Annotated in this window: 54 protein-coding genes and 3 pseudogenes (1 of these 57 only partly in view); 26 read left to right on the top strand and 31 right to left on the bottom strand. The window is 55.1% G+C overall.

Features of this window, described 5'->3' with window-relative positions; genetic code table 11:
- The 4 genes from ACWKWM_RS06360 to ACWKWM_RS06345 all read left to right on the top strand — a co-directional run.
- Positions 1–834, top strand: partial view of an ABC transporter substrate-binding protein gene (locus ACWKWM_RS06360; RefSeq protein WP_483834257.1) — the 3' portion only. 270 nt of this gene lie to the left of the window's left edge; 834 of the gene's 1,104 nt are visible here — the last part of the coding sequence; its start codon lies off the left edge, out of view; its stop codon occupies positions 832–834.
- A gap of 179 nt (positions 835–1,013) precedes the next feature.
- Positions 1,014–1,922 carry an ABC transporter permease gene (locus tag ACWKWM_RS06355; RefSeq protein WP_483845299.1) on the top strand — a complete coding sequence of 303 codons (909 nt, stop codon included), beginning with the start codon at positions 1,014–1,016 and terminating at the stop codon, positions 1,920–1,922.
- Positions 1,919–2,764: an ABC transporter permease gene (locus ACWKWM_RS06350; RefSeq protein ID WP_483834259.1), complete on the top strand. Its 846-nt coding sequence runs from the start codon at positions 1,919–1,921 to the stop codon at positions 2,762–2,764. Before ACWKWM_RS06355 ends, ACWKWM_RS06350 begins: the two co-directional genes overlap by 4 nt.
- Before the next feature lie 14 nt (positions 2,765–2,778).
- Positions 2,779–3,834 (top strand): ABC transporter ATP-binding protein, encoded by a 1,056-nt coding sequence (locus tag ACWKWM_RS06345; protein ID WP_483845298.1) that lies wholly within the window; start codon positions 2,779–2,781, stop codon positions 3,832–3,834.
- On the opposite strand, the gene ACWKWM_RS06340 is transcribed toward ACWKWM_RS06345, so the two are convergent.
- On the bottom strand, positions 3,835–4,722 hold the full coding sequence (locus ACWKWM_RS06340; protein WP_483845378.1) for an AraC family transcriptional regulator: 888 nt from the start codon (positions 4,720–4,722) through the stop codon (positions 3,835–3,837).
- Positions 4,723–5,120: 398 nt separating this feature from the next.
- Here ACWKWM_RS06340 and ACWKWM_RS06335 point away from each other — a divergent pair, with 398 nt between their 5' ends.
- Both ACWKWM_RS06335 and ACWKWM_RS06330 read left to right on the top strand, forming a co-directional pair.
- The gene (locus ACWKWM_RS06335) at positions 5,121–5,474 is read left to right on the top strand and encodes an antibiotic biosynthesis monooxygenase family protein (protein ID WP_483845297.1); all 354 of its coding nucleotides are present in this window, start codon (positions 5,121–5,123) and stop codon (positions 5,472–5,474) included.
- Between the two features lie 177 nt (positions 5,475–5,651).
- Positions 5,652–5,891: a hypothetical protein gene (locus ACWKWM_RS06330; protein WP_483845296.1), complete on the top strand. Its 240-nt coding sequence runs from the start codon at positions 5,652–5,654 to the stop codon at positions 5,889–5,891.
- Here the strand turns inward: ACWKWM_RS06330 and ACWKWM_RS06325 are convergent, their stop codons facing one another.
- From ACWKWM_RS06325 to bglX, 7 genes are all read right to left on the bottom strand, one after another.
- Entirely contained in the window at positions 5,892–6,515 is a 624-nt protein-coding gene (locus tag ACWKWM_RS06325) for a flavin reductase family protein (RefSeq protein ID WP_483845295.1), read from the bottom strand.
- Positions 6,516–6,704: 189 nt separating this feature from the next.
- Positions 6,705–7,184 (bottom strand): hypothetical protein, encoded by a 480-nt coding sequence (locus ACWKWM_RS06320; protein ID WP_483845294.1) that lies wholly within the window; start codon positions 7,182–7,184, stop codon positions 6,705–6,707.
- Positions 7,185–7,587: 403 nt separating this feature from the next.
- Positions 7,588–8,013: a hypothetical protein gene (locus ACWKWM_RS06315; protein ID WP_483845293.1), complete on the bottom strand. Its 426-nt coding sequence runs from the start codon at positions 8,011–8,013 to the stop codon at positions 7,588–7,590.
- A gap of 222 nt (positions 8,014–8,235) precedes the next feature.
- On the bottom strand, positions 8,236–9,558 hold the full coding sequence (locus ACWKWM_RS06310; protein ID WP_483845292.1) for an MFS transporter: 1,323 nt from the start codon (positions 9,556–9,558) through the stop codon (positions 8,236–8,238).
- A 272-nt stretch (positions 9,559–9,830) separates the two neighbouring features.
- Positions 9,831–11,159, bottom strand: coding sequence for a sigma-54-dependent transcriptional regulator (locus ACWKWM_RS06305; protein ID WP_483845291.1), 1,329 nt, complete (start codon positions 11,157–11,159; stop codon positions 9,831–9,833).
- On the bottom strand, positions 11,153–12,931 hold the full coding sequence (locus ACWKWM_RS06300; protein WP_483845290.1) for an ATP-binding protein: 1,779 nt from the start codon (positions 12,929–12,931) through the stop codon (positions 11,153–11,155). The genes ACWKWM_RS06305 and ACWKWM_RS06300 overlap by 7 nt, the downstream gene beginning before the upstream one ends.
- A gap of 181 nt (positions 12,932–13,112) precedes the next feature.
- Positions 13,113–15,407, bottom strand: a complete 2,295-nt coding sequence (gene bglX / locus ACWKWM_RS06295) for a beta-glucosidase BglX (RefSeq protein ID WP_483845289.1) — start codon at positions 15,405–15,407, stop codon at positions 13,113–13,115.
- 338 nt (positions 15,408–15,745) lie between these two features.
- Between bglX and ACWKWM_RS06290 the strand changes: the two genes are divergently transcribed.
- The 4 genes from ACWKWM_RS06290 to ACWKWM_RS06275 all read left to right on the top strand — a co-directional run bounded on the left by ACWKWM_RS06290 (position 15,746) and on the right by ACWKWM_RS06275 (position 19,128).
- A complete protein-coding gene (locus ACWKWM_RS06290) occupies positions 15,746–16,315 on the top strand; it encodes a LemA family protein (RefSeq protein ID WP_483845377.1) in 570 nt (189 codons plus the stop codon).
- Positions 16,315–17,085, top strand: coding sequence for a TPM domain-containing protein (locus ACWKWM_RS06285; protein ID WP_483845288.1), 771 nt, complete (start codon positions 16,315–16,317; stop codon positions 17,083–17,085). Before ACWKWM_RS06290 ends, ACWKWM_RS06285 begins: the two co-directional genes overlap by 1 nt.
- Positions 17,086–17,113: 28 nt before the next feature.
- Positions 17,114–17,731, top strand: a complete 618-nt coding sequence (locus ACWKWM_RS06280; RefSeq protein ID WP_483845287.1) for a TPM domain-containing protein — start codon at positions 17,114–17,116, stop codon at positions 17,729–17,731.
- A gap of 182 nt (positions 17,732–17,913) precedes the next feature.
- Complete coding sequence (locus ACWKWM_RS06275; RefSeq protein ID WP_483845286.1) at positions 17,914–19,128, top strand: class I SAM-dependent methyltransferase; 1,215 nt, start codon at positions 17,914–17,916, stop codon at positions 19,126–19,128.
- Here ACWKWM_RS06275 and ACWKWM_RS06270 read toward each other — a convergent pair.
- Entirely contained in the window at positions 19,125–20,021 is an 897-nt protein-coding gene (locus ACWKWM_RS06270) for a DMT family transporter (protein ID WP_483845376.1), read from the bottom strand. The two genes, ACWKWM_RS06275 and ACWKWM_RS06270, sit on opposite strands and share 4 nt — an antisense overlap.
- Before the next feature lie 250 nt (positions 20,022–20,271).
- Between ACWKWM_RS06270 and ACWKWM_RS06265 the strand changes: the two genes are divergently transcribed.
- Positions 20,272–20,502, top strand: a complete 231-nt coding sequence (locus tag ACWKWM_RS06265) for a hypothetical protein (protein ID WP_483845285.1) — start codon at positions 20,272–20,274, stop codon at positions 20,500–20,502.
- Positions 20,503–20,552: 50 nt separating this feature from the next.
- Here ACWKWM_RS06265 and ACWKWM_RS06260 read toward each other — a convergent pair whose 3' ends face one another.
- On the bottom strand, positions 20,553–21,563 hold the full coding sequence (locus tag ACWKWM_RS06260; RefSeq protein ID WP_483845284.1) for a DUF4917 family protein: 1,011 nt from the start codon (positions 21,561–21,563) through the stop codon (positions 20,553–20,555).
- A gap of 203 nt (positions 21,564–21,766) precedes the next feature.
- Here ACWKWM_RS06260 and ACWKWM_RS06255 point away from each other — a divergent pair, with 203 nt between their 5' ends.
- The 4 genes and pseudogenes from ACWKWM_RS06255 to ACWKWM_RS06240 form a co-directional block, all read left to right on the top strand.
- Positions 21,767–22,003, top strand: a complete 237-nt coding sequence (locus tag ACWKWM_RS06255; protein ID WP_483845380.1) for a hypothetical protein — start codon at positions 21,767–21,769, stop codon at positions 22,001–22,003.
- 92 nt (positions 22,004–22,095) lie between these two features.
- On the top strand, positions 22,096–22,293 hold the full coding sequence (locus tag ACWKWM_RS06250) for a DUF2188 domain-containing protein (protein WP_483845283.1): 198 nt from the start codon (positions 22,096–22,098) through the stop codon (positions 22,291–22,293).
- Positions 22,294–22,444: 151 nt separating this feature from the next.
- The gene (locus tag ACWKWM_RS06245) at positions 22,445–22,846 is read left to right on the top strand and encodes a glycine zipper domain-containing protein (protein WP_483845282.1); all 402 of its coding nucleotides are present in this window, start codon (positions 22,445–22,447) and stop codon (positions 22,844–22,846) included.
- A 286-nt stretch (positions 22,847–23,132) separates the two neighbouring features.
- Positions 23,133–23,396: pseudogene (locus ACWKWM_RS06240) on the top strand (ATP-dependent helicase C-terminal domain-containing protein); the annotation flags it as partial.
- A 272-nt stretch (positions 23,397–23,668) separates the two neighbouring features.
- On the opposite strand, the gene ACWKWM_RS06235 reads toward ACWKWM_RS06240, so the two are convergent.
- From ACWKWM_RS06235 to ACWKWM_RS06225, 3 genes are read right to left on the bottom strand one after another with little or no spacing between them, the layout of a single operon-like run.
- A complete protein-coding gene (locus tag ACWKWM_RS06235; RefSeq protein ID WP_483845281.1) occupies positions 23,669–25,606 on the bottom strand; it encodes an AAA family ATPase in 1,938 nt (645 codons plus the stop codon).
- Entirely contained in the window at positions 25,606–26,082 is a 477-nt protein-coding gene (locus ACWKWM_RS06230; RefSeq protein ID WP_483845280.1) for a hypothetical protein, read from the bottom strand. Before ACWKWM_RS06230 ends, ACWKWM_RS06235 begins: the two co-directional genes overlap by 1 nt.
- On the bottom strand, positions 26,079–27,251 hold the full coding sequence (locus ACWKWM_RS06225) for an ABC-three component system protein (protein ID WP_483845279.1): 1,173 nt from the start codon (positions 27,249–27,251) through the stop codon (positions 26,079–26,081). Before ACWKWM_RS06225 ends, ACWKWM_RS06230 begins: the two co-directional genes overlap by 4 nt.
- A gap of 1,154 nt (positions 27,252–28,405) precedes the next feature.
- Here ACWKWM_RS06225 and ACWKWM_RS06220 point away from each other — a divergent pair.
- Together ACWKWM_RS06220 and ACWKWM_RS06215 are read left to right on the top strand one after the other, a co-directional pair.
- Positions 28,406–28,942, top strand: a complete 537-nt coding sequence (locus ACWKWM_RS06220) for a hypothetical protein (protein WP_483845278.1) — start codon at positions 28,406–28,408, stop codon at positions 28,940–28,942.
- A 349-nt stretch (positions 28,943–29,291) separates the two neighbouring features.
- Complete coding sequence (locus ACWKWM_RS06215; protein WP_483845277.1) at positions 29,292–30,668, top strand: ApeA N-terminal domain 1-containing protein; 1,377 nt, start codon at positions 29,292–29,294, stop codon at positions 30,666–30,668.
- A 409-nt stretch (positions 30,669–31,077) separates the two neighbouring features.
- On the opposite strand, the gene ACWKWM_RS06210 is transcribed toward ACWKWM_RS06215, so the two are convergent.
- The 4 genes from ACWKWM_RS06210 to ACWKWM_RS06195 form a co-directional block, all read right to left on the bottom strand.
- The gene (locus tag ACWKWM_RS06210) at positions 31,078–31,617 is read right to left on the bottom strand and encodes a hypothetical protein (protein WP_483845276.1); all 540 of its coding nucleotides are present in this window, start codon (positions 31,615–31,617) and stop codon (positions 31,078–31,080) included.
- Positions 31,610–32,773 carry a DUF3800 domain-containing protein gene (locus ACWKWM_RS06205; RefSeq protein ID WP_483845375.1) on the bottom strand — a complete coding sequence of 388 codons (1,164 nt, stop codon included), beginning with the start codon at positions 32,771–32,773 and terminating at the stop codon, positions 31,610–31,612. Before ACWKWM_RS06205 ends, ACWKWM_RS06210 begins: the two co-directional genes overlap by 8 nt.
- A gap of 74 nt (positions 32,774–32,847) precedes the next feature.
- Complete coding sequence (locus ACWKWM_RS06200) at positions 32,848–33,216, bottom strand: hypothetical protein (protein WP_483845275.1); 369 nt, start codon at positions 33,214–33,216, stop codon at positions 32,848–32,850.
- A gap of 189 nt (positions 33,217–33,405) precedes the next feature.
- The gene (locus tag ACWKWM_RS06195) at positions 33,406–33,867 is read right to left on the bottom strand and encodes a helix-turn-helix domain-containing protein (RefSeq protein WP_483845274.1); all 462 of its coding nucleotides are present in this window, start codon (positions 33,865–33,867) and stop codon (positions 33,406–33,408) included.
- A gap of 162 nt (positions 33,868–34,029) precedes the next feature.
- Here ACWKWM_RS06195 and ACWKWM_RS06190 point away from each other — a divergent pair, with 162 nt between their 5' ends.
- The 5 genes from ACWKWM_RS06190 (at position 34,030) to ACWKWM_RS06170 (ending at position 37,007) form a co-directional block, all read left to right on the top strand.
- Positions 34,030–34,428 carry a DUF6957 family protein gene (locus ACWKWM_RS06190; protein WP_483845273.1) on the top strand — a complete coding sequence of 133 codons (399 nt, stop codon included), beginning with the start codon at positions 34,030–34,032 and terminating at the stop codon, positions 34,426–34,428.
- Positions 34,429–34,467: 39 nt separating this feature from the next.
- Positions 34,468–34,914, top strand: a complete 447-nt coding sequence (locus ACWKWM_RS06185; RefSeq protein WP_483845272.1) for a hypothetical protein — start codon at positions 34,468–34,470, stop codon at positions 34,912–34,914.
- Between the two features lie 81 nt (positions 34,915–34,995).
- Entirely contained in the window at positions 34,996–35,379 is a 384-nt protein-coding gene (locus tag ACWKWM_RS06180) for a hypothetical protein (protein ID WP_483845271.1), read from the top strand.
- A 57-nt stretch (positions 35,380–35,436) separates the two neighbouring features.
- The gene (locus tag ACWKWM_RS06175) at positions 35,437–35,727 is read left to right on the top strand and encodes a hypothetical protein (protein ID WP_483845270.1); all 291 of its coding nucleotides are present in this window, start codon (positions 35,437–35,439) and stop codon (positions 35,725–35,727) included.
- An 821-nt stretch (positions 35,728–36,548) separates the two neighbouring features.
- Complete coding sequence (locus ACWKWM_RS06170) at positions 36,549–37,007, top strand: GNAT family N-acetyltransferase (RefSeq protein ID WP_483845269.1); 459 nt, start codon at positions 36,549–36,551, stop codon at positions 37,005–37,007.
- A gap of 654 nt (positions 37,008–37,661) precedes the next feature.
- Here the strand turns inward: ACWKWM_RS06170 and ACWKWM_RS06165 are convergent.
- On the bottom strand, positions 37,662–38,225 hold the full coding sequence (locus ACWKWM_RS06165) for a TetR/AcrR family transcriptional regulator (protein WP_483845268.1): 564 nt from the start codon (positions 38,223–38,225) through the stop codon (positions 37,662–37,664).
- 147 nt (positions 38,226–38,372) lie between these two features.
- Here ACWKWM_RS06165 and ACWKWM_RS06160 point away from each other — a divergent pair, with 147 nt between their 5' ends.
- Positions 38,373–39,074: a glutathione S-transferase gene (locus ACWKWM_RS06160; RefSeq protein WP_483845267.1), complete on the top strand. Its 702-nt coding sequence runs from the start codon at positions 38,373–38,375 to the stop codon at positions 39,072–39,074.
- Between the two features lie 57 nt (positions 39,075–39,131).
- Here the strand turns inward: ACWKWM_RS06160 and ACWKWM_RS06155 are convergent, their stop codons facing one another.
- A complete protein-coding gene (locus ACWKWM_RS06155; RefSeq protein ID WP_483845266.1) occupies positions 39,132–39,722 on the bottom strand; it encodes an NADPH-dependent FMN reductase in 591 nt (196 codons plus the stop codon).
- 803 nt (positions 39,723–40,525) lie between these two features.
- Positions 40,526–40,918, bottom strand: a complete 393-nt coding sequence (locus tag ACWKWM_RS06150; protein ID WP_483845265.1) for a hypothetical protein — start codon at positions 40,916–40,918, stop codon at positions 40,526–40,528.
- A gap of 422 nt (positions 40,919–41,340) precedes the next feature.
- Between ACWKWM_RS06150 and ACWKWM_RS06145 the strand changes: the two are divergent.
- Positions 41,341–41,502 (top strand): annotated as a pseudogene (locus ACWKWM_RS06145) (EamA/RhaT family transporter); the annotation flags it as partial.
- A gap of 101 nt (positions 41,503–41,603) precedes the next feature.
- Here ACWKWM_RS06145 and tnpB read toward each other — a convergent pair.
- The 5 genes and pseudogenes from tnpB to pcaB form a co-directional block, all read right to left on the bottom strand.
- The gene (gene tnpB, locus ACWKWM_RS06140) at positions 41,604–41,939 is read right to left on the bottom strand and encodes an IS66 family insertion sequence element accessory protein TnpB (protein WP_483845264.1); all 336 of its coding nucleotides are present in this window, start codon (positions 41,937–41,939) and stop codon (positions 41,604–41,606) included.
- Positions 41,936–42,268: an IS66-like element accessory protein TnpA gene (gene tnpA / locus ACWKWM_RS06135; protein ID WP_483845263.1), complete on the bottom strand. Its 333-nt coding sequence runs from the start codon at positions 42,266–42,268 to the stop codon at positions 41,936–41,938. The genes tnpB and tnpA overlap by 4 nt, the downstream gene beginning before the upstream one ends.
- 157 nt (positions 42,269–42,425) lie before the next feature.
- Positions 42,426–42,726, bottom strand: a pseudogene (locus ACWKWM_RS06130) (hypothetical protein).
- Between the two features lie 214 nt (positions 42,727–42,940).
- Positions 42,941–44,242: a C4-dicarboxylate transporter DctA gene (dctA, locus tag ACWKWM_RS06125; RefSeq protein WP_483845262.1), complete on the bottom strand. Its 1,302-nt coding sequence runs from the start codon at positions 44,240–44,242 to the stop codon at positions 42,941–42,943.
- 70 nt (positions 44,243–44,312) lie between these two features.
- Positions 44,313–45,668: a 3-carboxy-cis,cis-muconate cycloisomerase gene (pcaB, locus tag ACWKWM_RS06120; RefSeq protein WP_483845261.1), complete on the bottom strand. Its 1,356-nt coding sequence runs from the start codon at positions 45,666–45,668 to the stop codon at positions 44,313–44,315.
- A gap of 115 nt (positions 45,669–45,783) precedes the next feature.
- Between pcaB and ACWKWM_RS06115 the strand changes: the two genes are divergently transcribed.
- Together ACWKWM_RS06115 and ACWKWM_RS06110 are read left to right on the top strand one after the other, a co-directional pair.
- Entirely contained in the window at positions 45,784–46,527 is a 744-nt protein-coding gene (locus ACWKWM_RS06115) for a GntR family transcriptional regulator (RefSeq protein WP_483845260.1), read from the top strand.
- A 462-nt stretch (positions 46,528–46,989) separates the two neighbouring features.
- A complete protein-coding gene (locus tag ACWKWM_RS06110; RefSeq protein WP_483845259.1) occupies positions 46,990–47,955 on the top strand; it encodes an AEC family transporter in 966 nt (321 codons plus the stop codon).
- A gap of 95 nt (positions 47,956–48,050) precedes the next feature.
- On the opposite strand, the gene ydiJ is transcribed toward ACWKWM_RS06110, so the two are convergent.
- The 6 genes from ydiJ to ACWKWM_RS06080 all read right to left on the bottom strand — a co-directional run bounded on the left by ydiJ (position 48,051) and on the right by ACWKWM_RS06080 (position 56,511).
- A complete protein-coding gene (gene ydiJ, locus ACWKWM_RS06105) occupies positions 48,051–51,104 on the bottom strand; it encodes a D-2-hydroxyglutarate dehydrogenase YdiJ (RefSeq protein WP_483845258.1) in 3,054 nt (1,017 codons plus the stop codon).
- 72 nt (positions 51,105–51,176) lie between these two features.
- Complete coding sequence (locus tag ACWKWM_RS06100; protein ID WP_483845257.1) at positions 51,177–52,088, bottom strand: SMP-30/gluconolactonase/LRE family protein; 912 nt, start codon at positions 52,086–52,088, stop codon at positions 51,177–51,179.
- Positions 52,057–53,355 carry an MFS transporter gene (locus tag ACWKWM_RS06095; RefSeq protein ID WP_483845256.1) on the bottom strand — a complete coding sequence of 433 codons (1,299 nt, stop codon included), beginning with the start codon at positions 53,353–53,355 and terminating at the stop codon, positions 52,057–52,059. Before ACWKWM_RS06095 ends, ACWKWM_RS06100 begins: the two co-directional genes overlap by 32 nt.
- 150 nt (positions 53,356–53,505) lie before the next feature.
- Positions 53,506–54,144 carry an RraA family protein gene (locus ACWKWM_RS06090; protein ID WP_483845255.1) on the bottom strand — a complete coding sequence of 213 codons (639 nt, stop codon included), beginning with the start codon at positions 54,142–54,144 and terminating at the stop codon, positions 53,506–53,508.
- Positions 54,145–54,176: 32 nt separating this feature from the next.
- Positions 54,177–55,151 carry a hydroxyacid dehydrogenase gene (locus ACWKWM_RS06085; RefSeq protein ID WP_483845254.1) on the bottom strand — a complete coding sequence of 325 codons (975 nt, stop codon included), beginning with the start codon at positions 55,149–55,151 and terminating at the stop codon, positions 54,177–54,179.
- 10 nt (positions 55,152–55,161) lie between these two features.
- Entirely contained in the window at positions 55,162–56,511 is a 1,350-nt protein-coding gene (locus ACWKWM_RS06080) for an MFS transporter (RefSeq protein ID WP_483845253.1), read from the bottom strand.
- Between the last annotated feature and the right edge of the window lie 59 nt (positions 56,512–56,570).

Here is a 56,570-nt window from a genome sequence, read left to right as displayed (position 1 = left end):
GGTGGAGATCGTCCGCAGTACGACATCATCACCCTCGCAGGCGTTGGCGCCGAAGGCCTGGCCGCAGCAGGTTTGCTGGAAAAGCCGGACCTCAACCGCATTCCCAACATCAAGGATGTCCCGGAGAAATACCAAACGGGGGCCAATGGTCACGGCATCGGTTACCTGCTGTGGTGCAACAGCCTGGTCTACAGCACTCGCACCGTGAAAGAAGCGCCAGACAGCTACGCCGCGTTGTGGGACAAGGACATGGCGCCGAATATCTTCCTGCCGCCACCGAACTGGACCGAGGCCATGGACCTGATCATCATCGCCGCGAAACTGGCCGGTGGTGACGAGCACAACATTGAGCCAGGCTTTAAGAAGCTGGCCGAGCTCAAAGACCGCGTCGTGACCCTGGGCGAAAACCCGAACCAGATTGCCGAGCTTTTCCGCACCGGCTCTCTGGACATGGGCGGCCTGTACGCGCCGGCGTTTTTCCCAAAACAGATTCGCGATCCGAACTACGGTTTGGGCGCCACCTTCGGCATGAAGGAAGGTTTCTACACCGACCTGATGCAGTCGGTGATGCCGAAAAATCGCCCTGGCGATACGGATCTGGCCTACGCCTTCCTCGACCACTCTCTGGACCCGGTGGTGCAGGGCAAGATGGCCGAAGACATCTACAACGGCCCGGTCAACTCCAAGGCGGTCATCTCGGCCGAAGCGCGCAAAAGCCCGTACATCCTCACGCCAGAGCAGATTGCCGACAAAGCGATCATGCACGACAACGCGTTTTTGGCGACCGTGCATGAAGAGTGGATTCGCCGGTATACCGAGATATTCTCGTCCTGATTATGTAGGAGCTGCCGAGGTTACGAAGGCTGCGAACGCGGTGTGTCATGGAAATCGCATCGCAGCCTTCGGCAGCGCCTACAGAAGATCGCGTTGCTCTGTAGGAGCGAATTTATTCGCGAGAGGATTTAGCAGGCAGCTAACGCATTCCTGACACCGCTAAAACTGAGATCACCACCATGGAACAACAACCCATAACAACCCAGGTCGTGACGCCACTTTCGCCACGCGCCCGGTCGATTTCCCCTACCGCGCGCGCCTGGCTGTTTCTCACGCCGTCGATGCTGTTTCTCGCTGTGCTGATCATCGCCAGCCTGCTGGTGCTGCGCATGAGCGTCGGCACCAAAGGCGCGGAATGGACCGGCTTCAGCCTCGCCAGTTACGCCCAGCTGTTTGAACCCTATTACCTGAAATCCCTGCTGTTGACCCTGCGTCTGGCGCTGATCAGTGCGGTCATCGCGGTCATCCTGGCGATCCCGGTCGGCTACACCATGGCCCGCCTGCAATCGCCTTTCATTCGCCGGATCTTCCTCGCCGCCGTGCTGTTGCCGTTGCTGGTCAATCTGCTGCTGCAAAGCTACGGCTGGCTGGTGATTCTCGGCCCGGCAGGCATGCTCAATCAGGCGCTCAAAGGCCTGGGCCTGATCACCCGGCCGGTGATGATGCTCTACAACCAGAACGGCGTATTGATGGGGCTGGTGCAAACCGCATTCCCCCTCGCGGTGCTGCCAATTGCCAGTGCCATGCGTGGGGTTTCGCGCAGTTACGAAGAGGCCGCCGCCACCTTGGGCGCCAGCCGATTCCAGATTTTTCGTCAGGTGATTCTGCCGATGAGCCTGCCAGGCATCATCACCGGCGCGACGTTGGTGTTTGCCTACAACGCCAGCAGCTTCGTCGTACCGCTTTTGCTCGGCGGTCGTCGCGTGCCGATGCTGGCGGTGATGGTCCACGACCAGATCGCCCCGCTGATGAACTGGCCTGCCGCATCAGCGGCAGGTGTGGTGTTGATCGTCACGACGCTTGCGATCATGACGCTCTCGGAATTTGTCGTCGGTCGCCGTCGGCGCATGCTGGAGGCTTCGCAATGAAAACGCTTTTGCGCTCCCAACCGCTGTTGCCAGGGGAAACCGGTCGTTTCGCCGCGATTCTCTCCGGAGTGATTCTGTTCCTGGCTGTGACGCCGATCCTGACGATGATCGTGATGTCGTTCAGCGGCGCCTCGAACCTGGACTTTCCGCCGGCCAGTTACAGCCTGCAGTGGTACAAGGCCGCGTGGCAGACCATCGTTTCGCCGGATTCCAGCGACGTGCTCAGTCTGGGCAAAGCCATGGGCACCAGTTTGCTGGTGGCGTGCCTCACCATGATCTTCGCCACGCTGATTGCTGTGCCCGCGTCCTACGCGCTGACTCGCTGTGAGTTCAAAGGCAAAGCCGTCGCGATGCAGTTGATGTCCCTGCCGCTGGTCTTTCCGATGGTGGTGCTGGGGTTGGCGTTGCTGCTGGTGTTCGACAGTCTGCCGTTCCATCTGGACACCTCGCGGCTGGTCATCGCCCATGTGATTCTGGCCTTGCCCTTCGTCATTAAAAACTGCACCGCAGCGATGACTAATATTGGCAGCGAAGTGGAGGAGGCGGCGCAAATGCTCGGCGCATCCCCGACTCGCGCGATCATCGATGTGGTGGTGCCGCTGATGAAATCCGGGATTCTCGCCGGGATGCTGCTGGCCTTCATCGTCTCGTTCAACGAGTTCACGGTGACCTATTTTCTCTACAACATCGACGTCATGACCGTGCCGATCTGGATGTACAGCCGCACGGTTTCGTCGCTTGATCCCACCGTTTTCTCGTTCGCCGTGCTGATCGTGCTCATCGACTTCGTCCTGATCTGGGCGCTGGAGAAGCTGGTCGGTGAAGGTGGCGTTTCGTTCTGAATGAGGCTTGAACCATGACCGGACTGATTCTGGAAAACGTCGAAAAATACTACGGCTCGGCCTGCGCCGTGACCGACGTCAATCTGCACCTGCCCCAAGGCAAACTGGTGTGTTTTCTCGGGCCATCGGGCTGTGGCAAAACCACGCTGCTGCGCATGATCGCCGGGCTGGAAACCCTGACCAGTGGCGAGATCCGTCTGGATGGCGAAGACGTCAGCCACACGCCAGCGCATCAGCGCAACTTCGGCATGGTCTTTCAATCGCTGGCGCTGTTTCCGCACATGACGGTGGGGGAAAACATCGCTTATCCGCTCAAGCTGCGCGGCGTCGATAAAGCTGCGCAGAAAGCCCGCGTGACCGAGTTGCTGGAGCTGATTCAGTTGCAGCAAATGGTCGACCGCCCGGTGGCGAAACTCTCCGGCGGGCAGCGTCAGCGTGTGGCCATCGCCCGCGCCATCGCTTCCCATCCGAAACTATTGCTGCTGGATGAGCCGCTGTCGGCGCTGGACGCCAAGCTGCGCGAATCGATGCAAGTGGAAATCCGCCAGCTGCAACAACGGCTGAACATCACCACCATTCTGGTCACCCATGATCAGCGCGAAGCCATGACGATGGCTGACATCGTGGTGGTGCTGGGCGAGCACAAGGTGCAGCAGGTCGGCACGCCAATCGAGATCTATCGCAACCCGGCCAATGCTTTTGTGGCGGACTTCATTGGCTCGGGGAATATCTTCCCGGCGCGGGCACTGGGCAATGGTCGGGTCGCACTGCCCGGCGGCGAAGCGATTGAAGTGCCGATCAGCGACTCGATTCAGATCGGCACCGATATCAAAATGCTCGTGCGCCCGGAAGACGTGCACCTGTCACAACCTCAGGCCGCCGAGGGCAACCGCCTGATGGGCACCGTGACCTTCGTGCGCGATATCGGCGCGACCATCGAAACCACGGTCGATTGCGGCGGTATTTCATTCACCGCGCTGAGCACGCCGAATCAAAGTGTGGGCCTGAGCATCGGTCATCCGGTGTCGATCACCCTGCCGCAAGAGGCGTGTCGTGTGCTGGGCGCCTGATCAGACGCTTTTACGCAGGCGCGCCAAGTCCCGTAATGGCGGCGCGCCGAACAGCCGACTGTATTCGCGGCTGAATTGCGACGGGCTTTCGTAACCGACCTTGTAGCCGGCGGCGGACGCTTCCAGTCCGTCGTTGAGCATCAGCCGGCGGGCTTCCTGCAGACGCAGCTGTTTCTGGTATTGCAGCGGACTCATCGCCGTCACTGCTTTGAACCGATGGTGCAGGGTCGAGACGCTCAGGTTCACTTCCTTGGCCAGTTCATCAATGCGCAGCGGCTGCTGAAAATGCTCGTTCAGCCACTTGATCGCCTGGGTCACGCGATGGGTCTGGCAATTGGTGATGGCGATTTCGTACAACCGATGCCCCTGCTGCCCACGCAATAATCGGTAAAGAATCTCGCGGTGGATCAAGGGTGCCAGCATGGGGATGTCTTTGGGATTGTCGAGCAAGCGAATCAGGCGAATGACTGCGTCGAGCAGGGTAGTGTCGATGCGTTCGACATACAGACCGCGCCCGCTGGGCCGTGCCGGAACGCTCATGGGTCCGGCTTCGGCAATCAGCGCGTTGATCTCGACGGGGTCGATGTCAATGCGCATCGCCAGGTGCGGCTCATCTTCGGAGGCGTGCACGATCTTGCCGCTGATGGGCATTGCCACTGACAGCACCAGGTAATTGAGCGGGTCGTAGGTAAAGTAGGCGTCGCCCAGTTTCACGTCCTTGCTGCCTTGGGCCATGATGCACAACGCGGGTTGGACCAAGGCCGGGATTGATTGGGTCGGGAAGTCGTGGCGCACCATGTGCAGCGATTTGATTTCGGTCTGATGGCTGCCTTCACCCTTGGCGTAGCGCCGGATCAGGTCCGTCAACTCTTCGCGTTGTTGCTTCATGTGCGCGCTCAGCTCAGGCAAAACCGGGTCCTGCCTTGCAGCGCTGGGGCTGGCTGATTGCGCCATGGGTAAATCCTCTGACAAGCCTTCGATGGGGCATAGCTTATTTTTGTGCAAGCAACGACGTTAGGCGAATCCTGCCGGATGATTGCCTGATTCTGTCGTGGTCTTGATGACGAGGCAATGTAATGCCCTGCAGGCCAGGGGCGATTGCTTAAAAGTCCCGGCTGCCGGGGTGGTGTTTTTTTGTGGAGTATCGCGCGTGAATTTGACATCAGCGCAGGATCAGGCAAGAACTGCGCAGTAATCGGCTAACGAGATATCGCGTTGCACCGCTAGTCTGCTGTTCTGCCGCAAGCGCTAACTGCTTTCACGCGGCTGATCAAAGGAGTGCAGACATGTCCAGATCTTCCGTCGTGAGCCACCACGTTGCCGCCCGAGCAAGTGCAGGACGCAGCGAACAGTTGGGTGCCGCTTTGAGCCCGTTGATTGCGTTAGCGTCGGTCGCCCCGGGTTGCCTGCATTTTGCGCTGCACAGGTCTGTGACCGACGCTGACTTGTGGGTAATCAGCGGATCGTGGTCGGGTGAGCAGGCGATGAATGCCTGGTTTTGCTCGCCAGACCTGACAGTTTTCTCTGAGCTGGTCGTAGGACGCGTGGTCACACATTTTGATTTTCAGACGTTCGTCAGCGTGAGTGCGAGTGAGGCGCAGGCGGCCTATGCGTTTCCACTGGAGAGGAAGGCCGGATGACTTGGCGATTCGGCGGCTGATGACTTATGGATTCTGGTTGCTGTTTCTGTAGGAGCCAACTTGTTGGCGAGCCTTTTTTTCGGTGTTACCCCGCGCAGCCGTCTCGCGAACAAGTTCGCTCCTACAGACTGAGCCAGTTTAGAATCCCCGCTTTCACTTTAAGCAGGGCCCAAATCGATGGCACGCAAAGAATTCCAGCATTTCGAAGCCGTTTCTGCGGCGTCCCCCGGTGAAGACGGCTACAGCGCTGCAATAGCGGTCAAAGGCCTTGGCGCTGGCGGCGCACCGACTTTTCACCGTGTCCTGCAAGATCAGAAATTCAAAACCGCACTGGACGCCGATCAAGCCGCAGTCCAGGAACTGGAACGGCTGATCGACGTGACGCCTGAAGGCGAATTGATGTTCGCACAGGACTGATCAGGCTTTGGGGCGATACATTTTGAACAGCGATTCCGGGCCCAGCTGGAAATAATCAGCCGGGCCGCCGCCGCGCAGGATCGGCTCACCGGCGGCGGTGTCGTAAATCCCATCCTTGAGCAAGCGCTTGGCGATGTGGACCGCCACCACTTCCCCCATGATCAGCCAGCTCGGCACCACTTCTTTATCAGCGCGTTGCAACTGAATGATCTGCGTGACCTTGCATTCAAACGCCACTGGCGTTTCCTTCACCCGTGGCACCGAGACAATGCGTGAGGGCTCGGCGGTCAGCCCGGACAATTCAAATTCGTTTACGTCAGGAGCAACAGCCGCGCAGCTTTGGTTCATCTGCTCGGCCAGCGGGCGCGTGGCCAGGTTCCAGACAAACTCTCCGGTCTGCTCGATGTTATTCAGGCTGTCTTTGCGCCCGATGCTGCAAAACCCAATGATGGGCGGGATGTAGTTGAAGGCGTTGAAAAAGCTGTAGGGCGCAAGATTCAGCTTGCCCTGAGCATCGTGGGACGAGATCCAGCCAATAGGGCGCGGACCGACGATGGCATTGAAAGGATCATGGGGGAGGCCATGGCCGTTGGCGGGTTCGTAGAAATGGATATCGTCTGACATGGCGCGTTTCCTGAAAAAGCTGATAACGACGGTCTGGAAGAATGAAGGTCGTCATAGTGCAAGGCATTGGCGACGGATTCCAGAGCTGTCGGCTGTCTGCCGTCAGAACGTTGCGCAGAAATCCGTGGCTCAGAAACGATCAAGCCCGGCAAAAGCCGGGCTAGTGGGGAACGCAAATTGGAGCGGGTATTAGCTGACGCGGTTGTTACCAACACGGTCTGCGCCATCAGCAGCCAGACGGTTTGCACCGATGTGGTCAGCGCCATCAGCAGCTTGACGATTGTTGCCTACGCGGTCAGCGCCGTCAGCAGCCAGACGGTTAGCCCCAATGTGATCAGCGCCATCAGCAGCTTGACGATTGTTGCCTACGCGGTCAGCGCCGTCAGCAGCCAGACGGTTTGCACCGATGTGGTCGGCGCCATCAGCGGCTTGACGATTGTTGCCTACGCGGTCAGCGCCGTCAGCAGCCAGACGGTTAGCACCAATGTGGTCGGCGCCATCAGAAGCCTGACGATAAGAGCCGGTGTGCGAAGCGTTAGTGTGGGAAGAACCGCCTTCAGCAACGACGGTTGCGTTCAGAACAGAGTGAGTGTCAGTTGCTGGCAGAGCGAAAGCGCTCGATGCCAGAATTGAAAGAGTAAGGCCGAAAATCAGTTTGTTAGTTTTCATGATGTTTGCTCCAGCAAAGTTAAATAATTTGTTAACTCGGTATGGAGCTAAGTCTACGCGCGCAGGTATTAGGTAGAAGTTAACAAGGTTGCTAGCGAACATCGTTGAAAATGATAGTTGGCTACACCGCCCGGTTTTAAAGCGCTCCAGCCGATTTTGTTCCAGGTTGGGGCGTTTTTGCCTTACCTCGTTAAATAAGTCTATTGACTGATTAGTTATTTTGTGATTCTAAGTTTTTTCGGGGCCGTCATTCTGAGTATTTTCCGAATGCTGAGTAGGAAAAATCTTGCGTCAGCGGCGGGAAAATTTAGCGTGAACCCTTAGTTTTCGGGCTGTAGGAGGAGTTTCTTGCAGGCAAAATTAAGCCCGGCAAAAGCCGGGCTGGAGAAGAGCCAGTTATTAATCAGCTCAGACGATTTGCACCAACGCGGTCCGCACCATCAGCCGCAACACGATTTGCACCAACACGGTCAGCACCATCAGCCGCAACACGATTTGCACCAACACGGTCGGCACCATCAGCGGCAACACGATTTGCACCAACGCGGTCGGCACCATCAGCAGCGACGCGATTTGCACCAACGCGGTCGGCACCATCAGCAGCGACGCGATTTGCACCAACGCGGTCGGCACCATCAGCCGCAACGCGGTTTGCGCCTACACGGTCAGCGCCATCAGCGGCAACACGGCCGATGTTAGTGTGGGAAGAGCCGTTTTCAGCAACAATCGCTGCGTGGGTTTGTTGAGTAGCTTCAACACTTGGAAGTGCGAAAGCGCTACTGGCAAGAATCGAGAACGCCAGGCCGAAGATCAGTTTGTTAGTTTTCATGGTAGTTGCTCCAGATCGATTAGTTAGTTGTAACTCGGTATGGAGCTAACTTTACTCGGCTCTGGACTATTAAAAAGTCAATCGCATTAGTAGCGATCATCGTTGAAATTGATACTGCAAAAACCGGTTATCAATTCAGTCACTTACCTGCCATGGCAGCGAAAAAAGGACAGTTCACTGGCGTGGCTGCCCTCGATTTTGCGCCAGCATTGGCCTTTTGGGTCAGTCCGTTTCGATGCGCGAGTGCTTGCGGGTGTCCTTCATGAACACGTAAACCAGCAGCGAACAGGCGATGCAGGCGGTGACATACCAGTAATAGCCCGTTTCCATGCCGATGCTTTTGAACCACAGCGCAATGTATTCAGCCGTGCCGCCGAAGATTGAAACAGTCAGCGCGTAAGGCAGCCCAACCCCCAGTGCACGAATTTCGGTGGGAAACAGCTCTGCCTTCACCACTGCGTTGATCGAGGTGTAGCCACTGACGATGATCAACGCCGCCATGATCAGGAAGAACGCCCCCCACCAGCTTTGTACCGTGTGCAGCGTGGTCAGGATTGGCACTGTGCATAACGTGCCCAACACCCCGAACGCGATCAGTATCGGCCGACGTCCGACTTTATCCGACAGCGCGCCCACTACCGGTTGCAGCAGCATGAACAGGAACAGCGTGGCCGCCGAGATGCTGGTGGAGTCGGTGATGCTCATGCCGACGGTGTTCACTAGGTATTTCTGCATGTACGTGGTGTAGGTGTAGAACGCCAGCGTACCGCCCATGGTCAGGCCGACCACGGTCATCAGCTCTTTGGGATGACGCATCAGCGTGCGCATCAGGCTTTCTTTGGGTTTGTCCTTCTTGCGCGTGAAAGACTCGGTTTCTTCCATGCCGCGACGCAGGAACAACGCGACCACCGCACACAGCGCGCCAATAGCGAACGGGATACGCCAGCCCCATGAGGTCAGCTGTTCGGTGGTCAGCGTTTGCTGAAGCACGATCAGCACGGCCAGCGCGATGAGCTGTCCGGAAATCAGCGTCACGTACTGAAAGCTGGAGAAGAAGCCGCGACGTTCTTTAGTTGCCATTTCGCTGAGATAAGTGGCGGACGTGCCGTACTCGCCGCCTACCGACAGGCCTTGAAGCAAGCGGGCGAAGACCAGCAGGATGGGCGCACCGACGCCAATGGTTTCGTAACCGGGGGTAAGGGCGATGATCAGCGAACCGAAGCACATCAACAGCACCGAGGCCATCAACGCGGCCTTGCGCCCCTTGCGGTCGGCGTAAAGCCCCATCAGCCACCCGCCGATCGGGCGCATCAGGAAGCCAACGGCAAAGATCGCAGCGGTATTGAGCAGTTGTGCGGTGGTGTCGCCCTTGGGGAAGAAGACTTTGGCGAAGTAGAGGGAGAAGGCGGCGTAGACGTACCAGTCGTACCACTCGACCATGTTGCCGACCGAACCGCTGAATATGGATTTCAGACGGCTTTTGGTGGTTTTTTCAGCGACCGGCGTGGCAGCCGACCCTGTTGACAGAGAGTTGGGGATGTCCATGAGGTTCCTGCTATTCATTGTTTTTAGAGGGATCGCAAATGCGGTCTGGCTTAACTGATAGCAGGAGCTGTGCCAGCGGGGAGAGGGCTGATCTAGAAGGGGTGGCGCGGATTTATGAGCGGGAATCCGCTTAATGGACGATAAGTTGTGAGCGGTTTTCCGCTGATGCAGAATCCTGTGGGAGCGATTCATTCGCGAGACTGCTTGCCTGACATCCCGCAATACCCGGCATCAAGCCTCGCCAACAAGTTGGCTCCTACGGAATTCAGCGGTCAATTCAGGAACATCTCTCGCAGCAACCCATGGCGCTGCATCTTTTCGTTGAGCGTGCGCCGGGGCAGCTGAAGTTCGTTGAGCACTGCCTTGATGTCGCCCTTGTGCCGGGTCAGCGCAGAACGTAGGCAGTGGGCCTCGAATGACTCTTGCTGATCCGCAAGCGATTGACCGACAGGTGCATCGTTTGAGGCAGGATTGTCCAGCCCCAGAACTTGGCGTTCCGCAGCATTGGCCAACTCACGGACGTTGCCCGGCCAATCGTGGCTGAGTAGATGACTCAGTTGCCCGCCACTGAGCACCGGCGCACCGCGGCCCAGGCGTTGCGCCGCCGCCTGCGCAAAATGGCTGAACAGCGATGGAATGTCCTCACGACGTTCACGCACCGGTGGCAGACGCAGCTCGGCAACGTTCAGGCGATACGCCAGATCTTCACGAAAACGCCCCGCGCGGGCTTCTTCCAGCAGATCCGGTTTGGTGGCTGCGATGATCCTCAAATCCACAGCGATACTCTGGTTCGAACCCAGCCGCTCCAAGCGGCGGTCCTGAATCACCCGCAGCAGCTTCACTTGCTGCGCCAGCGGCATGCTTTCGATTTCATCGAGAAACAACGTGCCGCCATGGGCGTATTCCAGCTTGCCGATGCGTTTGCCTTGCGCGCCGGTAAACGCGCCACTCTCGTGCCCAAACAGCTCGGCCTCGAACAGCTGCTCAGGGATCGCCGCACAGTTGAGCGCCACGAACGGTTTACCCGCCCGTGGACCAAAGTCATGCAGGCAGCGCGCGACCATTTCCTTGCCGCTGCCGGTTTCGCCGCGGATGACCACATTGACCGGCAACGGCGCCAGATCCAGTACTTGGCGGCGCAGCGTCTGCATGCCTGCCGACAAACCGATGAGCGTCGCGTCCAGTCGGGTCTTGGCGTCAGCGCGCTCATGCAGACGCCGATTTTCAAGCACCAGAGAACGCTTCTCGAGGGCGCGCCGAAGGCTGCTCATCAGCGTTTCGGGGGTGAAGGGTTTTTCCAGAAAGTCGTAAGCACCGTCGCGCATGGCATCCACTGCCATCGGGACGTCGCCGTGGCCGGTCAGCAGAATCACGGGCAGATCAGCGTCCAGCGATTGCAGCTGCGTCAATAACGCCAGGCCGCCCATGCCCGGCATGCGCACGTCACTCAGCACGACGCCCGGGAAATGCTCTGGCAAATGTGCCAGACAGTCCTCAGCGCGGCTAAACACCTGCACGCTGAAACCAGACAACGTCAGCCATTGCTCCACCGCTTCGCGAATGGGCGCTTCGTCATCGACCACGATCACCGAATTCAGCATGTGGTTTGAATCTCCGACGCATTGGGCAGGCAAAAGGAAAATTCCGCGCCCGCGCCTTGGACATCAGGGCTTTGGACGAAATTGCTGACGCTCAGACGACCGCCAAGCTCATGGACGATGGCGTAGGACACCGCAAGACCCAGCCCAAGACCGTCGCCCACCGGTTTGGTGGTGAAGAAAGGATCGAACACATTGCCCAGATGCGCCTCGTCAATCCCGCCGCCGCTGTCGATGACGCTTAGACGCCACTTGTCTTCCAGCGCGTCGATGCGGATCTCTAGACGCTTGAGCGGTTTGTCGCTCATGGCGTCCAGCGCATTGCGCAGCAGGTTGATCAGTACCTGCTCCAGGCGAATGGCATCGCCGCGAACCCAGGCCGGGCGCGTCAGGTTCAGCACGCAACTGACCCGTTCATCACGCAATCGAGCATCCATCAGCAACAGCGCCTGATCGACCACTGCGGCGAGGTCGAGGCGCTCGCGCAGCCCACTTGGGCTTTTGCGGGCGAAGGTTTTCAGGTGCCCGGTGAGCGCGGCCATGCGGGTTAGTTGTTGATCAAGCAGCTTGAGCGCGTTGTAAGCGTCATCGACGCGGCCATGGTCCAGCAGCAGACGCAGGGTCGCCAGTTGCATGCGTTGCGCAGTCAGCGGCTGATTGATTTCGTGGGCCAGCGCGGCGGACATCTGCCCCAGCGCCGCCAGTTTGGTGGATTGCACGAGGCCATCCTGAGCGGTGCGCAAGTCTCGGGTGCGTTCTTGCACCAATTGCTCCAGATCCTCACGGCTGCGTTGACGCAGCCTTGCCAGTCGCCAGCGTTGATAAAGAAACAGTCCGAGAAACACCAACGTCAGCCAGACGCCCGCTGCGGCCAGTGCAGCATTACGCGTGTCCTCGGCAGCCAGTTGCGGTTTGCGCAGCAGGTGCAGCGTCCAGCCTTCGGGCGCCAGCGGCAGTGATTGCCAGAGATAGTCGGCGCTGCCATTGGGCCCTTGCACACGGCTCAAATGGCTGTTGTCGGCGAAGGTGTGCAGCGGCTGCTGTTCCAGGAGGGTGAGTTGTTGTTTGTCGTACTGGCGCGTCGCATTCAATTGCTCGCGGTCTTCCTCGCTCAATACCCGTAACGATCGATACCGCCAGCCCGGCTGGTTGGCGATGAAGACGATGCCTTTGGCGTCGCTCACCAGCAACAGATCCTCGCCTTGGGCCCAATTGTGTTCCAGGTCCGGAAACTCAAGCTTGACCACCATCGCGCCCAGGAAACGGCCTTGTTCGTCGCGCACGGCGCTGGACAGGAAATAACCCGGTATGCCGCTGGTCACGCCAACCGCATAAAAACGGCCCGTGCCTTGGGCCTGGGTTTGCTGGAAGTACGGACGAAAGCCGTAGTTGTGACCGACATAGCTGCTGGGCAAACGCCAATTGCTGGCGCCCACCGCCAACCCGGTGCGATCAAGCAGTTCGAGGGTCGAGGATTGGGCCGCGCCGTTAATCTGTTCAAGCTTGAGGTTCAGCGCCTGGGTGGTGTCGGCACTGACCGGGCCGCTCAATGCAGCACGCAGTTGCGGGTCCAGCGCGAGTACGGCGGGGAGGGCGCGGTAACGTTCGATCAGGGTTTGCAGGGTGTTGCCGTAGAGGGACAGTTGATCGCGGGCGCGATTGGCGTCGTCTTCCAGCGCATGCCGTCGCGCCTGATCCATCGCCAGGCTCGCCGCGATCACGGCGCCCGCGAGGATCAGCGCTGCATACAGAAAGAGGCGGGCGGTGCGCGGCATAGAAATGACCTGTCGACGATTGACCTGTAGGAGCGAACTTGTTCGCGAGGCGGTGTGTCAGCAAAAACGTATTGCTGGTCTCGCCAACAAGTTGTCTCCTACAGACGAGGCGGTGTGTCAGGAGAACCGCATTGTTCGCCTCGCCAACAAGTTGGCTCCTACAGAAAAGCGAGCGAGGCGCTTACAACAACTTGAAGCTCGCCTCTTTCACATCCACCGAATCAAGCCCGATCATCACTTTGAAATCCCCTGCTTCGGCGGCGTATTTCAGCGACGGGTTGAAGAACTTCAGATCTTCTTCGTTCAGGGTAAAGGTCACGACCTTCTCTTCCCCGGGCTGGAGCATGACTTTTTCGAAGTTCTTAAGCTCCTTCACTGGACGGCTGATCGATGCCGCGATGTCACGCAGATACAGCTGAACCACCGTGGCGCCGGCGGCTTTGCCGGTGTTTTTGACGGTCACTGTAGCGGTCAGTTTGTCTTTGCGCGTCATTGTGCTGTTGGACAGCGCGATGTCCGACACGCTGAACTGGGTGTAGCTCAGGCCGTAGCCGAAGGGGAACAGTGGACCGGTTGGCTCTTCGAAGTAGTTTGAGGTGTAGTTCGAGTCGTTGACACGATACGGACGACCTGTGTTCAGGTGGTTGTAGTACGAAGGCACCTGACCGACGGAGCGAGGGAAAGTCATCGCCAGCTTGCCCGACGGGTTGTAATCGCCGAACAGCACATCCGCCAGCGCGTTGCCGCCTTCGGTGCCCAGGAACCAGCTTTCGACCATCGCGTCAGCCAGCTCGTTTTCCTGACCAAGCGCCAACGGGCGGCCGTTCATCAACACCAGCACCAACGGTTTGCCCGTGGCTTTGAGCGCTTTGATCAGCTCGCGCTGGCGACCGGGAATGACGATGTCCACTCGGCTGGCGGCTTCGTGGGACATGTTGCGCGACTCGCCCACCACCGCAACGATCACGTCGGATTGCTGCGCGACTTTCACGGCTTCATCGATCATTTCCTGAGCAGGACGCGGATCGACGCCGATCTTGTCGTCCATGTTATTCAGATAATTGATCGCTTCCTGGTTATCGGTAATGTTGGCGCCGACCGCGAATACCAGCTTCGCCTTGTCGCCCACCGCGTTGGCCAGACCGTCGTAAGCGCTGACGGTTTGACGCGCCAGGCCTGCTGCCGACCAGCTGCCCATCATGTCCATCGAGCTTTTGGCCAACGGACCGATAACGGCGATGGTGCCTTGCTTCTTGAGCGGCAGGGTGTCGTTGGTATTTTTCAGCAGCACGATACTTTTGCGCGCGACGTCGCGAGCGGCGTCACGGTGCAGGCGACTTTCGGCGTTGCGATCAGTGGGGTCATTGGCCGCGTCGCCGATGCGCAGGAACGGGCTGGCGAACAGGCCCATCTCCCATTTCGCCCCCAGCACTTCACGTACTGCGCTATCGACTTCCTTGATCGAGACTTCGCCAGTCTTCACCAGGTCTGGCAATTCTTCGCCATAGGCCTTGTCGTTCATGCTCAGGTCGACGCCAGCCTTGATCGCCAGCTTCGCCGCTTCGCGGAAGTCTTTGGCGATGCCGTGGTCGATCAATTCCTTGATCGCGCCATGGTCACTGATCGTCACGCCCTTGAAGCCCCACTCCTTGCGCAGTACGTCCTGCAACAGCCAGGCGTTGGCGGTGGCGGGCACGCCGTTGATCGAGTTCAGCGCGACCATCACACCGCCGGCTCCCGCGTCGATTGAGGCGCGATAGGGCGGCAGATAATCCTGGCGCATGCGCGTCGGGCTCATGTCCACCGTGTTGTAATCGCGACCGCCTTCAACGGCGCCATACAGGGCGAAGTGTTTGACGGCCGCCATAATGCTGTCCGGCGCCTGGGTGCTGCTGCCCTGGAAAGCGCGAGTGATGGTGCTGGAGATGCGCGACACCAGATAGGTGTCTTCACCGAACCCTTCGGAACTGCGGCCCCAGCGGGCGTCGCGGGTGATGTCGACCATTGGCGCGAAGGTCATGTCCAGACCGTCGGCGGCAGCTTCAATCGCCGAAATCCGGCCGGTCTGGGTAATGGCGTCCATGTCCCAGCTGGCCGCAAGGGCCAGGCTGATCGGGAAAATGGTGCGGTGGCCGTGAACCACGTCGAAGGCGAAGAACATCGGGATCTTCATGCGGCTGTGAGTCACAGCGGCGTCTTGCATGGCACGGTTGTCGGGAAGTACGACGGAGTTGAAGGTGCCGCCGATTCGGCCTGCGGCGATTTCCTTGAGAATGGCCGCTTTGGGCATTTCCGGGCCAATACTGATGAGGCGCAGCTGCCCGATTTTTTCATCGAGGGTCATCTGCTTCATCAGATTGGAGATGAAGGCGTTTTTAGCCTGCGACTTGGAAACATTGCTTGTTTCAGTGCTGGCGGCGAGCACGGATTGACTCGCCAGACCGATGAAAAGACCCAGTAAACACAGCTTATTCATGAATGATTTCTCAAGGCGTTGTCCGGCAACTCACGCGTAATACCGGGCGGCCATTATGTTCGGGTTTCAAACCTTCGGCTTTTATTGTCATCAGGACGATGCAGTCGCTGAACTCTTGATGCCGAAAGGGTATCTGTAGCGCAGCGAGTTTTATCTGATTGCGGCGTAGCAATCCAGCACCCTGACAGCGTGTTGGGGCGAGATTATGCCGGGGATCGTCTGATTTGGCTAAAGTCATATCAGGCAGGAAGACACCTCTATCACCGAAAGGGAGCGACAAAGCCATGCAATTCCAACGCTGTGAGCAGTTCCGGGGTCATCGTTACAAATTGTCACTGATGCTGTTGATGGTGATGAGCGCCTTTCTCTCAGGTTGCGGCATCAACAACATTCCGACCTACGACGAGCAGGTGAAGGCCGCATGGGCACAGGTGCAGAACCAGTATCAGCGCCGCGCTGACCTGATTCCCAACCTGGTGGAAACCGTCAAGGGCTACGCCAAGCAAGAGCAAGACACGCTGACGGCGGTGATTGAAGCGCGGGCCAAAGCAACGTCGATTCAAGTCGATGCTTCGACGCTCAACGACCCGGCCAAGCTCAAGCAGTTTCAGGATGCGCAAGGTCAGCTGACGGGTGCCTTGAGCCGTCTGATGGTGGTATCGGAGCGTTATCCGGACCTCAAGTCCAATCAGAACTTCCTGGCCTTGCAGTCCCAGCTTGAAGGCACGGAAAACCGCATTGCCGTCTCGCGCAAGGACTTCATTGCGTCGGTAGAGCGTTACAACACCGAAATTCGCACTTTCCCGGGTCGCCTCTGGCACACCGTGATGTACAGCGATTTGCCGATCCGTCCGAACTTTGAAGCCACTGCCGCCGATGCGGACAAAGCCCCGCAAGTGAAATTCTGATGCGCGCGCTGCGACGGGTCATGCAGTTCACCGCTTTGTGGGTATGCGCGGTCGGTGTTGCTTTGCCCGCGCAGGCGGCACTGACCTTCCCGGCGCTGACCGGGCAAGTGGTCGACACTGCTGACATGCTCGATGCCGCGAGCGAAGAACATCTGTCACAGATGCTCAAGGCTCATCAGCAACTGACTACCGAGCAGGTTGTGGTGGTCACGGTGCCCAATCTCCAGGGCACCAGCATCGAGGATTACGGCTATCAGCTGGGACGACATTGGGGGATAGGGCAGAAGGACAAGGACAACGGCGCGTTGTTGATTGTCGCCAAGGACGACCGCAAGGTGCGCCTCGAGGTTGGCTATGGCCTGGAGGAACGCCTGACTGACGCGCAGTCCTCGGTGATCATCAACCAGATCATCACCCCGGCCTTCAAGCAGGGGGATTTCGTCGGTGGAATCACCAAAGGCGCCGAAGCCATGGTGCAGGTGCTGGGCGGTGATCCGCTCGCCGAACCGGCTGCAGGGGCCACGGGCAGTTCTGAATCTTCAAGCTCTATGTTCCAGAGCCTGGCCTTTCTGATCATTCTGGTGATTTTCATCTTCCTCAACATGAGGGGCGGTCGTGGCGGGCGAGGCGGTTCTGGCGGCGGCGGTTTGTTGACCGGTGCCATTTTGGGCAGCTTGGGTTCGCGGGGCGGCGGTGGCGGTTCAGGCGGCGGTGGATTCAGCGGCGGCGGTGGCAGTTTTGGTGGCGGTGGCGCGTCTGGCAGTTGGTAATTGATCGCTCAACAGGGATTTGCACAGCATGTCGCTACTTAATGAAGAAGAACAACGACAAGTCACTCAGGCGATTGATCGGGTAGAGCGCACTACCGACGCTGAACTGGTGACGGTATTGGCGGCATCGGCGGACGATTACGCTTACGTGCCGCTGATCTGGGCTGGCGTGGTGGCATTGCTGCTGCCGGGGCCAATCAATCTGTTCACCGACTGGCTGGATGCCAATCAGTTGCTGATGGCGCAAATCGGCACGTTCATCGTGGTCGCGTTGATTTGCCGCTTGCCAGCGGTGACCAGTCGTCTGGTGCCAGAGCACGTTCGGCACTGGCGCGCAGGCAATCTGGCGCGTCGTCAGTTTCTGGAGCAGAACCTGCACAAGACCGTGGGCGGCACCGGGATACTGATTTTCGTCAGTGAAGCGGAGCGGTATGTCGAAATTCTCGTGGATCACGGCATCTCCCATCGCGTGGATGACCTGGTCTGGCGGGCGATGGTGGACGTCTTCACGCAGCACGTCAGGGACGGCAAGACGCTGGAAGGGTTTCTCGGCTGCATACATGCATGCGGGCAGTTGCTCAGCGAACACGTGCCGGTGACGCAAGGGCGCAATGAGTTGCCCAATCGGTTGATTGTTCTGGATTGATGCGCTCCCCTGTAGGAGCCAACTTGTTGGCGAGGCGGTTATCCCGGCCTGTCAGGTATGTCGCCTCGCGAACAAGTTCGCTCCTACAGAGAAAGCGGTGTTCTTTGTAATTAAATCTACCGTGTCTGCACAACCCGCCTAAAATACCGTCCTCGCATTTTCAGCTTCCGAGGCTCCACCCGATGTCCGTCACTGCACCCAACGCCCAGCCCGCGCCGGATCACCGTGCTCAGTTTCTGAGCCTGCTCGATACCTGCCTGACGCAAAACTCGCTGATCAAGCTGGTGCTGGCCAAATACGTCGGGACCGAGGCTGAACTGCAACGGGTGATCATCAAGCCGCTGACGGTCAAGGATCAGCCTTGTCTGTCCTTCGTTTACCGCTACAAGACGCGGGACATCACCAAAAACTACCCGCTTGCCGAGGCGCAGGCATTGATCGCCGGCTTGCTGCCCGAGTCCTTCAAGAACGCCCACTTGCTCTCACTCACCGACGAAGTGCAGTTGGAGTTCAGCAAAAAGGGCAAAAGCACGCTATTTCGCAATAAGGCCCAGCAACAACGAGAGGCCCCGTCGGCTGAGCACGATCGCGAGAAGAAGCGGTATCTGGAGCTGACCCGGCCGTTCCTCACCGATCTGGGCGTGACCAACAAGCAGCACGAACTGATCCCGGCCATGTCGCGTAAGTGGAAGCAGATCAACAAGTTCATCGAAGTGTTTTCCCACGCCCTGACGACTTCGCCGATCAAGCTCGACCAACCCGTTACCGTCGCCGACTTCGGTTCCGGGAAGGGCTACCTGACCTTCGCGATTCACGATTACCTACGCAACACCTTGCAGGCACAGGGGGAAGTGACCGGCGTCGAACTGCGAGAAGACATGGTCACGTTGTGCAACAACGCGGCTGCACATCTGGAGCATCCGGGCCTTGTGTTCAAGCATGGCGACGTGCGTTCGGTGGCGCCCAGCGAGCTGGACGTGATGATCGCGCTGCACGCGTGCGACATCGCCACCGACTACGCGATCCACACCGGCATCCGCTCAGGCGCATCGATCATCATGTGCTCGCCGTGCTGCCACAAACAGATCCGCTTGCAAATCCAGAGTCCGACGTTGTTACGGCCGATGCTGCAATACGGTCTGCACATGGGCCAGCAGGCCGAGATGGTCACCGACGCGTTGCGCGCGTTGCTGCTGGAGGCTTGTGGCTACGAGACCAAGGTGTTCGAGTTCATCTCGCTGGAGCACACCAACAAGAACAAGATGATTCTGGCGGTCAAGCGCGCCACGCCCGGTGATCCCGCTGAGTTGCTGGCGAAAATTCAGGAACTGAAGACCTTTTACGGGATTCAGGATCAGTGCCTGGAAACGCTGCTCCGTGCGGATGCGCTGATCTAAAGCGAGGTACTGACCGGCTTGGGCGCGATGACGGCAGTTTTGCGCCCCAGCATCACAGTGACAATCACGCCTGCCGCGAATAGCCAGGTTATCGGGTCGATGTGCTCACCAAAGAACAGCGCTGAAAAGGCCATGGTGAAGAAGATCTGCACCAGCTGGATCTGACTCACCCGCGCAATGCCGCCCATGGCCAGGCCGGCGTACCAGGCAAAAAAGCCAATGAATTGCGAGAAGATCGACACGTAACCGAATGCCCACCAGGCACCTGTCGAAATCGGCCCTTGGTGCTGGGAAGCGAGATAGATCACCGGCCCCAGCAGGATCGGACTCGACAGCACCAGCGCCCAGCAAATCACCTGCCAGCCACCCATCTGCTTCGCCAGTCGACCGCCCTCGGCATAGCCCAGACCGCCCAGCGCGATGGCGGCGAACATCCAGATGTCTCCTGCTTGAATATTTCCGGCACCGCTGATCAGCGCATAACCCAGCACCAACGCGCTGCCCAAGGCGGCGCAGGCCCAGAAGGCTTTGGACGGACGTTCGTGAGACAGCCACGCGGCGTAAAGCGCTACCAGCAAAGGCTGTAGGCCGTTGACCAATGCTCCGTGGGACGCGGGCAGGGTTTTCATTGCCCAGGCCGACAGCACCGGGAAGCCGACGATCACCCCCAGCGCCACCACCATCAAGGCTCTGAACTGCGGCCAGGTTGGCCACTTCTCCCGTTTCCACAACAACAGCGCTGCAGCAGGAATGGCCGCCAGCAATGCACGGCCTAAACCGTTGAGCAGCGGATGAACTTCCTGCACCACGATGCGGGTCATGGGCAGCGTCAGGCTGAAGATCACCACCCCGATCAGTCCGAGGATCATTCCGGTGTTTTCGCGTGAGGACATCATGGAGCGTGCCTTGTTGTTATGGGTAGAAAACGGGCGCTCATCTAGCCACAGATTGGCGATGCGGCTGCTTTACAGCTAGTGACAGATTTATCCGTACACTTTTTAGGTGCCGTCACCGTTGACCCATGGCGGGGTCTGGCATGTTTCACGTACGGTCGGCTGAACTTGGTTCGAAACTTGAATGCAACCTGACTGCAACAGTTTGATGGTCAAACTTACGCCAACGAATTCAGCCAGGAGAAACATTATGTCGATCATCGGAAAATGGGCGTTGCAAGCAATCGTGGTGTTCCTGTTCGCCTGGCTGGCAATGGTTGCGGCGCAGTGGGGCGGCAGCATTGTCAAAACCACCAGCAGTGACCGCCTCGCGGTCCTGAGCAGCGTGCGATTCACCACGGAAACCGTCGCCACGAGCGTCAATAAAAAATCACCAGGTGGGGCCGTTGTGGTGGGGTCTTTGGGACAAGGTAACGAGTGATCGGGTTGGGCTGGGTAGAAATGAAGCGTTGGCCTGGGCGACCCAGGCCTTCAGACCTTTAGCTTCTCCACCGGCACCAAAAACCCTGCATCCCCCAGCGGATGCGTCTTCGCATCAAAAAACTTCAACGCCACTCCCAGGTCCTCAAACAGCGCGCTGTAGTGACGCTTTTGATGCTGAATGAACGACTCGCTGCGCGGCAGGATTGAGATTGCGATACTGGCAGGTTTCGCCTCGCGCACTGCATCGACGATATGTCGATCCTGTTTGCCCAGCGCATGGCCAAAGATGCACAGCGCGCCTTCATGGCGAGCCAGTTGAGCGTTGCAGAACGACAGATAATCCGAGCCGCGAATGACCTTGAGCTTCTCCTCGCTGCTGCCTTCGCAGACGAACAGCGGCACGTCGTCCAGTGCGTTGACGGCGAAGCTGCCGAGCAAAGTGCTTTCCGAAGACAGCAGTTTGCGGGCGCTGCCGTCGAAGTTCTTCACCAGGTGCATGCCGCCATGCAGATACAGCAGTCTGGTAGCACTGGGCTTGGTGTCATGAAGTTGGAACGTCGCGTCCTCACCAAACAGATCATCGAATTGCCCTTGGCCATGCATCGCAGCCCAATAGGCAAGTAGATCGTAGTTGGTCGAGTACACGCTGCCGTACGCGCTCAAAGCCTGACTGATGGCCGACAGCGTCTTCTGCTCCATCAACCTCCACGGGATATGCACAGAGCGCACGCCGTGTATCAGTGCTTCCTTGATGGCGAAATAGCGATTGCGCGGTGAGGATGAGCTGATCGTCAGCGCTGCGTTTACCCGGATGGAGGTCTTCAGAGCGCTGAGCACTGGCTCGAAGTTGTTGGTTTCCATGGCTTTGAACAGCGCCAGTTCAGTGGGGCTCAAGGGCTTGTTGCGGGTGGTCTGAGCCAGATCGAACAGCGAGAAGTAAGAGAAATTTTTCCACACCGCCAGACTGGCGCCGTTGCCCAGCAGCAGTCCGGTGCAGGGCGTGGTGGTCTGCAACTCGTCCCAGTGCGCGAGGGCTGCGTCAAAATCCGTGTGTTCCATGTTCTCGCTTCGCTGTGGGTTTGAGGATTGCCGTGGCCGGGGCGCCGAAAAGCAGAGGACTTATAGGAACCTAGCCCTGCATTGTCAACGACAGGGCTGCGCGACGCGCGGTTCAAAATAATTCGAACCCGCCAGATGTGGCGACTTCTAAAAGTCAGCTGCGCATCAGATTCATCGTCGCCCGTTTGATCACGAGGTAAATCATGAAAACCGATCCTGTGAACAGCACCGCCGCGCAAAGTCCTGGCCCGCACCCAAGTCCCATGGAACGGGGCGGGGAAAAGGAGAAAAGTGCTGAAGCCCAAGAGTTCGAGCGCGTTGAACATATCGATGACACGCTCGCCGAAGCAGACGAAATGCCCCCGCCGCAAACCTGGAAGCATCCCGATGACGGCAAAAGCTTGTCTGAAGAAGACGAAGAAATCCCCCTGAAACCTTGAGTGCCCTTCGTCGAGTCCTTATGCGTGCAGGGCTCGGTCGGGCGTAAGGTGGGTCGGACATTCACGGAACAATGACAACAATGGTGGTGACTATGAGCACTCCGGTACTGCAAAAAATGCATCTCAATGGTTACGAAGTGATTAATGTGAACAATGGGCCTTGGCGAGTCTGCACCCACGATGACCGGCTCGGGTCTTTTGGCACAAAAGAGGAAGCGATGGCATTCGCAGCTTCCCTACCAGCCTACAAACAGCGAACAGCGCCAGTACGGCAAGCCCAAACGAAATGACGCAGCAGCCGTCCAGAAAAGCCTCGGCAATTGCCGAGGCTTTTTACATTGTGTTTCAAAGTTGATACCAGATGTCGGCAAACCCAAGCGCGCGTTGCTGTCTGACGTGTAAGCAATCAGAATGCCATCAACCTCAACAGAGAAAGCCATCATGCGCAGTACACTTTCCGTTTTAGCCCTGACGTTCGCGGTATCTCAAGGCGCTTTCGCCGCAGGCGATGGCACGGCAGCAGTCGGCGGCGGCCTGGGCGGAGCGCTGGGTAACGTGCTCGGTCAGCAAATGGGCGGCAGCACTGGCGCAGCAGTCGGCGCAGGCGTCGGCGGCGCGGCAGGCGGTGCAGTGGCAGCCAAGAAAGGCAATCGGGTGGAAGCTGCGCTGGGTGGCGGTCTGGGTTCGGCCGGTGGCTCGCTCATCGGCAATCAACTCGGCGGCTCGACCGGCTCAACCATCGGCGCAGGCCTTGGCGGCGCAGCGGGCGGCGCGGTAGGTAACAACCTGGGCGGTGACGACCACAAATCCAACCGCAATAAGCACAAGCGCAAGCATCGTTAACGGCTGAATGCTGTCAGCGGCCGGAGAAATCCGGCCCACAAAAAAACCGGCTCTGAAGAGAGCCGGTTTTTTGTTGTCCTGCGTCAGCCGGGGAGGCGACGCGGGACGGGAATTGGTTGGAGCGGGTGAAGGGAATCGAACTCTTAATGGACACGGATATACGAAAGTTGTGTAGGTGTGTAGGTGCGCGAACGGCTTTCACCCCCAGAATCGTTGGTTATAAAGTTGTGACTACTCCACTCGGTCTTAGACTCACAATGTGACTCTTGAAGAGGAAACCTGCCATCGCCCCTCTTTGTCTTCTAGGCCTGATACGGGAGCTTTTGGGCTTGGAAAAATCTCTCACATTGGCACTACACCAACCCCGCCGCCGACGCTGCATCTCTTGTCAACGACCGACAGCTTCGTTATTCAGGATCTAGCCAATTTCTGGTGTAGTACCTGTGTAGAGGTGAAGAAGGATCACATGGGTAGATATCCGAAGCATTTTTGGCCTGATGACCCATTGGTGGCTGAGGCTACGGCGCGGGCCAAGCCTAGAGGGACTTGAGGTTTGGGCGTGCCGTTCCGGCCGGCTGTCGTGAATCGAGCCACTACGTGTCTCGACCCTGACGGGCTTCCATCCTCACGCCTTTGGCCCTTTCGGGCCGGCGCGCTCCGCTTGCTCCTCATTCTAGATCTGAGAATCGCGCTGGCAGATGAGTCTGGAGGGATCCTCTAGACTGTAAGTGTTTTTGTAGTCCCAGCTCAACCTTCGGAAGGTCAATCCCCACCCGCATCGGTAGGAGCAGCGCAGCAATGATCAAGGGTCACCTTTGGCTCTCAAGCGTCATGAATAAGCCCTTTCTCGAATTTAGGATTATTCTTCTGAAACTGCTTTACGAGATGGTACCTCTCATTATTTTCATCTCGAATCAGAATGTCGGGAAAATCGTTATCTACAACAATTATTTGACAATCTATATCTTTGCCCGATGCATAATCTATGGCAGATAGAAGTTGCGCGTATATGGTCTCATAGATAGCTGGGTCTGAGACTGTTACGTCATCACCTTCGTTTTTCCTTCTTCCTATGTTTTGTCCAGGGGTGTCAATCATAAGAAAAGGCGGCAGATTACATGGTGACTGTAAACCGTATATGAATCGGGCGAGAAATGTGCCTATTGAAATGACTGTTCTTACTCCGCCTGACAGGTGATCATAGTACGAGATATTTCTAAACTGAGGAACAAACTGATTGTTGTATGATATGCCTGTTGCGTTTTGAACTCCGCTAGACGTTATGTATTTTGAGAAAATGATTTTAAGTTTGGATACGATGTCGGCTAAACCTGTCAGTCCAGATTCCACATTTCGAATGAGCAAATCTATGTTAGATATAACAGTAATTTTGCTGTTTATCTTGGCTTGTGTCTCATCGTATTTTCTGAAGATTGCCAGGTTTTTCTTTAGTGATGAAAGCTCAACATGGGCTTGGACTTTCGCTTTCTCTGCAGTCTCGATCATCAAGATTATCGGAGAAATACTTGTTATGTTGTTAGCGTCAAAGATTTGCGTGTGATTACTTATGAGGGACTCTGACTGGTTGTATTCAGCCTGATACAGTTCAATTTTTTCGAGCGAAGATTTTATACTTGAGTCTAGTCCTGAAAGCTTATTCTTTACTGAACGCTCAACTGCATCAATTTCGTCCGCCGGAATAGCCTGTGATGCGATCGGTAAGTCACTGTTGCACATTGGACAAGGGATGGACTTGTCTAATGGTACTAGCGATAAAAAAGGTCTGGCAAGTTTGGATAGCTGGATGTTGTCAAGCTCTATTCTGTAGGTTGCCTTCAGCTTCGTAAATTCCGCAATACGCCTTTTCGTCGCGGTAATGTTTTTTGATTTTTCATCAAGCTCCGCTCTCAGAACATTGATCGTCTTGCGAAGTGCTAGCGATGTCTGCGAGGTCAATTCGAAGTTTTGCTTTAGATTGTGAACTGCGGCGTCCAGTTCGGAAATCTCTAGCTTGGCATTATCGATTTTGTCGCCGAAAGATAAATCGTCTAAAGGAACTCCCACTTCCTTAAGGAATTTTGAAAGCGTTTCTTGCGTGGATTTCAACTGCTTTAAACTGTCATTTTCAGTTTTTCTTTGTGTTTGTAACGACGCCAAGCGCTCGTCATGAACGTTGTAAACAAACTTTTGGACGGCAACGTTCTTAATGAACACTGCCGGATTTCTGTAATCTAGCAGTGAGTCCGATCCGACGTCAGTCTGCCTCAAAAACATAAGTTTCATTAGGTCTCTAAAACTTAATCTGTCTTCGTCTGCATCGGCTCTCGACAAAGATTCTTTAATTTTAACCTTGGCAATTCCAAGGTTCTCAAGGATGAAGTCAGATAACCAGCCGTCTGGCATATTACCCGTTGAATCAGCTGACATAAATTGAGGAAAGAAATCGTTGCGATCTTGAAAGTGACTGGAGTATACCTTTACTGCGGATTTCGGTTCCAGCAGTGGACGTTCAAGAGTAAAAACGTTGCCGTTGAGTGATAGTTCGAGGAATATAGTCCTAACCTTCGCTCTCACCTCGTCATAGAGGATTTTCTTGTTAGAACCACCAAGGCAGTAGTTAATCATATGCAGGATTGTAGATTTTCCTGAGTCCATAGAACCCTGCACAATGTTGAGACCTGACTTAAAGGTAGCCTCATAGTTTCCGTTTATGCCCGCGAGAACTAGGCGATTGATAATCAGTGACGGGTTGGATTCCATTATGCACCCAGAATTAGCTTGTCGACTATAGACTCAGATTTTAAAACAATGCCCTTGATCGCAATAATTTGGCTTTCTATATGGACATGGCTCTCGGATTTCGATGGTGGAGGGGGGATCAGACACCTCAACAGCCACTGATCACCCTCTTTGATCACAGCGATTATTTCCGCTTGCACAAGTTGCATGATTTTACTCATGAAATCTTTTTTCTCGGCCGCGAAACTGTGATTTAGTGATGTGCTATACAAAGCCTCGCCAACGTGGCGAGCTTGGTTTGAACCGCTGAGAAGTTCACAGGTTTTTTTGAAGAGAACAGGGTGTTTTATAATTTGATCAATTTGCTGCGTCTTATACAGCGTGAGCTGAAGTTTTTCTTTTTTGTTTTTTGAGAGCTTATCGATGACTAGCCAAAGTCTGAACAGAGCCGCATAACGCTCATCTCTATAATCGAAGAATGCGTAATCTAAGCTCACTTTAGCATGCTCTTGATTTCTTCAACGGTCGTGTGATTTGACCAAGTCACAGTCGTGCATAGGCTATTGGCGGCTTGATGAAGTAATCCTTTCTTATGTAAGAAATTTATGTACTTGGCGCCTGCCTCCAATGTTGACTTATCTTGATTAAGGAGCTGCTGATGCACTTCGGCGAATATTGTGTTTGGAGGCGTGTTGGAGCTGGCGTGGAGATTGAACGTCTGTCGATATAGTGAAAGAACCTTCTTTCTCAAGTCCTGTAACAGCACTTTATCTTCACTATCGGCAGCTTTGGTTATTATTTCTGCGCTAAAAAATGATTCTTTAGCATCGTCCATCCCTTTTTCGCCGATGTCACAGAGGATCATTTTGATAACAAATATTTCTTTGTCGTAATCAGGGGATACATCGTCATAGCTTAACCCTGCCAGCTCCGACATTCTCTGATTCTTGGCGATTTTTTTGAGGAACTTAAGTACGGCTTTGTATGAGCCATCGTTGATGGACTCAGGTTTGCAGACACTGCTATGGTCGTGCGGGACATTATACGACCTTGTTGTGAAGGGAAGGCTGCTGGTATCACGAACGTACTGGTCATGCTGGCCGATGATGTAAGCAGATTCCGGAAGTTTGCCTTTATTGTCAATCCATCGATTGTTAAGGTCGCTCGTATATTCGTTAAGTGGTACAAGCTCTTTGCTGTTTATATTCACAATGGAGAATAATAAAGACTCTAGTGAGCCTTTGTGTGGCACAGCTATAGACACGTAGCCGCTGATTGCTGGTTCATCATCTCGCTCTTGGCTAAGAATGACCTCTTTGCAAATCAGACCGCCCATGCTGTGTCCGATTAACACCACTCCCACATATTGTTCTGCATTGAGTTGTAGAAAGGTCTTCAATTCATGAGCAAGTTTTTTTATAGGTCTATTATATCTGACTTTGGGTTTGAACCCGAATAGCGATATCGCTTTCTGCACTAGATCTGTACTGAAAATATCAGAAATTTGCGTATAGTATTCGAATTCAATCATATCAAATGCGTCTGCGATTTCCGCATCGCACTCCAGGAGCTCTTTGAACTTCACTCCTTGCGTATTTTGCCAAGTCTCGCTGCCGCCAGTGAAGCCATGCACGAAGACGACAGCAAGTGATTTTGTATCGCTCATATAAGCCTTATGTCCTGTGGAGGCTGTGAATGACGGTGCAGCAACATGATCGAGATCGTACCACCCATAGAGGCAATGAGCTATAAAGGGTAAAGCGACGCTCGTTGGATTTAGCTAGGTCTTGCTCGCATTGATCGTGCGGTACGAATTCAGCCGCTCTGTGATGACCTTTATGCATGCGGGCATTACCTGGCTGCACGATGGGCCGTTGCACAGGCCACCGGGCTTCCATCGAAAGATTTCGACGGCACAATCGCGGTTTCGTCAGTTATCTGTGCGTCGTTAATGTACGTGCTGCTGTTGGCCCTGGTCTGTTTCGCGATTGCATTGGGGTGTCTGGGGCTGTGTGGCTCTCGGAGTCCGCCTAGCTGGCGTTAAGAATTTCCGGTGCCAAGCGAATTCGTGGTTGGATGGAGGAGCGTTTGAGATTTTTTAGACAGCGAGGTTCAGCGCTAGCCAACATGTCCCTTCAATTCATGGCTTATTCATCGCCTGAATATTGGTCGCTGGGTTTGTGTGCCGGGCCTGCAGATTGCTATAAATGTCGCCATCAATAACTCCCTATTGATGAAGCAATTTGCTTACTACGTGCATTACCAATTTGCTGATCGCTATCCCGGGATTGCGGAAGGGCAGAGGTTTCTACTCCACGATAACATCGTAATTTCATTCGCTTGACTGGTGAATGGACAGGTGGAGATCGCGGTAGGCGTGATCTAACCTCCGACAGGTGTTACCAATCGGTCGGCTTACCGCTGAGCGCAGGATTGATTCCGATAACCATGTGCTGCTCATGATGAAACCTGCAATGAAGCGGCAATTGCCTGCTCGGCTTGACTTCAGATTGCGTTGGGTACCTCCTGGTAGGCAGATTTGCAAATGGCGTGAAGTCGTACGCCTGACAGGTTGGTCTATTCACAAGGATGTACTGACGCGCTATTTCGCAGTTCTTTTTTTCATGGCCGCACTCGCTGGATGGGCGGACTCCCTAATTGGACACCGTAACAAAACAGATCCGCGCGCATTGCATTAACCAACCGTATCCTGATTTCGACGCCTCTCGACGGTGATGGACATACTTCTGGTGCGCTCATAATCTCCATGTGGTCATGCCGCTTTTCCTATTCATTGGCTCAATTCTAAGGACTCACAACATGGTCTGGGAAAGCGAAGACTGGAAGCTGCCGCTGCTGAAATTGGCCAAGCGTCTGAAGACGCTTAAGGCCTCGAAAGACCTTTCTGATAATCAGATTGCCCAGGTCGAGCGCGACGTCCTCATCGGTTTCTATTCGGTTAGGAGGCTTATCGAAACACCCACGAAGCTTACCGATAGGACACGTAACCTTTTTCTCTCCCTCAGGAAGTATGCAAACGTTAAGCCCGTAACGTGGAAAAATAACCACAAGCTCGACGAACTTTACGACCTGGGCAGGAGTAACGAAGAGTCCCGAGACCTAATGTTCGTTTGCGGGAGAATCATCCACAGCGTTGTTCTTGCACCCTGTCAGTCAGCTGACGGGGGCCTGTGCGGAGTTTTCTTTACCTCCGACCGGGATAAGAATAAGTTTTTGTCGTTCATCACTATCGATCAGGTCATTTCGTTATTCAACGAGGTTGGAAATGACAGTCCCTGTCACATTGAGAGTTCCCGCGACCCAGTCACTGGCAAGGAGACACTGGTAGTCAAATGACGTTGACCGGATCGTTGCGATCAAGTGTTTTTTTACGAGCTAAACGCCGTGCTTGGGGGGCGTCTGGCATTGGAGCTGATTGATACAGCCGGGTCTTACACCTCTAGATCAACTTCGACCCGAACACCCCTCAAAATGCGAGGGAGCTTTTCGCCTGGCATGATCTTCAATACCCGGTTGGTAAGGTACTCAGCATCGGCGGTATAGATCGCGATCCGTCCTCGCTCAATCGGCCTGTGGGGTACGGCTGCCGTAAACCAAATCCCTGCAAAAATCTCAAACCCATGTCCAACGGTTATGCTCAGTCATTGCCTCAACGCACCGCTAATAGGCTCCAAGGAGTGACCTGATGCGCGTTTTTGAACCCACCGTAAAAAATGGATTTTTCTTCACTCCCACCGAACCTGATAAACGCTATCCAGGAATCCTGAAAATTCTGGATGGTGGACGGATTGAACTTCATCTGACGTCAGATGAAAATGCGTTCGTATCACTTGATGAGATGTTTATCGGTCGTCTGATAGGGAAAATCGAAGGTGGGTACACCACTCTCGAAGACTGCTCCTATGAAACCATGAATTTATCGCTCGGCGGCGGTGCCGCTACATCTCTGATCACCGCTCGGATCGCTTACATCGGGATGGGGATGCCTGAAGAGTGCCAGTTCGACCAGTTTGAGTTTGCCGTGGATGAGCTGAGCGAATGGTATGGGAAATCCGCCTTCAGACCGATCCCGGGAATGAAATCCTCTGACTGGATAATCGACTTTGGCATGCCGTCGACTGTCTCATGCAGCCTGCAGGAGGGTGTCGTACTTGAGATCGGGATGAAGGCTACCTTCCCAGGTAGGGTCAAATACCCAGTTACCGAGCTTCGACAGCAAGCATGCCTCACCATCAAATCCGACTCCTGCAAGCCGCTATCTTTCTTCGTATCTCTCTCGCACAAGATCACCCGCTTCCTAGCTCTATGCATTGGGCACCCAGTCGCTATCCATTCGCTCCGCGTAAGCTCTATAGAAGAAGGAGAGGAAATACCTCGCTGGCAGGACGTGTTCTTTCAGAGTTTGAACAATGGAACGACCGCCAAGAAAACGCGTGTTCGGGCGATGCTTCTTCCTTACTCGCAAATTGCTGAGCAGTTCAGCGCAATGATTCAAGCATGGCTGGACGAGTACGACACGCTGATGCCAGCTCTTCATCATTATTTCGCCGTCCAGGATGAAGGCCTGGCCTATAACGATACAAAGTTTCTGGCCATTGCCCAGGCACTTGAAGCCTTTCATCGTAGGACTCTACCGGGGTATAGGTTGTCAACGGCGGAGTTCACCAAAAAGCTTAAAGGCATCGTGGACGCGGTGCCCGAGGCTGAGCGGGAATGGGTCAAGCAACGCCTATGCTTCGCGAATGAACTGACGCTAGGTGAGCGGCTGGCTGTACTACTGGAGCCCTTCGTTGAAGTATTTGGAGGCCAGGCGACCGTTGAGCTAATGGTAAAGGACACCAAAAACACCAGAAACTATCACGCCCACTACGATGAAAAAGGCGAGAAAAAGGCTCTGAAGGGTGCCGCATTGGTTGCATTGGTGCTTCGGCTTCAGGTTCTGTTCACGCTTTGCATACTTGGACGCCTTGGAATGCCTATGGAGCTCGCTACAGGCCTAGTGAAGCAGCCGAATCTCGCCCGCCTCCTAGGTAATGCCAAACACATCCTCGCTGAGGAATAGTCTGCGTCATGGAGCGCAGATCTGGCAGCTGCCGAGGAATGCGATGTCTTCCTCTCGATTGGTACGTCGAGGATTGTCTACCCTGCGGCTCAAGTCCCATTACGTGCTTTGGGTAATGGTGCGACTGTCATTCATATTAATCCTGTGCGTTTTGATATCAGCAGCCAGGAGTACTATCTTCAAGGCCCCGCTTCGGTCATGACGCAGGGTCTACTTAGGGACGCCTTCGGCCATCTTCCTGCCTGGTAGTTCAATGGCGATTCACGGTATATCCGCTTTGGGCTTGCCCCACTTCGGGGTACGGCTGTCGTGAACCAAACCCTGCTGCGCAGGTTTTGACCCTACGGGCTTCCATCCTCAAGCCTTTGGCCCATCATGGGCCGCGCGCTCCGCTTGCGCTTCAGGTTTGTCACGAATAAGTAACAGGAGTGTCTTGGCGAGCCCAACGCAGGGTAGCTATCGACATGAATTGCCTAATGGCCAACGCGCCTCGTTCGTTTCTAGCTTTTGAGCCTGGCAGGATAAGAGCAGCTTCCACCTTGCCGCGACTCGCTTCGTACATCGCGAATGCATTGAACTCAGAATCAAGCAGCACTAACAGCACAGAATCGAAAGGCTGCCGCAGGTCGATTGCCCCCATGCGCCCATTGATCTTCAAGGGGTTGAGAATACATCGGCCTTTAATCTGGATCCTTGCAACGCCGCCGTCTCGGATCTCTGTCGCATCGTAGCCAGCCTGTCTGGCAGCATGTAATTGGAGGTTAAGTTTGGTCGCCGCCTCGTACTCCGCCACCTCGCCAGTAACTCCCAGTGGCTTGCCAGTCAGCTTGTAGAATCTCCGAGCGAGCACCTTAGCCTCTCGAAGCACCTCCAGCACTTCATCCTGGATCAGCTTCGCTGATGCTGAAGCCAGTACGACAGCGTCGGCGCCTTGCCTAGCCTCACTCATGAGCGAATGCCTCCAATGAATCGATCAGCTTGGCGAGCTCGGTAAGATTGGCGGCCTTCACAATGTCGTATTCCCCAAGGCTACTCAGCCGATAAATTCGCTGGGCCCTTTTGACCCGCTCTAGCAGAGGCACGACTATCCCTGAGGCTCTCTCAAGAAATTCTTTGATATCCGCTCTAGTTTGAGGAATTTTGTAGCCCTTGGCGGAGCTTGTGATAATAACGTCTGCGTCGCGTAGTTTGGCTATGCCACTGGAGCGAATCTTCTGGTCGGAAAGCTCCCCGAAGCCGCTATCTTGTAGGTGATCAATGATTTCGGATGTGGGCACATAGTCCTTGGTGACGAACTTGCTTTGAAATCGCAAGAAATTCAAGATGCACAACTGAAGGCGCCCATCTTCATCGGGATGCCGGCCTAGCCGCTCGCTAAAACGCTCAGCTTGGCGGAGCGCTTCCTCGTGCACCTGGTAGTCGGCATACGCCGATTCGTCTAGGGGTGGCGGCAGCAGATCTTGGTATTTACGAGGCCACTCCACAAGGTCAAGAGTCAGATCACGGAGGACGGCTTTGTAGGCCCGCACCACGTCTTCTGAAGCCTTGCTCTCGTATATCTGCGCGACAGTGCCTGCGAAAAAGTCTGCCACTTGAATCAGAACGTCATCCTTACTCGACTTAGTCCGGAAAGCGTCCTTGTCGCCGAATAGATCATCAACGAAGCGATCCGCAACGTAGCTCTTAAGGCTTTGCTGAAACTCGAGGCCACCATGCTCATCGACGATCATCTGGAGATTCCGGAAGCTGCCGAACAAGCGGTCGTACAGCATTCCATTGGTGAACTTGATGAAGGAGGTTTTGAACCTAAGGCCGCCGTCCAAGTGGATTCGAGATTTGTCGACGACGGTTAAGTAAAGCTTGAGCGGCAGTTCAGCTAGCTCGGCGAGAATGCGAGCGCGTCGGTCTGAATGCTTAGCCTTGAGGGTATTGGACTTGATTTCGCCGGTTTGAAAGTGGCGCTTACGTATTGCCTCTCCTTGCCCATAGGCAGTTTCTAGATCTTTTTCAGCGACGAGGATGGAGCAGACGACGAAGAAGCGTGAGCTTCCTTTTTTCGAAGTGTCCAGGTCAGAGTTTCCCGACTCGTCTACGAAGGCATACATTCTGTCCAAATCAGTTGCTCCATCAACAGGACTCCGCACAACGCGTAGAACTGCCCACCTGTAAGGCAGAGGTCTTAGTTGGTCGCGGTAGTCGTACCTGGAGCGGGGCCTTCGCTGAACGTGTAGTTGATGACCACGTCATTTCGGATCAAGACGTCGAGAGTTTTCTGAGTGCCTGTAGTCGTCACCTTCATAGTGACCACGTAGCTTTGGGCATGGGCTGAGCCATTGGTGTAGGTGTAGATCCACTTTTCGTCAGTCTCGCTGACAGCACTCTTGGCGTAGGGCTCACCAAATAGCGACTTCAACTCAGCAGTCGTGGTTTTGCCTTTAGTGATGCTCGCCACACTAGCCGAAGAGAAGTCCCTCCCGGCGGTGAAGTGTGACGTAGCGCAACCGCCAAGTACCAAACAAACGCCCATTGCTGCGATGAGACTCTTCATATCCGTCCTTGATGATAATGAGTTCCAGATCCTAGCCGTCGACCGGGCCAAAAGCCATCACTGGCTATAAGTAGGCGCCCGTCTCCTCCTAACAACCCGAATAGCTTGGTTAAGACAGTTGAGCATTTGAAGCCCTCAAGGTATCGGGCGATCCCCGGTAGCCGAGATATGTCGGACGAATAAAAGCCATCAATTGCCACCCTCGTCATCCCAGAAACGATTGACCGTAGTCCATCCGTACCCCAACTCCCGGGACACCTGGGCACGGCTATAGCCTTGGACTTTGAGCTTCTGGATCTGTTGCTTGCGTTCCCGTCCTTCAGTCACCCTTGGCGCCTCGAGCAATCTAGGCGCCGAGGGCAGAAGCGTGTCAGCAAGCCCCAGATCTTCCAGTTCAGCAATGACTGAAGACATGACCTCTCTTGGGGTACGGTTTTCTTTGGCAGCGATGGTCAGCCCGAAGAATGTTGCAGGGCTAAGGTGCAGCGAGTCCGCCAGCGCGGCGGTCACATCAATATTCGCTGTCGCTTTAGCAGCCTCCAAGAGACTGACGTAGGCCTGAGTAACGTCTCCACCAACGGCTTGCTGCTGCAACCCTTTGGATAGTCGAAGTAGCTGCAGAACAGCAGCAAAGGGGCGACGCAAAGACATTCCAACATCCCGTCAAAAGAGACGGTATGCCGTGTTTGCCAATCACCGTTCAAATATATATAGTTATGCATAGGTGATTTTGGCGGTTCAGCTGACTGTACGCAACGCTGACACAGACCGACCGCTGTCAATTTATGCGTATCACTCCAAGAGAGAGCTGCCATGGCTGGCCCTATCGAAATTGAACTCCTTAAAGGAGCTCGCACTTCCATCCAAAGCCCAGTCGCCTCCAAAGAAGAGGCCATGAAACTGTTGGAGGAAGGCTTTCCTGGCAGGAGCTATTGCCTAGTAGAGGACTGGACAATCTTCCGTGCCGACCTGACGCCAGACGAACTCGAAAAAGTCCACGCAGCCAACCATCTGCCTCTTTTCGTTTTCTCTCAAAACGTCATCCATGACAGCCGGGGTCGGTTTCCGCCGGGGGGGTGGGTTCGCTCGACGATGTGCGTCGGCTTTGATGACGGCGTGATGTTTGAAACCAAGAACACGATCTACGTGCTGATCGGCCTTGGCCATGGGCAGACCGCTAGCCTCCAGACAATTTTTTCTTTCTTCGAATAACCAGTGCCGTCTTGGCAACTCACACATGCAGAGACTTCCATGTTTAGAACTGACGATGACGACATTGCCGGAGTACCGGGGATGTTCGGTGAAGGCCAAACCCTTTGGCGCGTGGTTTCCCGGCTTCTTAAAACACACTGGTACCACGCAACACTCCAGATTGAGGAAGATGGGTGCTCGACCGAGCTATCGTACATGTTTGATACCCGACATGAGCTTCAGCGAATGTTGATCAGCCAAAACGCCCATAAAATTGTTACCGACGTCCAGGGTTTCATTCCGTCGTGGATGACGGGCGATAAAAGCTGGAAATTGGAATCACTAAATAGCGTGTCCGTGGGTAACGATGAAGCGGGATGCGAAGTTTTCGTGCTCGAAGTAGAGAGCGGCTCGGTTTATTACAGCTCCCACCAACCGGATTTCCACCCCGGATTGCTCACAAATCTACATCCAATTTTCCTCTCGAGCATGATTCGGGCCGCCTGACATAATTGAATGCCCGCAGCAAACCTGCACGTTTGACGCGGTGTGTTCTTGCCATCAGCAAATGATTCACAGGCTAACAGTATGACAAATACGATTGAAATCAATTACCACGGCAAACGACTTACCTATTTTGATCTCAAGCGCATTACGAAAGCTCAAGACCAAGGCTTTCACAGGCCTGTCACTGCTTATCTTTGCAGTGTATTCGTCGTGTCCAGAACTGGCGTGGGAGTAGTCTTTGGCCATGCCCGTAAAGACAACCTTGGACGATTCGAGGATGGGCACTTCATCCGGACTTCAGACATCGTAAGGGCGGAGCGTGAAGGACGTTTCTGGGTACTTACGACACTGAACAGCAGGTATGCCGTTGCTACGTTTAGAAAGGGTTTTGGTCGAAAAAGCCTCCGCGATTTTCTGCGCTCAGCAAACAGTCACCATCACCTGCCTCCTTATGTATCGCATTGATCATGACGGAATGGCCCAACTCAAGCCTGCCATCCGCTTAGCTTTGAGGAAAGACACATGTCCGGCACGATCGTAAAACAAGGCGAAGTCATCTCCATCGCGTCGGGTATTTACGAGAGTTATGACAGGTCTGGGCCATTTATCGCGATGCGGGATTTCGACTTGGACGCCATCGTCGAGCGGCTCAAGCCGGTGGTGTCGGAACCGTGGGAAATAACAGATTTGATGTGGTCAATCCCGAAGATGCTCCTCGAAGAGGGCTTCATCACCATGATGCCTTGCCGCCGGCTTTACCTTGGCTCCTTCGGCGAATTCGATGTAGGTGAGGAGCCGTGGTACGACATCTGATCGCCGCCTTGAGTGACCTTGCGGGCCTCCACTGGGGATGCCTGTTTCCTTTGTCTGCCACTACGTCCCCAGGTGAGTCTATGAGATCGCCCCAAGACGCGTTTGGATCTCTGGTTCAGGCGACATCCAATTATTGGATGACTCGCTGATCGAACCCGACCCCCCTATTGACAGAAGTAGTGGCTGGATATACAGTGCTTTCATTCTGTACTGACGTCTCTCTCCTCTTCGTCCACAGTGCAACAACGTGTACTTCAGCGATGTTCGTAGTCCAGAAGCGTTTCATAAGCCCCTTAATTGGGGCTTTTTTATGGCTGAAGTTTAGAGGCTGGCGTCCCAAGAGCAGTCAGTGGCAATATTTTTATAAGTGCAGACCTTCACGAACAAACCCGAATACGTGAATAAGATCGGCAGCAATCGCGAGGGTGCTTTTTAAGATCAATCCGGCCGAGTGTTTACTCTACATGGGCGAAGGCTATCCTCAGTCCCTCGCTTATCAATGACGGCAACAAGCATGAGAATCAAACGCTCGTTTGACGCTGCTCGGGCGTGACCCATCTTGAGTTCAGCTTGGCATTAGTCGCCATAGGCGTTACCTGGTGCCTCATCGTATTTTGGGTACTCAACCATATTTGACCCGCCCACAGCACCTCCACATTGATCATGAGGTCTGCAAAGCGTCGGGCTACGTTACCTTGGTGTCTGCTGAGGGAGGTACTACTCGATTGAGAGGCGAGCGAGTTCCTGCGTCGTCTCGTTGAGTTGCAGTCATCTGCAGTCACATGGCATACCTGTTTTGACTATGGAGCCAAGGACACCCGATGGGATCGCCAACGAAAATTCGCAGAGCTGACATCGAAGATTCAGAACAGATATCGGCGCTAGTAGCTCAGGCCTACGAGCCTTACATCGTAGGCATTGGCCGAAAACCTGCCCCTATGCTCGAGGACTATCGACAAGTCGTCACCCGGTGCGAAGTTTTCGTTACTGTCCTTCGAACTGAAATCGTTGGGGTCGTAGTTCTTGCATCGGAGGAGGCCGAACTACTACTGGTGAATGTCGCAGTCGCGCCTCTGTTCAGAGGTAAAGGCATCGGGAAAAAACTAATGGCGTTCGCTGAGGAATATGCGAGGGACATTGGGTCTCCGGCTATCCGGCTTTACACGCATGAGTTGATGACCGAGAACATCGATATCTACAAGAAGCTTGGTTATCAGGAAACCCATCGGGCTAGTGAGGACGGCTTTGCTCGAGTGTTTATGACCAAGTCGGTAACCTGATCGCCTGGCATCAGCGCTATCAACTGCTCAGTCGGGCGCGCCCTGCGGGCCGGCTGTCGTGAACCAAGCCGCCGGTGCAGCTGGCGTCTTGGCCCTGCGGGCTTTCATCCACGCGCCTGCGCGCTCCGCTTGCGCCTTGTAGCTTCCCCCTCCATCGCGCCGCCACTATCGAAATAGTCGTTGCCGATTTATTTCACTTTATTTGCGTCTGAATCCCTTGCTACATAACGGGTGGAGGCTGTAGCTCAGCCCCAATTCTGCGCATTTATTTCTCGATTATCTAACCAGTAAACGCCACGCCACAGCTTCGGGAGCGGCAATGACCATGAACTCAATAGGGCAGAGCCATGGAGACGTCCTTCAACTTTAAGGGCAACCGTCGCCAGCAGCACTATTTGCTCAAGACTCTAACGCAGGCCAATGTTCTCGCACCCAAGAGAGCAATTTTTAGCGTTTTCCGGCCTGAGTTGAGCCATGTCTAGGGGCTCAGGTTGAGTGCTACGTTGCCCGTGCCTGCGCGGCGTAGTGATACCACCATTTCTCAAACGCCGGCGTACGGATGGATGTGTGGTTGGAGCGCATTGCCCAGACCTCAGATCCACTTGCCCCAACTCTGCGCCGCCTCATTAGTCATCCGCAAAGTGCTGCGCATCGCTAAGTCGGGATGAGTCCCGCTTCGCGATAACTTTGAATCAATTCGTCGAACACGCCGATATCGGAGCGAGTCCGGGAAATCAACTGAGCGCCGGCAACAGCGGTATAAATAGCGCCGGCACGTCGTTCGCACACCTTAATATCGCCCAACCCTAGATCACCCAGCACTCGCGCTAGCCACGCCACATTGATGTCGGCAAACGCCAGCACTTCGCTTTGAACCACTGCAGGAAGATCATGGTATTCGGCCGCCATGAAGCTGGACAGACATAGCTTATTGTCGGTTTCCAGTGAAATGCGAAAGATGGAAGGGTACTGCGCCAGGCTTTGGGCCGGGTCGGGATTGGCAATACGAATGACCTCCAGGGCAGTAACTGTGTCTTCCCAATAGCGCCGGGCTACCGCAGCTCCCAGGTCGGCTTTGCTCGGAAAGTGGTAGTAGATACTGGCGTTTTTGATGCCGACCACATCGCCGATGCTTCGAAAGTTGATCCCGCTGTAACCATGAACTTGTGCTGCCATTTTGGCGGCGTTCAGGATTGCTTCCCGAGCATTCTCGCTCACGCTTTGTCTCCCTAGAAGAAATCTCTGAGTTGCTGGCTCGAATATTACCCTCTTTATTTCAAACCTGCCAATTGGCAGGTAGGGGTTGACACGGGTAAGCCAAGACGCGCAGGATTTGCCTACCATCTGACAGACAGGCAAATAATCATGACCTCCCAAAAAACAGATTTTGATGCATCCCAACGCCTCGCTTTGAAAATTTATGACTGGTACAACGGCCCCTATCCAGCGCGTGTCCGCATAGCCTTGGCAGAGAAAGGCCTCCTCTCACAAGCGGAGTTCGTCCCGATCAACCTGTGGAAGGGCGAGCATAAGAAACCTGAGTTTTTGGCCATCAACTACTCGGGGACACTTCCGGTTCTGGAACTACAGGACGGCACTTTGATCGCTGAATGCACCGCTATCACTCAGTATCTGGATTCCCAGAATGGAGACCCTGTCCTCACGGGCCAAACGCCGACTCAGAAGGGTTTGATCCATATGATGACCAAGCGCGCGGAGATTGAAGTTCTGGATGCGGTCAGCGTTTACTTCCACCACGCAACGCCGGGTCTTGGCCCCGAGGTCGAGCTCTATCAAAACCGGGAGTGGGGTGAGCGGATGCGGGACAAGGCACTCAGGGGGATGCATTATTTTGATAGCGTTTTGAGCAACAAAGCCTTTGTAGCGGGCGATCACTTTTCGATGGCGGACATTGCGTTACTAGGCGGTATGATTTTCGCCTCTCTGGTCAAGCTGCCTGTGCCGCAAGAGTGCGAGGCGTTGCGTGCTTGGAACGCTCGAATGCAAGAGCGACCAAGCGTTCAACAGTGGCTTGCGATGGTTGATGCAGCCGAGCGGAATAATTAATCGCAAGGCCGACTTAGCCGTCGGCCGTCATCCTGCGCTTTCTTTTAGACGTGAAGGTCAGTAGGGGGTGCCATTCTTCCTCTGACGTCGCAGTGCCTGGGCGTACCATTCAAATTCGTCCAGAAATCTGTTCATCTGTTTTGTCGTGCGTTCGTCCTTAGGTCGACCGTCATCAGCCAACGCATCGCCGATATGCGGGATGGAAAACAGACTAGGGATACTGGGCATGCCTAACTCACCTAGTATCATCCGTAGCTGCATAGCCGCTCGAACCCCACCAAAGCCCCCGGCCGAGTAACACGTGATTGCGGAAGGGCGCCACATATACTCTTCGAGGAAATGATCGAGGAGGTTCTTCAGCGCTGGCGGTACGCCGTGATTATATTCCGCACTCACCAACAAGAAGCCGTCAGCTCGCCGGTAGAGAGCGGCGAGTTGTTCCAGATCGACCGGGGCAGATCCTTTGGGATACTCCTTGTACATGCGATCGAGCAAGGGAAGGCGAGTGATCATTGGATCAACCAGTACCACTTCGTGCCCGCGATCTTCGAGCGCGCTCAGCAGCAGCCTAGCGGCTTTGATGCCCTGTCGATCGGAGCGAACCGAGCCCAGCAATACGGCGATGGTTAGAGGAGAGGAGTTCGGCATGATGGGGCTCCTAATGCATTCATTTACGCCAACATGTAAGCGTCACGTCAGCAGTCCAGCTTGGGTCAAGCTATCACGGCGCGGTAGCGCAAAACTTCAGGAAATAAGCCAGCCCAAAGCCTCTGGCCAGAGAGAGCACTGGCTGCATCACCTAGTTCTGTGTGGTCGAAGCAACCTTGATCTTGATGCGGTCGCTAGGCTTCAGCTCAAGGTAAATTGAGTCATTTCGCGTTGGAGGAACAGGCCACACTCTCCAACCTGAGCAGCGCTTCTCTAGCTCGCTACTTAGGAGCCCCGCAATGCATAAGTCGTCATCTGCTGAGAATTCAGCCTCGCTCTGCATCAAGAATGTCCTGGAGTTCGGCCCATGGAGCCTCGCCGACCTCATCCTTGGATCTGCAGGCTGACTCGTGGAGGAAAGGCGCTGCGCTCTGTGACAACCGTTGGCTTTGCATGCATCCTGTGCAGACGACCGTACCTCCGACTAACGCCCAAGCTGCTGACCAAATGACCATTCGTTGATCATTGCTCATCTCGCCATCTCCATCCTTGAAAATTGGTATTGAAGCTACTCTCGGCCGTATGCCTTGTACAGGCTCAAACAGGTGGCCTCAAATGAGGTAGATCGGGTTAAATGATTATCCCGGCTGGCATCTTCAGAGGGAATTTCAGGTGGGCATGTCTCCAGATTTTCCAGCATGGTGAGAAAGGTGCAACGACGTGAAGTGGGTCTTCTGCTTTAAGTTAACGACGGACTTATGCCCGTCGTTACTGTTACCGGCCTTTGTAATGAGCTCACAGAATCATCTTGGGAAGCGATTGTTGGTTGTCCCCATATCCTTGTCGATGAGCCAGAACCACTGGTCATCGGCCTTCACGATGTTACATTCCCTTCCGTATGCCGAGTACGTAACACATATAACATCGCCAGTTATCTGCCAATCTCCGGTCGCTTCGGGGTTCCCAGCTATATTGATCTTGGCTCTTCCGTCGGCTGTGAGAATCTCGGTGAACGTTTGCCCTCCTGAGGTCACACTTTGGTGTGAGCGTCCCACGAATTGGGTAGATATTTCGCTACCACTAAGTTGTTTGGCGCCTGGCAACGCTGGCGAATGCGCGTCCTTTGCTGGACTGCTTCCGCCTCCAGCACAACCCGACAAAAAAGCCCCGAGCGCTACGATGTAGATTGCTTTCATGAGTCATTCCTCTTTCTCAAGATAGGTATGAGCCATTTGCGCTGGAAACGACATTATCAAAGCCGAACAGCTGCCATTCTAAAATAACCTTTCAGGTAGGCTGACCCAGGTTCCCGAGCAGTTGACCCATGAGTAAATTTAGCACCTGACCAATGAAAATGTTGTGTTCCACGGACTGCAATTTCAAGCTCGTTGGTGAAGTGGATCTGTGAGCGGCTGGGCTTCATATCCTCAGGCCAATTGATAACTTCAAACACTTCAATTTCCTATTTGTTTCTACAGCACGAGGACGGGCACCACATCGGCGGCTGAGATAGCGCAAACGAGTTCGTGGCAAGCCCGGTTGCATTCAAGAAGCGTTGGGACGTTTGTTCAGCGCAGATTCTGAATTGCGGCCTACTGTGCTGCGGCTGCCAGGCGCTCAAGTGTTCGTGTTTGAGACTTTAGCGGCGCTGGTTTTTGGATTTCTATGGGAGCATCGGCTGCCCGACTCATATGAAATTGCGGCGATTGCACTTCTGGTCACCGGTGTCGTGTGGTGTCTGAATTGTCACCGTACTTCCCGTCACTCTCCGGCTATTTAACTCGTACAGAGACGCTACAGCGACAGGAATACTGAATACCCCTACCAATTTTGCCAGAGCAGGCTATTTGCGGCGATAGGTCGATGGGCTAATGGCAGCCGCTAAAGCAGTGTGATCGAGCCTCCAGAACCTGCACGTTGCCATGGCAGGCCCAGCACCAATGCCTGAAGTTGATCGGTATCCCGTTCCATCTCAGAACCATGGCGAATGCCAGAACAGTGGAACTTGCCTTGGTTCAACCGGCATGCCGCGAGCCATATTCCGAAGCCGTCATGCACCAGCACTTCCATGCGATTGGCGCGGCGGTTGGCGAACAGATAAGCACAGTGCGGCTTTGCCACGCCGAACACCGCAATCACCTTGGCTAGCGCCGTTTCGGTGCCTGCGCGCATATCCATCGGCTCTGTGGCGAGCCAGATTAAGTCAATGCAAATCATCGCAGAAGGTCTCGAAGAAAGGTCGCGCAGGCAGAAGCATTTTCAGTTGCCCAATTAACTTTGACGGTGCCACGCGGGTGCTGAATTTCAACGCCGATATTCGATGATGATGAGTGGGGTTTTGCCCCGGCCAGCGGTACAGGTATAGGAATAAACGCAGGTTGCAACGCCGTGATGTTCTGCGTTTGCAGGCGAATCCATTTGTGGACGAGGTTAGAATTCAGGCCATGGCTGAGAGCGATGCTGGCAATCGAAGCTCCGGGCTGGGCACACTCTTGGATGGCCTGGTCTTTGAAGGACTTGGAGTAGGAACGGCGTGTTGGCTGCATGAAATACCCACTTATGAGACTAGAACTGGTGCCCACTTAAATTTAAGTGCACACCATGTCTTGGCTTTGCGGGGCTGGATAGATGATTTGGCCGGACGCATACACTTATCGAGCCTCCTGGGACGACCATAAATTACGAAGAGGCAGATTCGCCTAGTCACCGGTACCACTCTGCGTAAGGTGTATTGGTCACTTTGCGCTTGTTCAGATCTGGCTGGCCACCATCCCACCAAACCGGGCCTCGTTCTCCGAGACCGGTCTTGGCCACATCGACGGCTGCTCGCGCCTCCTTCATTTCGCTTGTCACCTGAGGCTTTCGCTGCCTTCACTGCTCGCCCCGCAGGCATCAAGTCATTGACCCATCGCTGCCTCTCCGTTTCATCCAAAGCAGGGTTGGCGCAGCGCTAAAGTTTTCCTTTGCCAACAAAGTAGCGGCCATCTGGTGTCGTAAGATTCATCCCATGACGCCATGGTGTCGTCTATCACTTTCAGTCACCAAGCCGATTGCTTCGAGCGCTTGATACTCGGCTTGGCATAGGCGTCAGTAAAATATTGGACACAGGTCTAACTAGCGGACAGCCGAATGGCTGTCGTCGTTGAGTATCGCGTCACTCACATCTGCCGCACAGGGTGGTGTGCGGCAGGAAGACGGGATCGCTTACCCGTCCAAGCCTACAGGGCAGCTTCAGGCTTCCGCCCTAAAACACGCGAATACTCCGCTTTCGCTGTCTGTTCCGTAAACTCACCTGACCACTTGGAGACCACAACGGTAGCGACGCTATTACCGATGGTATTACAGGTCGCGATGGCCATCGACATGAATCGATAAACGCCGAACAACAAAGCCAATCCTTCTGCTGGTAAGGAGCCGATGGCAGTCACGGTGGCAGCAAAGACCACGAAACTACCTCCGGATACAGCGGCGGCGCCCTTTGAGGTGACGAGCATGATGGCGATGATGCCGAGCTGCTGTTCCCATGTCAGCGGGACACCGTAGGCGTTGGCAATGAACAGAACGCACATCGACATGTAAATGGAGGTGCCATCCAGATTGAAGGCATACCCAGTAGGCAGTACCAGGCCAACGCTTTGCTTGGAGCAGCCAAACTTCTCGAGCTTTTGCAGCAGACGCGGCAGGGCACTTTCGGAAGATGCTGTGCCAAGCACGATGAAGACTTCATCCTTGATGTACTTCAGGAACCGCCAGAGACTGAATCCTGCCAGCCGACAGACAGTGCCCAGCACGACAAAGATGAAGAAGGCGATCGCCACGTAGAACATCAGCACCAGGTTGGCCAAGGACATCAGAACCGCAGTGCCATTGCTGCCGACGGCATAGGCCACAGAGCCGAAAGCGCCCAGCGGTGCGAACTTCATAATCAGGTTGATGAACTCGAAGAAGCACTCTGAGATACGACTCAGACCGTCTTCGATGACTTCGCGACGTTCGGGCTTGAGTGCCAGCAGGGCGAATCCGAAGAGCACCGATATGACAAGAACTTGCAGGAGCTGACCACCCGCAAACGCACCCACGAAATTATCCGGAAAAATCCCATAGATGAAGTCCATGGTCGACGCGGGCGCGTGCCCCTTGGCGACTGCGGCACTTGCAGCGGCGGCAGCAGCGCTGCTCGGATGGGCATTGTGCATGCCCGATCCGATTTCAAGCAGATTGCCCCACAGCAGGCCTACCGCTAACGCAACCGTGGATACCACTTCAAAGTAGATCAAGGCGCGAATGCCAACCTTGCCTACGCGCTTGATATCGCCGGCTGATGCAATGCCATGGACAACGGTGAAGAACACCAGCGGCGCTACGGCGGTTTTGATCAGCTTGAGAAAGATGTCGCCAAGAATCTTGAAATTGGCGGCCGCCTCGGGCGCGACGAAGCCGAAGGCAATGCCTAACGCCATTGCGGCCACTACCTGGAATGTTAGATCTTTATAGAACGGTTTTTTGCCGGAATTGGACATGTCTGCAGTCTCATTGTTTTTGTTGGCAAGCGACACAGCGGGCCCGACTGGATCGAGCCCTTGCACAGGATCAGCGTTTGACGGCACCTTCCCGGCGGATGGCGATGTCAACCATCTGCGGCGCCAGGCCCAGGTAATTGGCCGGGTCGGTGAGGCGTTTGAGCTCCTCAATGTCCAGCTCGGCTGTGGCTTCACCTTGAGCGAGCAAGGCATCAAGCAAACTTATCCGCTGGTCGTTAGCCATGCGGCACGCCGCATACACAACGTCATGGGCGACCTGTCGGCCAAGCGCAGGCGCAAGACCCATCATCACGGCTTCTGCGACGATCAGCCCTTGGGTCATCTCGAGGTTCTGACGCATGCGTTCGGTGCGCACTTCGAGCCCGGCGAGCATGAATTTCGCCTGGGCCAGTGAGGCAGCGCTCAGCGAAAACGCTTCGGGGATCGCCATCCACTCTGCCTGCCACGGCCCGGTCGAGCGCTCGAAATCCTGAATCATCGCGTCCAGCATCAGGCCGGCTTGCTGACGCACGCCCTTGGCGGCGGCGTACATCAGCTCGCAGGAAATAGGGTTGCGCTTTTGCGGCATGGTGCTGCTCGCGCCACGTCCTTTGACGAAAGGCTCATACACTTCGCCCAACTCGCTGGTCATCATCATCATGACGTCGAGAGCGACCTTGCCTAGCGATCCAGTGACAAGACCCAAGAAGTTCAGCGTCTCGGCGAGCCCATCACGCGCCACGTGCCAGGTCGCTTGAGGTACGCCCAGCCCAAGCTCGCTCATCAGCGCTTCCTGAACTTCGAGCCCTTTGTCGCCCAAGGAGGCGAGGGTGCCCGCCGCGCCGGCGAACTGTCCCACTTCGACACGGGGACGCAGTTCCACCAGGCGCTCGGCGTGGCGGTCGAACATGCTCAGCCAGACCGCGCATTTGTAGCCGAAGGTAATCGGCAACGCGTGCTGCAAATGCGTACGGCCGGCCATCGGTGTGTCCCTGTAGCGCACGGCCAGATCAGCCAGCAACCCGCGAACTGCCTGAATATCACGTTCGACAATTGCCAGAGCTGCACGCACTTGCAGGACGACGGCGGTGTCCATGATGTCCTGCGTAGTGGCGCCCCAATGAACATAACGTCCGGCCTCACCACAGATCTTCGACAGTTGCTCGACCAGAGGCAGAATCGGATATCCGACAATTTCGGTCTCGTGTTGCATCAGCGCCATGTCCAGCGCTTCGAACCGGGACAGCGCAGCGATCTGTTCGGCGGCTTCGGCCGGGATTACGCCGCAGCGAGCCTCGGCCCGCGCCAGTGCAACTTCAACCTCGATGTAGCGAAGGATCAGGGCTTTGTCTGAGAAGACGTCGCGCATTTCGGAGGTGCCGAACATGTCGCGGAACAGGGCGGAATCGAAAACGGTAGTAGACATGGGAAATCCTTAATATGTTGTTATTGGCCGTACATATTTTTTATGTCCGTACATAAGTCTTGCGCCTTCGCTGATACACTGTCAACTCGGTAACGGTCGGGGGCTGACGGAAGGTATGAACGAGACTCGCTATGGGTTGGTGGCAAAGGATCTGATGGAGGGCATCGCCAGCGGAAAATTTCCGGTGGGATCACTCTTGCCTACGGAGTTCGAGCTCTGCGATCTGTATGCCGTCAGCCGGCACACGATTCGAGCCGCTATCACTCAATTGCAGATTCAGGGGATGGTTTCCCGGCGCAAGAAGGTCGGCACTCGCGTTGAAGCGATTTCGCCTAAAGGTGGGTATTCGCAGTCGCTGGCGACAGTCTCAGACCTCGCGCATCTGGCGGAAACTCAGGTGCGCAGCATTCAGCACGTCACTCATTTTGTGGCGGATATTGCGCAGGCTCGCAGGCTCGGCCTGGAGCCAGGCGAACACTATTTTTGCGTGTCGAGTATTCGTGTTGATCAGCAGAATGCCCTCGCGCCGCTTTGCTGGACTGACGTCTACGCGCTCGAGCAGTATGCGGCCGTGATTGAGCTGGCCGAACAACACCCTGATCAACTGATTGCTGCATTGATTGAACAGAAATTCGGACGCCACATCGAAGTGGTCGACCAGCAAGTGCGGGCTGTGCTGCTGAGCGTTGAGATCGCCAGGCATCTGAATGCCGAGCCCGGTTCACCCGGTTTGAAAATCCTGCGGCAGTACCGGGATCAGGACGGCAACCTGATGGTTGCATCGGAGACAATTCATCCGGACGATCGATTCACGCTCGTCACGCAACTCAAGCGTGACCGCGCGAAACTCATCATCTAGGTCGTGAGCGAAGGGGAAGATTCACGATATCAACGCTTTCTCTGATTCAAAGCCATCATCACACCTCGATAACCGAAGGCAAGGACAGGGCTTGATTAATTATGGCCCTGACTACCCACTTGCCTACCGCTTTGCCAGTCCCGAAAAAGCGAGCCGCCGGTTTGCCTGCTGGCCACTCAATGCCATTCAGATTGATCTAGGGTGGGGATCGAACAGCGCCATCGCAGACCTTTGACAACAAAGTAGCGGCCATCAGGCGTTGTAGCACTCAGGCCCTGTGCTGTTGGCATCGACAGTCGCCCTTCGGTCATTACTTTCATGACTTTGACATTCGATGCCAGCCCAAGCCTTAGATGCGGCGACTTTTCTACGCCGGCGCTTCAAGCTAGCAATGGCTTAGCAGACCGGGGTTATTTCTCGCTCTGCCCGCGCGTATGATTAGGGTATTTTGAGGTGGACTTAATGCTGGGCCCGGTTTTTCAAGCACTGATTCCAGTCGTTACGCTCATTATTTTGGGTTACATCATTGTTAGGTTTGGCTGGCTCCGGGCAGAGGGGATGCAGGACGTTTCCAATATCGCCTTTCTCGTGCTCGCGCCCGCGTTGCTCTTTCGCAGCATGGCCTCCGTTCACTTGGCGGAAATTGACTTCACTCCAGTGGCTATTTATTTCTGCGCGATCTGGATCGTGTTTGGAATAGTCATGGTCAGGCATGGATTCAATAAGCGGGCTGCAGTGCTCGCGTTATCCACCACGTTCTCCAACACGCTCATGATAGGCGTACCTTTAGTGAACATGACCTATGGTGAGGAGGGTCTAGTCACACTGTTCGCGCTGATGTCTGTGCATTCACTCATAATGCTTACGATGGTCACCAGCCTGGTTGAATTCGCTGATGCCAGAGAGGCGAGCGCCGGTTTGGCCACTACCGGTTGGGGTTCTCGGCTATTGAAGCTGGGTGCCACTCTCCTGAGGGCGACACGCGCCACCCTTCTGCACCCGGTACCACTTCCGATATTAATGGGCCTGTTGTTCTCCGCCACTGGATTTTTACTGCCGCCGGTTCTGGATAAAACCCTGCTGCTCATAGGCAACGCGTTTTCCCCGATTGCACTGATGCTAGTAGGGGCAACACTGGCAATGAGCAGAAATCTCGCGCATATCAAAACGGGACTGGCCTTGGCGCTGACCAAGAACTGCATTCATCCTCTGGTCATGTTGGCGCTGGGTATTTTGGTAAGCCTGAAGGGCGTTGGATTCAAGGTGATGATTCTTTCCGCTGCGCTGCCCATCGGCGCCAACGTCTACCTTTATGCCACACGCTACAAGGTGGCTGAACAGGAAGTGACTGCCAGTATTGCTGCATCCACAGTACTGGCGCTTTTCACGCTGACCGGCGTGATGTTAGGTCTTTCTTATCTTGGCTGAACATCAGGTGGCCCTTGCGCAGTTTCACAGAAGGCTACTTGGCTACACCCGTCGAAAGCTGTTTCATCAGCCGCCTTCGACGGCTCACCACCAGCCTATGATACTGTTTTTCGCATCACAGCGAGCAGCGCCTGCAGGGGGTGTAAGACCGTCACGCCGTCCTTGCGCTTGACCTGACTACGGCACGAATACCCATCGGCCAACAGCCGCCCGGATTGGTTGAATTTCTCTACCAGCGGGCCCCATGACTGACTATAGATAACGGCAGAAGTCTTCGCATTTTGTGTCTCGTGACCGTATGTGCCAGACATGCCGCAGCAGCCGCTCGCTTGAACCTTCAGCGAGAGGCCTATTCGCTCGTAGATTTCCTGCCAAAGGCCAATGCTGTTCGGCTCATTTGTCTTTTCAGTACAGTGAGGAAGGAAGTAATACGGAGCAGCACCTTTGACGCCTTGAGCCTGTGGGAGCACACCGGCGAGCCACTCCTGAGGTAGCAATACGGTGGGTGCATGGTCGCTGCCCAGCGTCTTTGAATATTCCTGGCGATAAACTAGCGTCATCGCGGGATCTAGTCCTACCAGCGGTATCTCGTAGCCTTCAAGGTCATGCAAACTTTCGCCGTTGAAATGTGCGGCCCTTTCGAAAGCCTTGATGAAACCTTGCACCTGAAGCGGTTTCCCGTTGGGTGCAAAGGGTGCGATGTAAACCTGGTAGCCAAGCCTTGAGATCAGTTCGATCCAATCCGATAACACGGGGGTTTCGAAGTATCGGGTGAAAGCATCTTGGACAAGGATTACGCTGCGCGCACGCTGCTGCGTATCCAGTGTCGACAGACGTTCAGGTGTGGCGATCTCTACACTCCAACGCCGGCACATGGCGTCGAAGTTCGTGATGCTCAGCAAAGGGCTGTCGACCATGCCGGCAACATGCTCAAGGATGAAGCGAACGGGGCGGGCGCCCATGACAAAGTTGTACAGACGTGGGGTACGAGCGATGTAGGGAATTGTGTATTCCAGCGAACCTATCAGATAGTCCTTGAGTGGACGAAGGTAGCGGCTGTGGTACAGCTCAAGGAAGCGGGAGCGGAACTCAGGCACGTTGACTTTGACCGGGCATTGCCCTGCGCAGGATTTACATGCCAGGCAGCCGGCCATTGCTTCATAGACCTCGTGGGAGAAGTCTTGCTGCCCCATTTTCTGGGAGACGGTGTTGACGGCTCGCTTTGCGATGCTTGTAACGGTACTCGTTGATCGAATGTGATCACTGGCAGCCATTACGTCAACGTCTTGTTGGCCTTGCAGTCGTAACCACTCGCGAATCAGCGAGGCACGTCCTTTCGGTGAATGCACTCGATTACGCGTGCCTTTCCATGAGGGACACATCGCATCGTCAGGATCGAAGTTATAGCAGGCGCCATTGCCATTGCAGTGAAGGGCTGCGTCATAGGATTGCCAGACACGCTCGTCAATAGTGCGGTCAAGTTCGCCGCGTAAACCTACACCGTCTACCTGCGTCAGGCGCGCGTTCGGAATTGTCTTCGGCGTGGCAATTTTGCCTGGGTTGAGTTGATTGTTTGGATCAAAAGCGGCTTTCAATTGTTGCAGGGCAGGGTAGAGGTCGCCGAAGAAATCCGGAACATACTGCGATCGCAACCCTTTGCCGTGTTCACCCCACAGCAAGCCGCCATGCTTTTGAGTTAAGGCTGCGACCGCGTCGGAAATGGGCCGGATCATGGCTGCTTGAGTGGGGTCTTTCATGTCGAGGATCGGTCGCACATGCAGGACGCCGGCATCGACATGGCCGAACATTCCGTATTGCAGTTCATGGCTGTCGAGTAGCGCACGGAACTCCTGAATAAATTCAGCAAGGTTCTCGGGTGGCACGGCGGTGTCTTCAACGAACGGCTGCGGCCTGGCTTCACCCTTGACGTTGCCCAGCAAGCCGACCGCTCGCTTACGCATCGCATAGACGCGTTTCAGTGCATCGGCACCTATGGCAAGGGTGTGGCCCAGGCGCACCACGGAGGTGTCGCGCTGCAGATGCAATACAAAGTCATGAACGCTTTGCTGAACGGCGGCTTCATCGTCCCCGCTGAACTCTATGAGGTTGATGCCCAAGGTCGGTATGCCGGGATCTTCAGGGAAGTATTCAGCGACGCCGTGCCAAACGATGTCCTTCATCGCAAGCATGAGGACTTTGGAGTCAACAGTCTCAATCGATAACGGCTTGAGCAGCATTAACGCATTCGCATCCCTCAGCGCATCCATGAACCCGGCATAACGGACATTGACCAGAATTGAATATCTGGGAATCGGCAAGACGTTGAGTTTGGCTTCAACGATAAAACCTAGGGAGCCTTCAGAGCCACACAGCACACTGTTGAGGTTGAATCGATTGCCCCGCTCGCGAAGGTGTGCCAGGTCATAGCCGGTGAGGCAGCGGTTCAGTTTCGGGAACGTTCGCTCAATTAGATCGGCTTGGTTATCCGCAATGTCGACAGCGCATCGGTAAACCTCACCAATCCGATCCTGACGCGCAGTCTCTCGCTCCAGAGCACCTGTTCCAATTGACGCACTGTTTAGTAATTCACCGCCAAGCAACACCGTCGAAAGCTCGATAACGTGGTCGCGGGTTTTGCCGTAGGTGCAACTTCCTTGGCCGCTGGCGTCGGTGTTGATCATGCCGCCAATCGTTGCCCGGTTGGAGGTGGAGAGTTCCGGCGCGAAAAACAGCCCATAGGGTTTCAGCGCCGCATTTAACTGATCCTTGACCACGCCACTCTGGACGCGCACCCAGCGCTCTTCAGCATTGATTTCAAGAATGCTGTTCATGTGACGTGACAGGTCGACGACGATCCCATCGGTCAACGACTGGCCATTGGTTCCTGTTCCGCCACCCCTTGGTGTCAGGACAACGGCTCTATGCTCGGGATTAGCCGCCAGCGTTGCAAGAATCTCAACGTCTTGAGCATCCAGTGGGAACACAGCTGCTTGAGGTAAACGCTGATAAATCGAGTTATCCGTTGCAAGCACAATCCGCTGGCCATAGCTGTGGGCGATGTTTCCTCGGAAGCCCGCACTAGCGAGCTGCTTTAGAAATTCGTCGTAATTCACGCTTTGATTTTTGGACGGTAGCAACCGAGCGATCATGATAAAACTCCAACCGGCATGCGGTTTTTTGAATGGATAACGTATTGGCAGAAGGGGGAGGCGTCGACCTCGTTAACCGTGTGAGGCCATTAGTTTTCCAGGCACAGATGCATCGACGCGGTGGATAGTCGCGGTGGATGACTCGATCACATAGAGATTGGTGCTGCCGTCGCAGGCGAAGGCCAGGTTCGTTGTGAGCAATCCTGCCGGTACTTTCACTCTTGCCCGGGGTTCGCCAATTGCGCTGAAGCCCCAAACCGAGCCCAGACCAGCGTGTGCGACCCAAAGGCCGCCATCGGAATCCAACGCCAGACCGTCAGGGCCGACACCTCCAGACAGCTGGATGAAGTTGCCCACTTTTGCGGCACCGTAGCCGTCTAAAGGGACACGCCAAATGGCGTTCGCACGCGTCACCGCAAGGAGTAACGCATCCTCGTCCGGGTTCATCACTAAACCATTAGGGCTCGGGACAGCATCGAGGATGCAGTCTATTCGCCCGCTCGCCGTCATGCGAAACAGGCGGCCAGTCGGATCCTGAAGTCCCGTCAAACCTTGATCGGTAAAGTAGAGGTCGCCATTGCGAGCGAAGAACAGGTCGTTAACGCCTTTGAAGCGTTCTACGCCTGCGCGCTCAAGCAGCGGCGTTACTTTTCCGGAGCCTGGTTCGTGAGTCATGATTCCGTGTTTGTAATCGGCGATAAACACCAGCCCATCCTCACGGATCTTCAGGCCGTTCGGCCAGCCATCGTACTCAGCAGCAACCGAGAACACGCCACCCTTATCGACATTCAGCAAGCGTCCGTTGACGATATCCACACACCACAGCACGTCGTTTTTGTCGAAGGAAGGGCCCTCTAGAAAACTCTTGAAAATGTGCTTTCCGGGCTGCGCCACGCTCCAGCTGGAGCGTTCGTCTCCCGTTTGAAGGGAGGAAGGGTAAGTGGCGAATACTTCAGTGCGAAGTACGGGCGGCGACGCGTACATGGTCGGTCTCCTTTGTTTGGCCAATCGGTTTGCGCGTAAAAAACATTGAGATGAGAGCGCCCAACGCAAGTAGCACCCCGGCAATGACGAAACCGTAGTGGTACTGGTGCGTCATTGAGATCACATAGCCGGTCACAATAGGTGCACAGATGCCAAAGAAGTTACCGCCAGTGCTGATGACCGCGATGGCCGTTCCGGAGTCCTCCTTCGATGGAATCAGGTCGTTGATAAGAGACAGGTTAGCGGCAACGGCGGCAGTACAACCCGTCAGGGAAATGGTGAAGCAGGCAAGTATGACTCGTATATCGTCCAGAAACGGCACGAAGAAGATCAGTGTCGACATCAACAAACAAGCTGCGACTACTACTCGACGTTGGCCTCCCCCAAGCGCTTTGCCTTTCATGACGCGGTCACCCAGCAATCCTATGACGATCCCCAATACAGCTGCGCCGAGATATGGGATGGCGGTATACAGACCGCTTTTCAAAAGAGTCAGCCCTTTTTCAGCTTGGAGATAGCTCGGCAGCCAAGTAAGAAAAAGATAAGTGGTGTACACCGCACAACCATGAGTGAACGTTATTGCCCAGATAGTTTTCGAACGAAGCAGCGCTTTCAAACCCAGCTTTGGCTCGTCCGTGTTTTGTGAGGCGATACCGGTGTCCCGGGTGCTCAGGATCAAGTCCCGTTCTTCGGCAGATAACCAGCGCGCGACTTCAGGCTGTCTGAACCAGATTAGCCAGGCAGTCAGCCATAAGAATCCAACGGCGGCAGCTATAACGAAAGCGACCCGCCATCCGTAGCTGTTGACGACAATGCTCAATCCCAATGCAGCAATCGCTGGCCCTATCAGGCTACCGGCATGGAACAGCGAGGTCGCCAATCCGCGCTCACCTGCAGGTACCCATTCGCGCAGAACGCGTCCCCCAGCGGGGTACGATGTCGACTCTCCGACACCCATCAGCAGGCGGGTGATAAGCATCGAGAAGAAACCGCCGGAAGCTGCAGAGAGAAGGGTGGCCACCGACCAGACACCGATACCCCAAGAGTTGACAAGCCTGGTGCCGTATCGATCTACCAGCATGCCCATAGGGATGAGTGCAAAGAGGTAAAGCCATAAAAAAGAGGACAGTAGAAGCCCCAGCATGAATGGGCTAATGTCGAATTCTTGAGTGATTTGGTGAGAGGCAATTGCCAGTGCCATACGATCAATGTAGTTGATCGCGGTCAGCGAAAACAAAAGTCCATATACCCAGTAACGTCTGCGCATGATCAAACTCCCGTATTTTTATGTTTTTCGGTGGTTTGGGTTTTGAGTTGACCAGCACGCAAGATGCACCATGTCGTGACAGTCAGTTTTAACGTTAAACGTTGTCCAAAGGAGGCCAACTGTTAGTCCCCATATACTCGCGGACGACGATTAGCGAATACTCGCGCGGACTCTCTCTCTGAAAGTGTTCTCGATCCCATCCTGGATTTTCAGCTTGTCGGCCAGCGATGGAACCAAATGGCGGCTGATGACGATGATTCCGTCCCTGTCGCCCAAAATCGCATCCCCTGGATTGCACACGACGTTGCCACACGCGACTGGCGAACCCACCTGACCTGGGCCGTATTTGGACGGGCCCGCTGGATTCACCGCTCGTGCATAGGTCGGCAGACCCATGACGTTCAGTTCTTCAATGTCGCGAACGGCACCATCTATAACTACTGCCGAGACCTGGCGGGCGAGGCATACCTCCCCCAACAGATCACCAAAGACAGCACGGTTGGTTTCACCGTTGCCGTTGATGACTAGGACATCACCCGGCTTGGCATCGTCCAATGCCCTGTGGATGGCTAAATTGTCACCTTCCCACGTGAGGATAGGCAGTACCGTACCGAAGAACGAAGCTTTACCCGCTACATGGTGGATAGCAGAAGCCATCATTCCCAGACGCTGCATTACATCGCCGATCAGTGCGACCGGGTAATGCGATATCTCTTCAATTTGTTTAAGGGACGCACGTTCCCAATCTTCGCTCACGGTGATGCTTTCATCAGATACATTGATAAACATGGTGACCTCGGCGTGAATCCGTTAAAGCGCTATTAGTTGAACGTCTTGGATACAGGTTTATTGACCGGGTGCAGCGGCGCTTCACCGCGCAAGACCGCAGAAATGGCCTCTACCGCGCTCATACCAACTCGCAGTAATGATTCATTGGTTTGTCCTGCAACATGAGGCGTGACGAGCAGGTTGGGCAGGTCTGAAACGGGGAATGTGTTGCAGCTAAACGGGGTGATCATGTCGGTGTTTTCCGCAGCAAGTACGTCGACACCTGCACCGCCTAGCTTCCCGCTGCGAAGCGCTTCGGCAACCGCCGCTTCATCGATCACTCCACCACGGCTGGTGTTGATCAGGATGGCGCCTGTCTTCATCTTCTCGATTTCAGCCCCGCCAATGAGGTTCTCGGTGCCCGGTTGCAGAGGCACGTGAAGGCTTACTACGTCTGCTTGTGCCAACAAGGTGTCGAGATCCACCAAGCGTTTATCAAAGCTCGCGTCATAGGCTGGGTCGGTCGCCAGCACCTTCATGCCGAAAGCTTCAGCAACGGGTGCAACGTGCTGACCGATGTCGCCGAATCCGATCAAGCCCAAAGTGCGCCCCTCGAGCTCAATACCTGTGAGGGCCAGTCGATCGGCTGCCCAGATTTCGTTGCGGGTCTGGTCGGTTGCCAGCTGAATTTTGCGGCTCAAACCTAACAACAGAGCGAACACGTGTTCCACCACGCTTCTGCGGTTTTCGCCTGGTGTATTGGTGACCCAGACGCCGAGTTCCGCTGCTGCTTTGTAATCCACGTTGTCGTAACCCGCGCCGTGCCTTGCGACGATTTTCAAGTTCGGGGAGGTGGCGATCATCTCTGCAGAGATATGACCACCGCGCAAAAATACGGCATCTACTTGCTGTTGAATGTCTGCGTAAGAGACCGCGTCAGGGCCATAGCCAAGTCGAACCTCACCCACCAAGGAGAGCGCTTTCAGTACGTCTGGGTGGATCGGGCTAGTCACATAAATCAAAGGCATGATCATCACCTTAAGAGAATTGGTGGGTATTGGCGTCATCGCCAGCCGCCGGCGCATTTCTGCGAACGGTCGAGATAACGATTAGTCCCAGAAGACCTGACAGACACAAGATGTACGCGGGGGTGGACTGGTTGCCGGTTGCACCGATCAGCCAGGTCGCAAGGAATGGGCCTGAACCGCCGCCAATGACCGCGCCTACGCTGTGGCCGAATGCAACTCCGGTGTGGCGGATATGCATCGGGAAGAATTCCGGCATCACCGAGTAAGTACCCGCTTGGCAGAGTGCGTACGGAATCATGCCGAGTGCTAGTCCAGCCATTGCCAGGTTGACCGAGCCTTGCTGCATAAGCATGAAGGACGGAATCGACACTACGGCGTAGGCCACGTAGGCGTATCGCAAGATGGATTTGCCGCCGCGATAAGAGCCGAGCTGGCCGGCGAGAGGAATCAAAAATGCGGCTAGGATTACGGCAATCAGAACGATAGTAGAGGCTGCGCCTTTCGAATATCCCAGGATGGAGCTGAAGTAGGCCGCGATGAATACGGTGCCAATGTAGGTACCGATATTCTGAACCATAGCGATCATGATCACCTTGGCCAAAGGCTTGCGATAGTCGCGAATCAGCTCGGCAAAAGGTTGACCTTGTTTGACTTTCGCATCGTTTTTCTTGGATGCGAATTCAGGGCTGTCTTCAATGCTCAGTCGCATGTAAAGACCAATGATGCCCAGTGGAAGTGCCAGCAGGAACGGGATACGCCAGCCCCACGAAAGCATCTCGGGATCGGCGAGGGTTGCCGCAGCAAGACCAGCAATGGCGGCCGCCAGGCCTTTACCGAACTGAGCGATGGAGGGGAGGAAAGAGATGTATAGGGCGCGGCGTTTAGGTGGCGCCCATTCGCGGATGTAGCTAGCGGCGCCCCCGATTTCGCCACCAGCGGAGAATCCCTGAAGCATGCGCAGTGCGACCAGAAGTATGGGGGCCCAAACACCGATTTGCGCGTAGCCGGGCAATAGACCTATAAGCGTGGCCGCAGCTCCCATCATTGTGATGCTGGCGATCAGGCTGAAGCGTCTGCCCACCTTGTCCCCTAACCAGCCGAATGCGATAGCGCCAAGCGGTCTCACCAAAAACGCTGAACCAAACACAAGGAAAGTGTTTAGCAGCCCGGTCGTCGCATCATCGGAAGGAAAGAAAACCATAGCGAGGGTGGCAGCTACGTACCCGTAGACGCTGAAGTCGTAGTACTCGACAAACGTTCCAAATACAGCGGCCCTGGTGGCCTTCTTTGCTTTCCTGGTCTGTTCCGTTTCTTCAACAGTCTGTGCGACGGGCTCGGCCATAACGTTATTGTTGTTCATGGGCACCTCGGGTTATCGGACGCTTGGCCTATTCAAAAAATGGGACAGTGTCCTGCTTT

It is taken from the genome of Pseudomonas rosaeacicularis, assembly GCF_057128745.1.
This window is presented reverse-complemented; position numbering and strand designations above follow the sequence as displayed.

Coding starts and splice junctions, on each gene's coding strand:
- bglX (WP_483845289.1), bottom strand. CDS start 15,407: ATGAATAAGCTGTGTTTACTGGGTCTTTTCATCGGTCTGGCGAGTCAA.
- ACWKWM_RS06180 (WP_483845271.1), top strand. CDS start 34,996: ATGACAAATACGATTGAAATCAATTACCACGGCAAACGACTTACCTAT.
- ACWKWM_RS06310 (WP_483845292.1), bottom strand. CDS start 9,558: ATGGACATCCCCAACTCTCTGTCAACAGGGTCGGCTGCCACGCCGGTC.
- pcaB (WP_483845261.1), bottom strand. CDS start 45,668: ATGTCTACTACCGTTTTCGATTCCGCCCTGTTCCGCGACATGTTCGGC.
- ACWKWM_RS06315 (WP_483845293.1), bottom strand. CDS start 8,013: ATGAAAACTAACAAACTGATCTTCGGCCTGGCGTTCTCGATTCTTGCC.
- ACWKWM_RS06115 (WP_483845260.1), top strand. CDS start 45,784: ATGAACGAGACTCGCTATGGGTTGGTGGCAAAGGATCTGATGGAGGGC.
- ACWKWM_RS06100 (WP_483845257.1), bottom strand. CDS start 52,088: ATGTACGCGTCGCCGCCCGTACTTCGCACTGAAGTATTCGCCACTTAC.
- ACWKWM_RS06150 (WP_483845265.1), bottom strand. CDS start 40,918: ATGAAAGCAATCTACATCGTAGCGCTCGGGGCTTTTTTGTCGGGTTGT.
- ACWKWM_RS06270 (WP_483845376.1), bottom strand. CDS start 20,021: ATGTCCTCACGCGAAAACACCGGAATGATCCTCGGACTGATCGGGGTG.
- dctA (WP_483845262.1), bottom strand. CDS start 44,242: ATGTCCAATTCCGGCAAAAAACCGTTCTATAAAGATCTAACATTCCAG.
- ACWKWM_RS06325 (WP_483845295.1), bottom strand. CDS start 6,515: ATGTCAGACGATATCCATTTCTACGAACCCGCCAACGGCCATGGCCTC.
- ACWKWM_RS06275 (WP_483845286.1), top strand. CDS start 17,914: ATGTCCGTCACTGCACCCAACGCCCAGCCCGCGCCGGATCACCGTGCT.
- ACWKWM_RS06200 (WP_483845275.1), bottom strand. CDS start 33,216: ATGAAGAGTCTCATCGCAGCAATGGGCGTTTGTTTGGTACTTGGCGGT.
- ACWKWM_RS06290 (WP_483845377.1), top strand. CDS start 15,746: ATGCTGTTGATGGTGATGAGCGCCTTTCTCTCAGGTTGCGGCATCAAC.
- ACWKWM_RS06280 (WP_483845287.1), top strand. CDS start 17,114: ATGTCGCTACTTAATGAAGAAGAACAACGACAAGTCACTCAGGCGATT.
- ACWKWM_RS06330 (WP_483845296.1), top strand. CDS start 5,652: ATGGCACGCAAAGAATTCCAGCATTTCGAAGCCGTTTCTGCGGCGTCC.
- ACWKWM_RS06340 (WP_483845378.1), bottom strand. CDS start 4,722: ATGAAGCAACAACGCGAAGAGTTGACGGACCTGATCCGGCGCTACGCC.
- ACWKWM_RS06160 (WP_483845267.1), top strand. CDS start 38,373: ATGACCTCCCAAAAAACAGATTTTGATGCATCCCAACGCCTCGCTTTG.
- ACWKWM_RS06090 (WP_483845255.1), bottom strand. CDS start 54,144: ATGTTTATCAATGTATCTGATGAAAGCATCACCGTGAGCGAAGATTGG.
- ACWKWM_RS06110 (WP_483845259.1), top strand. CDS start 46,990: ATGCTGGGCCCGGTTTTTCAAGCACTGATTCCAGTCGTTACGCTCATT.
- ACWKWM_RS06220 (WP_483845278.1), top strand. CDS start 28,406: ATGGTCTGGGAAAGCGAAGACTGGAAGCTGCCGCTGCTGAAATTGGCC.
- ACWKWM_RS06085 (WP_483845254.1), bottom strand. CDS start 55,151: ATGCCTTTGATTTATGTGACTAGCCCGATCCACCCAGACGTACTGAAA.
- ACWKWM_RS06260 (WP_483845284.1), bottom strand. CDS start 21,563: ATGGAACACACGGATTTTGACGCAGCCCTCGCGCACTGGGACGAGTTG.
- ACWKWM_RS06190 (WP_483845273.1), top strand. CDS start 34,030: ATGGCTGGCCCTATCGAAATTGAACTCCTTAAAGGAGCTCGCACTTCC.
- ACWKWM_RS06305 (WP_483845291.1), bottom strand. CDS start 11,159: ATGCTGAATTCGGTGATCGTGGTCGATGACGAAGCGCCCATTCGCGAA.
- ACWKWM_RS06170 (WP_483845269.1), top strand. CDS start 36,549: ATGGGATCGCCAACGAAAATTCGCAGAGCTGACATCGAAGATTCAGAA.
- ACWKWM_RS06265 (WP_483845285.1), top strand. CDS start 20,272: ATGTCGATCATCGGAAAATGGGCGTTGCAAGCAATCGTGGTGTTCCTG.
- ACWKWM_RS06195 (WP_483845274.1), bottom strand. CDS start 33,867: ATGTCTTTGCGTCGCCCCTTTGCTGCTGTTCTGCAGCTACTTCGACTA.
- ACWKWM_RS06225 (WP_483845279.1), bottom strand. CDS start 27,251: ATGAGCGATACAAAATCACTTGCTGTCGTCTTCGTGCATGGCTTCACT.
- ACWKWM_RS06095 (WP_483845256.1), bottom strand. CDS start 53,355: ATGCGCAGACGTTACTGGGTATATGGACTTTTGTTTTCGCTGACCGCG.
- ACWKWM_RS06320 (WP_483845294.1), bottom strand. CDS start 7,184: ATGAAAACTAACAAACTGATTTTCGGCCTTACTCTTTCAATTCTGGCA.
- ACWKWM_RS06235 (WP_483845281.1), bottom strand. CDS start 25,606: ATGGAATCCAACCCGTCACTGATTATCAATCGCCTAGTTCTCGCGGGC.
- ACWKWM_RS06245 (WP_483845282.1), top strand. CDS start 22,445: ATGCGCAGTACACTTTCCGTTTTAGCCCTGACGTTCGCGGTATCTCAA.
- tnpA (WP_483845263.1), bottom strand. CDS start 42,268: ATGCAGCCAACACGCCGTTCCTACTCCAAGTCCTTCAAAGACCAGGCC.
- ACWKWM_RS06300 (WP_483845290.1), bottom strand. CDS start 12,931: ATGCCGCGCACCGCCCGCCTCTTTCTGTATGCAGCGCTGATCCTCGCG.
- ACWKWM_RS06175 (WP_483845270.1), top strand. CDS start 35,437: ATGTCCGGCACGATCGTAAAACAAGGCGAAGTCATCTCCATCGCGTCG.
- ACWKWM_RS06080 (WP_483845253.1), bottom strand. CDS start 56,511: ATGAACAACAATAACGTTATGGCCGAGCCCGTCGCACAGACTGTTGAA.
- ACWKWM_RS06185 (WP_483845272.1), top strand. CDS start 34,468: ATGTTTAGAACTGACGATGACGACATTGCCGGAGTACCGGGGATGTTC.
- ACWKWM_RS06345 (WP_483845298.1), top strand. CDS start 2,779: ATGACCGGACTGATTCTGGAAAACGTCGAAAAATACTACGGCTCGGCC.
- ACWKWM_RS06255 (WP_483845380.1), top strand. CDS start 21,767: ATGAAAACCGATCCTGTGAACAGCACCGCCGCGCAAAGTCCTGGCCCG.
- ydiJ (WP_483845258.1), bottom strand. CDS start 51,104: ATGATCGCTCGGTTGCTACCGTCCAAAAATCAAAGCGTGAATTACGAC.
- ACWKWM_RS06335 (WP_483845297.1), top strand. CDS start 5,121: ATGTCCAGATCTTCCGTCGTGAGCCACCACGTTGCCGCCCGAGCAAGT.
- ACWKWM_RS06285 (WP_483845288.1), top strand. CDS start 16,315: ATGCGCGCGCTGCGACGGGTCATGCAGTTCACCGCTTTGTGGGTATGC.
- ACWKWM_RS06155 (WP_483845266.1), bottom strand. CDS start 39,722: ATGCCGAACTCCTCTCCTCTAACCATCGCCGTATTGCTGGGCTCGGTT.
- ACWKWM_RS06355 (WP_483845299.1), top strand. CDS start 1,014: ATGGAACAACAACCCATAACAACCCAGGTCGTGACGCCACTTTCGCCA.
- tnpB (WP_483845264.1), bottom strand. CDS start 41,939: ATGATTTGCATTGACTTAATCTGGCTCGCCACAGAGCCGATGGATATG.
- ACWKWM_RS06210 (WP_483845276.1), bottom strand. CDS start 31,617: ATGAGTGAGGCTAGGCAAGGCGCCGACGCTGTCGTACTGGCTTCAGCA.
- ACWKWM_RS06250 (WP_483845283.1), top strand. CDS start 22,096: ATGAGCACTCCGGTACTGCAAAAAATGCATCTCAATGGTTACGAAGTG.
- ACWKWM_RS06205 (WP_483845375.1), bottom strand. CDS start 32,773: ATGTATGCCTTCGTAGACGAGTCGGGAAACTCTGACCTGGACACTTCG.
- ACWKWM_RS06215 (WP_483845277.1), top strand. CDS start 29,292: ATGCGCGTTTTTGAACCCACCGTAAAAAATGGATTTTTCTTCACTCCC.
- ACWKWM_RS06350 (WP_483834259.1), top strand. CDS start 1,919: ATGAAAACGCTTTTGCGCTCCCAACCGCTGTTGCCAGGGGAAACCGGT.